The sequence below is a fragment of the Burkholderia sp. Ac-20349 genome (genome assembly GCF_017104865.1).
In the GTDB taxonomy this organism is placed as follows: Bacteria; Pseudomonadota; Gammaproteobacteria; order Burkholderiales; family Burkholderiaceae; genus Burkholderia; species Burkholderia aenigmatica.
Genome location: NZ_JAAGPM010000044.1, coordinates 1 through 56,058 on the forward strand (window position 1 = coordinate 1; position 56,058 = coordinate 56,058).

The 56,058-nt window shown below is 62.4% G+C and carries 48 protein-coding genes, 1 tRNA gene and 1 pseudogene; 16 read left to right on the forward strand and 34 right to left on the reverse strand.

Annotated features, from left to right (window positions below):
• Positions 1-103: LysR family transcriptional regulator (locus tag G3N61_RS39575; RefSeq protein ID WP_241017777.1), on the reverse strand; the 103-nt coding region annotated here is incomplete at its 3' end.
• Positions 104-128: 25 nt separating this feature from the next.
• Here G3N61_RS39575 and G3N61_RS16450 point away from each other — a divergent pair.
• Positions 129-1,232 (forward strand): annotated as a pseudogene (locus tag G3N61_RS16450) (enolase C-terminal domain-like protein); the annotation flags it as partial.
• Positions 1,233-1,313: 81 nt separating this feature from the next.
• Here the strand turns inward: G3N61_RS16450 and G3N61_RS16455 are convergent.
• The gene (locus G3N61_RS16455) at positions 1,314-2,303 is read right to left on the reverse strand and encodes an arginase family protein (protein WP_205823035.1); all 990 of its coding nucleotides are present in this window, start codon (positions 2,301-2,303) and stop codon (positions 1,314-1,316) included.
• A gap of 113 nt (positions 2,304-2,416) precedes the next feature.
• On the opposite strand from G3N61_RS16455, the gene G3N61_RS16460 reads away from it, so the two are divergent.
• The gene (locus tag G3N61_RS16460; protein ID WP_346778575.1) at positions 2,417-3,052 is read left to right on the forward strand and encodes an ABATE domain-containing protein; all 636 of its coding nucleotides are present in this window, start codon (positions 2,417-2,419) and stop codon (positions 3,050-3,052) included.
• 123 nt (positions 3,053-3,175) lie between these two features.
• Positions 3,176-3,487, forward strand: coding sequence for a hypothetical protein (locus tag G3N61_RS16465; protein ID WP_205823038.1), 312 nt, complete (start codon positions 3,176-3,178; stop codon positions 3,485-3,487).
• 183 nt (positions 3,488-3,670) lie between these two features.
• Here G3N61_RS16465 and G3N61_RS16470 read toward each other — a convergent pair whose 3' ends face one another.
• The 5 genes from G3N61_RS16470 to G3N61_RS16490 form a co-directional block, all read right to left on the reverse strand.
• On the reverse strand, positions 3,671-5,482 hold the full coding sequence (locus tag G3N61_RS16470) for a flotillin family protein (RefSeq protein ID WP_241017774.1): 1,812 nt from the start codon (positions 5,480-5,482) through the stop codon (positions 3,671-3,673).
• Between the two features lie 90 nt (positions 5,483-5,572).
• Positions 5,573-6,232, reverse strand: a complete 660-nt coding sequence (locus G3N61_RS16475) for an OB-fold-containig protein (RefSeq protein ID WP_043185112.1) — start codon at positions 6,230-6,232, stop codon at positions 5,573-5,575.
• Positions 6,233-6,265: 33 nt separating this feature from the next.
• Entirely contained in the window at positions 6,266-6,964 is a 699-nt protein-coding gene (locus G3N61_RS16480) for a PspA/IM30 family protein (protein WP_205823039.1), read from the reverse strand.
• Positions 6,965-7,030: 66 nt separating this feature from the next.
• The gene (locus G3N61_RS16485) at positions 7,031-7,534 is read right to left on the reverse strand and encodes a hypothetical protein (RefSeq protein WP_089449711.1); all 504 of its coding nucleotides are present in this window, start codon (positions 7,532-7,534) and stop codon (positions 7,031-7,033) included.
• 549 nt (positions 7,535-8,083) lie between these two features.
• Positions 8,084-9,112 (reverse strand): hypothetical protein, encoded by a 1,029-nt coding sequence (locus G3N61_RS16490; protein ID WP_205823040.1) that lies wholly within the window; start codon positions 9,110-9,112, stop codon positions 8,084-8,086.
• 160 nt (positions 9,113-9,272) lie between these two features.
• Here G3N61_RS16490 and G3N61_RS16495 point away from each other — a divergent pair, with 160 nt between their 5' ends.
• The 3 genes from G3N61_RS16495 (at position 9,273) to G3N61_RS16505 (ending at position 15,828) form a co-directional block, all read left to right on the forward strand.
• A complete protein-coding gene (locus G3N61_RS16495) occupies positions 9,273-10,646 on the forward strand; it encodes a DUF4145 domain-containing protein (protein WP_205823041.1) in 1,374 nt (457 codons plus the stop codon).
• 692 nt (positions 10,647-11,338) lie between these two features.
• Complete coding sequence (locus G3N61_RS16500; protein WP_205823042.1) at positions 11,339-12,799, forward strand: LAGLIDADG family homing endonuclease; 1,461 nt, start codon at positions 11,339-11,341, stop codon at positions 12,797-12,799.
• A 2,663-nt stretch (positions 12,800-15,462) separates the two neighbouring features.
• Positions 15,463-15,828 carry a hypothetical protein gene (locus G3N61_RS16505; protein ID WP_205823043.1) on the forward strand — a complete coding sequence of 122 codons (366 nt, stop codon included), beginning with the start codon at positions 15,463-15,465 and terminating at the stop codon, positions 15,826-15,828.
• Between the two features lie 250 nt (positions 15,829-16,078).
• Here G3N61_RS16505 and G3N61_RS16510 read toward each other — a convergent pair whose 3' ends face one another.
• Positions 16,079-16,324, reverse strand: coding sequence for a helix-turn-helix transcriptional regulator (locus G3N61_RS16510; RefSeq protein WP_205823044.1), 246 nt, complete (start codon positions 16,322-16,324; stop codon positions 16,079-16,081).
• A 207-nt stretch (positions 16,325-16,531) separates the two neighbouring features.
• On the opposite strand from G3N61_RS16510, the gene G3N61_RS16515 reads away from it, so the two are divergent.
• On the forward strand, positions 16,532-17,071 hold the full coding sequence (locus tag G3N61_RS16515; protein ID WP_205823046.1) for a hypothetical protein: 540 nt from the start codon (positions 16,532-16,534) through the stop codon (positions 17,069-17,071).
• A 460-nt stretch (positions 17,072-17,531) separates the two neighbouring features.
• On the opposite strand, the gene G3N61_RS16520 is transcribed toward G3N61_RS16515, so the two are convergent.
• Positions 17,532-18,647 (reverse strand): CBS domain-containing protein, encoded by a 1,116-nt coding sequence (locus tag G3N61_RS16520; RefSeq protein WP_205823048.1) that lies wholly within the window; start codon positions 18,645-18,647, stop codon positions 17,532-17,534.
• Positions 18,648-19,187: 540 nt separating this feature from the next.
• Between G3N61_RS16520 and G3N61_RS16525 the strand changes: the two genes are divergently transcribed.
• Complete coding sequence (locus G3N61_RS16525; protein WP_205823049.1) at positions 19,188-20,024, forward strand: restriction endonuclease; 837 nt, start codon at positions 19,188-19,190, stop codon at positions 20,022-20,024.
• 49 nt (positions 20,025-20,073) lie between these two features.
• Here G3N61_RS16525 and G3N61_RS16530 read toward each other — a convergent pair whose 3' ends face one another.
• Positions 20,074-21,258, reverse strand: a complete 1,185-nt coding sequence (locus tag G3N61_RS16530; protein ID WP_205823051.1) for a hypothetical protein — start codon at positions 21,256-21,258, stop codon at positions 20,074-20,076.
• A gap of 805 nt (positions 21,259-22,063) precedes the next feature.
• Between G3N61_RS16530 and G3N61_RS16535 the strand changes: the two genes are divergently transcribed.
• The 3 genes from G3N61_RS16535 to G3N61_RS40275 all read left to right on the forward strand — a co-directional run bounded on the left by G3N61_RS16535 (position 22,064) and on the right by G3N61_RS40275 (position 24,482).
• Positions 22,064-23,173 carry a hypothetical protein gene (locus G3N61_RS16535; protein ID WP_205823053.1) on the forward strand — a complete coding sequence of 370 codons (1,110 nt, stop codon included), beginning with the start codon at positions 22,064-22,066 and terminating at the stop codon, positions 23,171-23,173.
• Between the two features lie 141 nt (positions 23,174-23,314).
• Complete coding sequence (locus tag G3N61_RS16540) at positions 23,315-23,530, forward strand: hypothetical protein (RefSeq protein ID WP_205823055.1); 216 nt, start codon at positions 23,315-23,317, stop codon at positions 23,528-23,530.
• A complete protein-coding gene (locus G3N61_RS40275) occupies positions 23,517-24,482 on the forward strand; it encodes a site-specific integrase (RefSeq protein WP_205823057.1) in 966 nt (321 codons plus the stop codon). The genes G3N61_RS16540 and G3N61_RS40275 overlap by 14 nt, the downstream gene beginning before the upstream one ends.
• A 200-nt stretch (positions 24,483-24,682) precedes the next feature.
• Here G3N61_RS40275 and G3N61_RS16550 read toward each other — a convergent pair.
• From G3N61_RS16550 to G3N61_RS16645, 20 genes are all read right to left on the reverse strand, one after another.
• Positions 24,683-25,803 (reverse strand): IS3 family transposase gene (locus G3N61_RS16550; RefSeq protein WP_205823059.1). Its coding sequence is split into 2 segments (ribosomal slippage): positions 24,683-25,545 and positions 25,545-25,803, totalling 1,122 coding nucleotides; the frame shifts between segments, so codons are not numbered across the junction.
• Between the two features lie 312 nt (positions 25,804-26,115).
• On the reverse strand, positions 26,116-27,696 hold the full coding sequence (locus G3N61_RS16555) for a serine/threonine-protein kinase (protein ID WP_205823061.1): 1,581 nt from the start codon (positions 27,694-27,696) through the stop codon (positions 26,116-26,118).
• Between the two features lie 2 nt (positions 27,697-27,698).
• Positions 27,699-28,313, reverse strand: a complete 615-nt coding sequence (locus G3N61_RS16560; RefSeq protein ID WP_205823063.1) for a hypothetical protein — start codon at positions 28,311-28,313, stop codon at positions 27,699-27,701.
• Entirely contained in the window at positions 28,310-30,004 is a 1,695-nt protein-coding gene (locus G3N61_RS16565; RefSeq protein WP_205823064.1) for an ATP-binding protein, read from the reverse strand. The genes G3N61_RS16560 and G3N61_RS16565 overlap by 4 nt, the downstream gene beginning before the upstream one ends.
• A gap of 2 nt (positions 30,005-30,006) precedes the next feature.
• Complete coding sequence (locus G3N61_RS16570; protein ID WP_205823066.1) at positions 30,007-31,146, reverse strand: hypothetical protein; 1,140 nt, start codon at positions 31,144-31,146, stop codon at positions 30,007-30,009.
• Positions 31,143-32,051, reverse strand: a complete 909-nt coding sequence (locus G3N61_RS16575; RefSeq protein WP_205823068.1) for a hypothetical protein — start codon at positions 32,049-32,051, stop codon at positions 31,143-31,145. The genes G3N61_RS16570 and G3N61_RS16575 overlap by 4 nt, the downstream gene beginning before the upstream one ends.
• The gene (locus G3N61_RS16580) at positions 32,048-36,127 is read right to left on the reverse strand and encodes a hypothetical protein (RefSeq protein WP_205823070.1); all 4,080 of its coding nucleotides are present in this window, start codon (positions 36,125-36,127) and stop codon (positions 32,048-32,050) included. The genes G3N61_RS16575 and G3N61_RS16580 overlap by 4 nt, the downstream gene beginning before the upstream one ends.
• A complete protein-coding gene (locus G3N61_RS16585) occupies positions 36,124-37,293 on the reverse strand; it encodes a hypothetical protein (protein WP_205823072.1) in 1,170 nt (389 codons plus the stop codon). The genes G3N61_RS16580 and G3N61_RS16585 overlap by 4 nt, the downstream gene beginning before the upstream one ends.
• A complete protein-coding gene (locus G3N61_RS16590) occupies positions 37,286-38,410 on the reverse strand; it encodes a helix-turn-helix transcriptional regulator (RefSeq protein WP_205823073.1) in 1,125 nt (374 codons plus the stop codon). Before G3N61_RS16590 ends, G3N61_RS16585 begins: the two co-directional genes overlap by 8 nt.
• Positions 38,407-38,700: a hypothetical protein gene (locus G3N61_RS16595; RefSeq protein WP_205823075.1), complete on the reverse strand. Its 294-nt coding sequence runs from the start codon at positions 38,698-38,700 to the stop codon at positions 38,407-38,409. The genes G3N61_RS16590 and G3N61_RS16595 overlap by 4 nt, the downstream gene beginning before the upstream one ends.
• Positions 38,697-39,923 (reverse strand): hypothetical protein, encoded by a 1,227-nt coding sequence (locus G3N61_RS16600; protein ID WP_205823077.1) that lies wholly within the window; start codon positions 39,921-39,923, stop codon positions 38,697-38,699. Before G3N61_RS16600 ends, G3N61_RS16595 begins: the two co-directional genes overlap by 4 nt.
• Positions 39,920-41,422 (reverse strand): hypothetical protein, encoded by a 1,503-nt coding sequence (locus tag G3N61_RS16605; RefSeq protein ID WP_205823079.1) that lies wholly within the window; start codon positions 41,420-41,422, stop codon positions 39,920-39,922. Before G3N61_RS16605 ends, G3N61_RS16600 begins: the two co-directional genes overlap by 4 nt.
• Positions 41,419-43,416, reverse strand: a complete 1,998-nt coding sequence (locus G3N61_RS16610; protein ID WP_205823080.1) for an N-6 DNA methylase — start codon at positions 43,414-43,416, stop codon at positions 41,419-41,421. Before G3N61_RS16610 ends, G3N61_RS16605 begins: the two co-directional genes overlap by 4 nt.
• A 10-nt stretch (positions 43,417-43,426) precedes the next feature.
• Positions 43,427-43,804: a hypothetical protein gene (locus G3N61_RS16615; protein WP_205823081.1), complete on the reverse strand. Its 378-nt coding sequence runs from the start codon at positions 43,802-43,804 to the stop codon at positions 43,427-43,429.
• A gap of 654 nt (positions 43,805-44,458) precedes the next feature.
• A complete protein-coding gene (locus G3N61_RS16620; RefSeq protein WP_205823082.1) occupies positions 44,459-45,670 on the reverse strand; it encodes an integrase arm-type DNA-binding domain-containing protein in 1,212 nt (403 codons plus the stop codon).
• Between the two features lie 175 nt (positions 45,671-45,845).
• Positions 45,846-45,921, reverse strand: a tRNA-Ala gene (locus tag G3N61_RS16625).
• Between the two features lie 66 nt (positions 45,922-45,987).
• Positions 45,988-46,353: a c-type cytochrome gene (locus G3N61_RS16630; RefSeq protein ID WP_043185106.1), complete on the reverse strand. Its 366-nt coding sequence runs from the start codon at positions 46,351-46,353 to the stop codon at positions 45,988-45,990.
• Positions 46,350-47,150 carry a BON domain-containing protein gene (locus G3N61_RS16635; protein ID WP_175024232.1) on the reverse strand — a complete coding sequence of 267 codons (801 nt, stop codon included), beginning with the start codon at positions 47,148-47,150 and terminating at the stop codon, positions 46,350-46,352. The genes G3N61_RS16630 and G3N61_RS16635 overlap by 4 nt, the downstream gene beginning before the upstream one ends.
• 17 nt (positions 47,151-47,167) lie before the next feature.
• Positions 47,168-47,752 carry an SIS domain-containing protein gene (locus G3N61_RS16640; protein ID WP_089449709.1) on the reverse strand — a complete coding sequence of 195 codons (585 nt, stop codon included), beginning with the start codon at positions 47,750-47,752 and terminating at the stop codon, positions 47,168-47,170.
• Positions 47,753-47,878: 126 nt separating this feature from the next.
• Positions 47,879-48,307 carry a YraN family protein gene (locus G3N61_RS16645; protein WP_205823085.1) on the reverse strand — a complete coding sequence of 143 codons (429 nt, stop codon included), beginning with the start codon at positions 48,305-48,307 and terminating at the stop codon, positions 47,879-47,881.
• Positions 48,308-48,353: 46 nt separating this feature from the next.
• Between G3N61_RS16645 and rsmI the strand changes: the two genes are divergently transcribed.
• Positions 48,354-49,235: a 16S rRNA (cytidine(1402)-2'-O)-methyltransferase gene (gene rsmI / locus G3N61_RS16650; RefSeq protein ID WP_043185098.1), complete on the forward strand. Its 882-nt coding sequence runs from the start codon at positions 48,354-48,356 to the stop codon at positions 49,233-49,235.
• A 109-nt stretch (positions 49,236-49,344) separates the two neighbouring features.
• Here rsmI and G3N61_RS16655 read toward each other — a convergent pair whose 3' ends face one another.
• Positions 49,345-49,953 (reverse strand): septal ring lytic transglycosylase RlpA family protein, encoded by a 609-nt coding sequence (locus tag G3N61_RS16655; protein WP_041492997.1) that lies wholly within the window; start codon positions 49,951-49,953, stop codon positions 49,345-49,347.
• A gap of 656 nt (positions 49,954-50,609) precedes the next feature.
• Between G3N61_RS16655 and G3N61_RS16660 the strand changes: the two genes are divergently transcribed.
• From G3N61_RS16660 to G3N61_RS16670, 3 genes are all read left to right on the forward strand, one after another.
• On the forward strand, positions 50,610-51,254 hold the full coding sequence (locus G3N61_RS16660; RefSeq protein ID WP_043185095.1) for an MBL fold metallo-hydrolase: 645 nt from the start codon (positions 50,610-50,612) through the stop codon (positions 51,252-51,254).
• Positions 51,251-51,910 (forward strand): exonuclease, encoded by a 660-nt coding sequence (locus G3N61_RS16665; protein WP_043185094.1) that lies wholly within the window; start codon positions 51,251-51,253, stop codon positions 51,908-51,910. The genes G3N61_RS16660 and G3N61_RS16665 overlap by 4 nt, the downstream gene beginning before the upstream one ends.
• A 79-nt stretch (positions 51,911-51,989) precedes the next feature.
• The gene (locus G3N61_RS16670; RefSeq protein ID WP_006477376.1) at positions 51,990-52,460 is read left to right on the forward strand and encodes an Lrp/AsnC family transcriptional regulator; all 471 of its coding nucleotides are present in this window, start codon (positions 51,990-51,992) and stop codon (positions 52,458-52,460) included.
• Positions 52,461-52,508: 48 nt separating this feature from the next.
• Here G3N61_RS16670 and G3N61_RS16675 read toward each other — a convergent pair whose 3' ends face one another.
• The 3 genes from G3N61_RS16675 to G3N61_RS16685 form a co-directional block, all read right to left on the reverse strand.
• Positions 52,509-53,666 (reverse strand): cation diffusion facilitator family transporter, encoded by a 1,158-nt coding sequence (locus tag G3N61_RS16675; protein ID WP_043185092.1) that lies wholly within the window; start codon positions 53,664-53,666, stop codon positions 52,509-52,511.
• A 240-nt stretch (positions 53,667-53,906) separates the two neighbouring features.
• A complete protein-coding gene (locus G3N61_RS16680) occupies positions 53,907-54,200 on the reverse strand; it encodes an H-NS histone family protein (RefSeq protein WP_043185090.1) in 294 nt (97 codons plus the stop codon).
• A gap of 365 nt (positions 54,201-54,565) precedes the next feature.
• Positions 54,566-55,225: a pyridoxamine 5'-phosphate oxidase family protein gene (locus G3N61_RS16685; protein ID WP_089449705.1), complete on the reverse strand. Its 660-nt coding sequence runs from the start codon at positions 55,223-55,225 to the stop codon at positions 54,566-54,568.
• Between the two features lie 247 nt (positions 55,226-55,472).
• On the opposite strand from G3N61_RS16685, the gene G3N61_RS16690 reads away from it, so the two are divergent.
• Positions 55,473-56,058: MFS transporter (locus G3N61_RS16690; RefSeq protein ID WP_205823083.1), on the forward strand; the 586-nt coding region annotated here is incomplete at its 3' end.

Genomic DNA, 56,058 nt, shown 5'->3' on the forward strand with positions numbered 1-56,058 from the left:
GGCGGCCGAACGCCGGATGCGTGACGAAGCGGTTCTCCGCTGCGCGTGTGAAGCTGCGCGTGCGCGCGAGTTCGACGAAGTCTTCGAGCCATTTCAGTTGCATGGCTGGGCTCCTGGGTGGGCGATGGGGTGCGGGCCGCACGATCCGGCACGAGGTGACGTCGGCCGGCGAAGCGGCCGTGCTGCGCCAGCCGCACGAGATCAACCTGCGGCTCGACAACGTGATCACCGCGATCGAGGCGGCGCTGCTCGACTTGCTCGGCCAGCATCTCGACGTGCCGGTCGCGGCGCTGCTCGGCGAAGGCCAGCAGCGCGACGCGGTGCCGATGCTCGCTTATCTGTTCTACCTCGGCGACCGGCGCCGCACCGACCTGCCGTATCGCGACGAGACGCACGCATCGGACGCGTGGTTCCGGCTGCGCAACGAGGAAGCGCTCACGCCGGCCGCGATCGCGCGGCAGGCCGAAGCCGCGGTCGAGCGCTACGGTTTCGCCGATTTCAAGCTGAAGGGCGGCGTGATGGCCGGCGCCGACGAGATGGAAGCGATCGCCGCGATCAAGGCGCGCTTCCCCGACGCGCGCGCCACGCTCGACCCGAACGGCGCGTGGTCGCTCGACGAGGCCGTCGCGCTGTGCCGTGGGCAAGGCCACCTGCTCGCGTATGCGGAGGATCCGTGCGGGCCGGAAGGCGGCTATTCGGGCCGCGAGGTGATGGCCGAATTCCGCCGTGCGACGGGGATCCCGACCGCGACCAACATGATCGCGACCGACTGGCGGCAGATGGATCACGCGGTGCGGCTGCAGGCGGTCGACATCCCGCTCGCCGACCCGCATTTCTGGACGATGCAGGGCTCGGTGCGGCTCGCGCAGCTGTGCCGCGACTGGGGGCTCACGTGGGGCTCGCACTCGAACAACCACTTCGACGTGTCGCTCGCGATGTTCACGCATGCGGCGGCGGCCGCGCCCGGCACGATCACGGCAATCGACACGCACTGGATCTGGCAGGAAGGCGATGCGCGGCTCACGCGCGAGCCGCTGAAGATCGTCGGCGGCAAGGTGGCCGTGCCGGAGCGGCCGGGTCTCGGGATCGACCTCGACATGGCGCAGGTCGAGGCCGCGCATGCGCTGTACCGGCAGGTTGGCGGCACCGCGCGCGACGATGCGGCCGCGATGCGCTATCTCGTGCCGGGGTGGACGTACGATCCGAAGCGGCCGAGTTTCGGGCGCGGGTGACGACGACAGGGACGTTGCCGTTCGTTCATCGTCACGCCCGAATGCGGTCGAGCGACGGCCCGGCCCCGCTCGCCGCCGCCTTCAGCCGCACCGCGCGGGCAGCGCGGCAGCGCATCGCTCGATGCTGCGCGCGATGCGATCCGCATGCGCGAGACCGGGGTCAAGTCCGGGGTCATAGATGGTGAAGTCGATCCCCGCCACGCGCCCCGACGCAACGAGCGGGCCGAGCAGCGCGTCGAGCCCGTCGAAGTCCAGCCCCGGCGAACCGGGGGAATCGACGGCCGGCAGTTGCGACTGATCGAGTACGTCGAGATCCACGTGCAGCCACGCCTGCCCGAGCGCCCGCGCACCGAGCCAGTCGACCAGCTCAACCGCGACGGCGGCGGGCCCGCGCGCCAGCAACTGCTGGATCGTGATGCGCGAGATCGCCGTGCGGGCGATATCGCCATACGTGGCCTCGAAGTCGCCGGATTCGGATTCACGCTCGCCCACCTGGCATGCGTCGAGATCGTCGACGAGCGGGCCGTCGAGCGCGGGCCAATCGGTCAGCAGCGGCTCCCCTCGCCCGGTCGACAGCGCGAGATCCATCCCCGCCACGGAACCGAGCCGCTTCGAGGTGTCGTAATTGCCGGGGTGGAAGAAGTCGCTGTGCCCGTCGACATGCACGAGCCCGTTGCCACCCGCGCGACGGTTCCCCAGCAGGCACCCGAGCAGGATGCTGCAATCGCCACCGAGCACGATCGGAAAGGCCTGCCGCCTGCGCGCGTCGGCGACGCGCGCGGCAAGGTCGAGCGAGAACGCGCGGATCGCCGTGCCGTTGCGGATACGGGTTCCGGGCTGCGGCGCAAAGGCATAGGCGGGATGCACAAGCCGCGACACACTCGCGCCGACGCGCGCGGCGAGGCCGGTCGCCAGCAGCACGTCCGGGGCGCGCCAGGTCTCCGGCTCGAGACCGGCCGTGTTCGGCCGCAGGCCGAGGCTGCTGGGCGCGGCGATGAGCTCTATCGGCCGGGCGCCGCCGGGTTGCAAAGGGTCGGCCCGCAGGCCGGGTGATGCCGTCGACGTCGCCATGCGCTCTCCTCGCACAAGCACCGGTTACTGGATATGCTAACCTTTGAAACAACGTTAAAAGGTTAGCATCAATTCAACCCATGTCCCGCATTTCACCGGTTTTGGAAGCGCACGTGTTCGAGGCCCGCGATTTCGTCGGCGGCCATCCCGTCCTCGATTTCATCAACACGGTGACCGGCCGCGATCAGACCCCGCGCGACTGGCTGCCGGATTACGGCGCGTGGCTCGCGTGGCTCGCGCGATCGTCGGTGTGCTCCGCGCCCGACGTGGAACAGCTCGCGGCTCGCGCAGCCGAGGCGCCTGACACCGCCGAGCGCGCACTGCGCGACGCGAAGCGCCTGCGTGAAGCGTTGTTCGGCATCGTCGGTGCGCGCTCGCACGGCGCACCGGTGGCCGCGGCGGATCTGGAAACGCTGGAGCGGGCATGGAAGCGCGCGATGAACGACCGGCGGCTGATCGCAACAGCCGGGCGTATCGGATTCGACGATCCCGCTGATCCGGCAGACCTGCACCTGCCCGTCCACCGGCTCGCGCTCGATGCGGTGAAGCTGCTTGAAGCATCGCCCGACGGACGGCTACGGATGTGTGCGGGTTCGAATTGCGCGTGGCTGTTCATCGACCGCTCGAAGACGGGGCGTCGCAAGTGGTGCGACATGGCGACTTGCGGCAATGTGGCGAAGGCGCGGCGGCACTATCGCGCGGTGCGGCGCGCGCCGGACGGATCGACGAGCCACGACACGCCCGACTAACGGCGGACGGCCGTTGCCAAACACCGAAAACGCCCGCATCCTGCCGGCTACGCGAATCCGGCGGTCCCGCTCACGCGGCCACCTGTTCCTCGCCACCGTCCATCAGAATCTGAAGCGCTCGCCATGACGTCTCCCGATCCGAACCTGCGACAGATCATCGTCCTCGTCCCCTACTCGTTGCTGTGCCTGCCTGCGAGCATCACCGTCGCGGGCTACGCCGCGCTCGTGAAGACGCGCGACATTTCGCACTTCGAGGGCGGCGCCGGCTACGCATGGCTCTGGCTCACGATCGTGCTGACGCTGGTGTTCTATCCGGCAGGAATCGGGATTGGCGTGATGCTGCGGAAAAGGCTGGCGATTCTGGTGGCCATCATGGTGGCGTTCGCCGCATTGTCGGTGCCGACGTTCAAGGCCGCCTACGGGTTGCTGAGCTAACTGGCGCGAAGAACAGGAGCCTTGCTGCCGTCGCGGGCAGGCCCTGAAACAAAACAGGCCCGATCGTGCGATCGGGCCTGTCTGACGTCAGCGGGAACGCAAGGCAGGCGCGACGAGGCTTGGTCGCGCGGCGCCTCCGCTGCCAACCCGCGCCAACCGGGACGGGGCGGCGCACCCCGCGCGTTATGCCACCGCGCCGTCGGCTTTGGGTAATGCACCACCGACCGAGTGAACGGTGACCGGTGCGGGGGCCGGTGAATATGCCGATGTGTGTGCGGGTGCCGGTGCCGGTGCCGGCGCCGGTGCGTGTGCCGGTGCGTGTGCCGGTGCCGACACATCCGTCGGGACACCCGGCACGAGCCCTTGCAGCGAGCCGCCGGACAACCCGATTTCACCGAGCAGCGAATCGATCAACGGCGCATGTGCGCGATAGGACAGCGCCGCGGACATCGCTTGCTCGGCCAGATTGCCGCCGTTCGCGGCAGGCGCGACGCCATCCGCGGCAGCACCGCCACGGTTGAGCCCGTCGACCTGGATGATCTTGATGCCGTCGATCGCCTTCATCGGCTCGACCGTCTGCTGGATCACGGCCGGCAGTGCCTGCAGCAACGCCAGCTTGAACTTGAGGCTCGTCTGGTCCGACGACAGCGCATTGATCGCGTCGTTCAGCGCACGCTGCGCTTCCGCCTCGGCGAGCCCCTTCTTGCGCGCCGCCTCGGCCAGCTCGACCATCGCGGCCGCCTGCATCTGGGCCGCATCGCGTTCCGCGCGTGCCTGCGTCGTGATGTGAACGGCCTGCGTCTCCGCCTCCTGTGCCGCCTCGATCAGCGCGACCTGCTTGGCCCGGTCGGCTTCCGCGGTGCGGCGCGTCGTCTCGACCTGCTGCTCGGCCCGCACCGCACCCGCGAGCGACTCGCTCGCGCGCGCCTGCGCCAGGGACTGCGCCTCGGACTTCTCCGCGATCACGATGGCCTTTTCCTGCTGCGCGATTTCGGTCACCTTCGCCTGCTCGATCGCCGCCATCTGCGTGACGCGCGCCTGCTCGATCTCCTTCACGCGCACTTCGCGCTCCGCTTCCACCTTGCGGGTGCGCAGCGCCTGCTCGCGCTGGATCTCCGATTCCTGAATCTGCCGCTCGGCGCCGATCCGGCTCTGCTCGGCTTCCTGATGACGCTCGGCCTCGAACGTGGCGATCCGCGCGTTCTGCTCGGCCGTGCGCGTCTTGACCTGCTGCTCCTGCTCGAGCTTCATGAACGATTCCTGCTGATCGATCTCGAGCTTACGGGACAGCGCGTCGCGGTTCTTCTCGCGCACCGCCACCTCGGTATCCTGCTCGACCTCGTTACGCTCCTTGCGGCGCCGTTCGGTTTCCTGCGTGAGCTTGGTCAGGCCTTCGGCGTCAAACGCATTGTTCGGATCGAAGTATTCCTTCGACGTCTGGTTGAAGTTGGTCAGCGACACGCTTTCCAGCTCCAGCCCGTTCTTCGTCAGATCTTCCGCGACCGTGTTCTGCACGCCCTGCACGAATTTCTCGCGGGCGTCCTGCAGATCCTGCATCGTCATCTGCGCGGCGGTCGAGCGCAGCGCATCGACGAACTTGTCGTCGACGAGCGCGCGCAGGTTTTCCGGCGCCAGCGTGCGCTGACCGAGCGTCTGCGCGGCGGTCGACACGCCCTCTTCGGTCGGCGCGACCCGCACGAAGAACGCCACGACCACGTCGACGCGCATCCGGTCCTTCGTGATCAGGCTGTCGCGCGTCGCCCGGCTCACTTCGAGCTTCAGCGTGTTCATGTTGATCGGGATCACTTCATGAAACACCGGCAGCACGACCGCGCCGCCGCTCATGATCACCTTCTGCCCGCCGAGCCCGGTGCGGACGAAGGCGCGTTCCGCCGACGCCCGCACGTAAAGACGCGCGAAGATCATGCCGATCACGCAGATACCCACCACCACTGCCAATGCGACAGCGCCCCAGAATGAGAGTGCATTCATCATGATGTTTGTTCGACTCCTGTGTACGGATGGTGACAGCAAGGTGCGCCAGTCCACGCCGCTCTCAAAGGCAGTGGGCTGGTAAAACGGGATTCAGAGCAATTCGGGCCTGGGATTCTCGATGGCGTGGTAACGCGAACCCGAAATGCGCGACACGAGCAGGACCGTCGTGCCTTTCGCGAATGTGCGGCCGGCCTCGTCCGGTTCGACGCGGACGTAGTGCTGCTGCCCATGCTCGTCGACGAGCCGCGCTTCGGCCGGATTGCCGAGCGACGCTTCGCCGGTGACGATCCGTGCGGTGCGGCCGATGAAATCGGCTTCGGATACCGCCGTGGTTTCGGTCTGCGGGAGAAAGCGCGCGAAGAACTTGCCGGTGTGCCGCACGAACGGCAATGCCGCAAGCACGGCCAACACGACGGCCAGCCCGGTGGGCATCGTGACGCCCGCGACGGCCTGCATCGACGTCTGCAACGCGAGCCCGACCACCGAGAAACCGAGCAGGAAGAGGATCAGCAGGATCAGCAGCGGCACCCGGCCCACGTGCAGCCAGCCGAGAAACTGGCCGACGACGCCGGCGTCGGGCCCGCCATCCGCATGATCGAGACCGAAGTGCAGGACCAGCAGGTTGCCCGCATGCTCGGTCAGGCTGAGCCCCATCAGCATCGACAGGCACTCCAGCACGCCGATCACGATCATCAGCCCGATCGCGGCGACGAACGGCGCATTGCCCGGCAGCATCAGTGAAGAAGTCATTGTTGTTTTGCTCTCAGGTTCGGGGGCGAATCATCAAGACATGTCGTCCGCCAGCTTGCCAGATTGCAACTTCAAGCGGGCGACGCGCTCCTCGATTCGCTGTTCCTTGTGCAGGGTTTCCAGACGATGCAACAGCGAGGGATCGGCCGACGATGAACCGGTGCCCAACCCGACCGCCCCGGTCGCGCCGGCCATCGTCCGGTTGAACCCCTGTTCGAGCTGCTCGGCCCTCGGGTCGGCGCCCGCGCCCGCCGGCCCTTCCGTCCGGCGCTCGCCGTCGCCGGGCGCGCGCGCCGCGATCAGTTCGCGAAGCCCCGCTTCCATCTCCGCGCGTTTCGCGCGCAGCCCGAGCAGGTCCGCCTCGGCGGCCTGCGCGCGCTCGCTCGCGTCGTGAAGCGACTGCTGGAGCACGCCGAGTTGATCCTCGAGCTCGATCTGACGCTCCGCGCCGGCACGCACGGCCGCATCGTCGTTGCGGGCCAGCGCGGTGCCCAGCAGGTCGTTCAGTCGTTCGATCTCGTTGTTGATGCGCGCGATCGCCTTGGCCGCCTGGTACCGCGCCGCTTCGTGCCGGCCCAGCGCCACCCGCGACTGCGCGATCACATCGTCGAATTCGCGCAGGTATTGCTCGAGGATCGCTTGCGGCATGCGGTTTTCCAGCGAACCGATCAACGCATGCACGTTCGCGGTCATCAACCGTTTGACTCGGATACCGAAATGTTCTGTCGTCACGACTTGTCACTCCTTCTGGGATTCAAGCGGGCCGGCCGGCCGCCTGACGCCGGGTTCGCGGGCAGCTCACGAATGGGCCTGAGCCGGTTGAATGAGGCTCGCCAGCTCCTTGACCTCGTGCACGTACGGATCGAGCACGTCAGGATGATAGGCGGGCGGGTTGCCGGTCACGGCCAGGCGCAGCAGGCCGAGCAGCACGCGCATGCTCTTCGCGGTCAGCCGTGCCTCGAGTTCGCCGGCCGCCTCGCCGATCGGTTTGCCCGGCGGCGCCGCCGTCACGAGGCTGGCCATGAGTTCGGGGAGTTGCGCGGCGAGCAGCGTCACGATTTCCGAGCGGTGATGCGTCGCGTGTTCGTACGCGTCGATCGCGTCGAGCACCGGCCGCACCTGCTCCCTGAACAGCGCGGCGCAGCGCACGAAGTCATGCGCGCCCTTGACGCGGCGGCGCGCGTCGGCGATCAGCGCGCGGATCTTGTCGCTCGGACTCGTCGCGTCGGGCAATTGCAGCTCGACCAGCCACGCGAGGTCGTCTTCCGGAATTCGTACCGATACGGTTTGCATGACATCCATCCCTTCGAATCGATGACTCAAAGCATAGTGCGCTCGTATGCAAATGTATACGTTTGTATTTCGAGATAGATGCGCGGCTTTCGGTGCGCCAAAAACAAAAAGGGCTCGACCTTGCGATCGAGCCCTTCGAATTCCGTTGGTGGAGCGGAGGAGGATCGAACATTTGGCTGAAGATCCCGTGGATAGGAGATCCAGGTTTCCGGTCGCGGATGGTTGCCCCCATAGTTGCCCCCATGCCCTCCTCGTTACTGACATGCTCTCGGCGCACCCGTCGGTATCCATCGGTAACCATCTGTCGTGCTTCCTTCAACTTGGCGCAGCATCGCTGCGCCAGCGGCCACGGCGATCCGACTAATGATCCTGGCCAAGCCGAGCTTCGTAAAGGAGGGCACACGATGGCAGTGTCGCGATCGACAGCGAGCGCGAACATATCCTCGCGACTGGACCGTTGTCGGCCAGAAGAAGGCATTGACAGCCACACGTGTGCGGCGACGTACCAAGCTCAGGACTGGCCGTGTCGTACGGCGGTGCAAAAGAGCCGCAGCGCCCCTAAGCGGTAATGAACGCCAGCGGGGCCCTTCGACGCCAGTGGGCTGGCCGTGGCCGAGGGGCGGGTGCGGACATCGGGGTGCCGAAACCCAGGTTCGCCAACCCCAAGCGCACATGGTCCAGGTGAAAGTCGATGTGGGCGTTACGACCTTCACTAGGGTGCGCAACTGGCAGATACCTGTATGCATGGCCCCCGGTTCGCAGCTCAAGGATCTCGCCGGCGAGTTGTTCAGTGGCTTCCATAATCGTTCCGGGGCGGTGAACCAGCGTGCGCTGCTTCAGTAGACCCCAGGGCATCGCCCCCCAGGAAATGATTGTCACGTCGTCTGGCCTGTAGTGGGGGCGAGTGGCTGCCAACAACGCCTCAAATCCTTCCAGACACCCGTCGTAGCCGGCCTTCACCTTTCCGGTCGTCCTCTCTTCGGGCTCACGGTAATCAGGATAGATGTTCACGAACAGGAGCGTGCCGAGCTCGCCGGAGAGCAATGGTTCGGTCACGGCCGCATAGTAGAGCTTCTCGCGCCCGGGCAGAACTTCAGGCATACGATGCAGGCCATCTTGGCGCATGGGCCAGCTCAAGCTGTGTGGCTCCAGTGCGCGTTTCGGTACGATGGGATACCAGTCGTGTCCGACGATGACGATCAAGCGACGGCCCGTCGCCCTCCCGTACGTGCGGTGCAAAGCATGATCGGTCCACGGACAGATGCCAAAGCTGAAGCCGAGGTCATAGGCCTTGCACAAGGCGATCATGCGCGCGGCAAGTTCCGCTGCCGGCATGGGATGGTTCTTGCGCGCCTCGCCCTCAAGTTTCTCTACGGCTACGCTGAAGGCCTCGTACTCACTAAGCGTGGCGCGGTGGAAATCCGAGGTCAGGTAGCCCCAAGGACGTGTTCGCCCGAAGTCCAAGTAGCGGGCCAGCTGCGGCGTGATGCGCGGAAAGATCTCGCGATAAGCCTCGATGATCCTTTGGGCCTCCAGGCGTTCATAAGGATCTATGTCGGAGGGGGATTTGCGTGCCGATGGGGCCATAAAAGTGTGCCTATATTTTGTGCGATTCGCAGCCCCAACAGAACTCATCGCCCTGGCATTCGGGCAGCCTTTGGGAGCGTTCCAGATTTTATTCTTATTGACCAACCAACTTCATCGTGCACACTATTTCCTTACGCGATACAGTCGAGAAAATTACAAAATGGCGCCATTGATCAATACGGACCTGGATCTCGCGGACGACTTCTCCTGCAGTGTAGGATTCGCCTATCGAGAAGGCGTTGAGTTTAGTAGGGTCCTCCCATCGCATTCCCTTGTCCGGTTCCGCGACGTCCTCGACGAGATCTGCGTCGGCCTCGCGAGGCTTGCCGGCTTTGACGATTTGAACGACGGGAAAACGTCTTTGTTCGAAAAAATCAATTTCCTCGGCGACCAAAGAGTCATTCCGCGCGAAGTAAAAAATGCGTTTCATGAGGCTCGGAAACTGTGCAATTCCGGCGCTCATCAGTCACCAAAGCAGGGGGATCCCGACTCAGGAGCCAACACGGAATCACCAGTAAGAGATGCTCTGATCTGCAATGCGGAGGCCGTTCGCTCGCTCGTTGTTTCGTGTCTGCTGCATTCCTTCCAGAAAAAAAATAACGCCGTCGATGCGCCGGACGTCTCGATGGCTTCCATCGAAACCCAAGAGTTCAAACAAATCCTCTTCTCCGCCACGACAACTTCCGACCCGGACGTCAAATACAAGGCCGGCCTTTGGTGCGAAGGAGAGGCGGAGCGACGGCAATTCGAATTCAAGGGATTGATTGCGTCGGACGAGTTCGCAAACGACCAGACTTTTCTAAAGCGACTGGCCGCGACTTTCTATCAGCACTCGCACTCCATTCGACCAAATGTCGACGCTAGCTATCGATATGCCAGACTGATCACATTGGGGAAAATTGACGGCCATCTCGAAAAACAGGCGGTCGACATGATTGCAACCGCGGCAAAGGCCGGCCATGGTCGGGCCTGCGACCACTATGGTGGCATCCTGTATGAGGATGAGGCCGACTATGCTGGCGCCTTGCGCTTCTGGCTGCTTGCCGTGCAAAGGAACGCCCCAAGGGCCTACGTCGCTATATGGCACTACTACACGGATGGCAAAGCGTGCGAGCCGGATCCGGTAAAGGCAATCAACTATCTCAGGCTCGGTGTCGAGCAGAGCGATCCGGATTGCATGTATTGCCTAGGGCGGTGCTACAGCGAAGGCTTGGGCATTGACGAAAACATTGATATGGCGAGAGACCTTCTTGGCAGGGCCGGCGAAATGGGCCACGGATACGCGCGGGCCTATTTAGCCCTAGAGGTCAACGGTGGTACGGAGATAATCGCCAACCAGCTCGCAATGTTTGGAAGAATGATGCTCCATGCCATGGATCCTACCAGCGCGGCCCGCGCAGCAGTCAGAAATCCGTACGCTCTTTGCGCGTGCGGGTCAGGGAAAAAATACAAATGGTGCTGCAAAGCCAAAGACGATGAAGAGAAGCAGCAGGCAAAAATCTCAGCGGCGGCTCGCGGCATTCGACTAACCTGACCAAGCGCGTCGGAATTGTTGTCCGCGCCGGTTCCCCAGCAGCAAGCCTCTCCGCACTCCGGGGCCACGCTGGTCGTTTGATGTCTATGCGGAAACTGGACATGTCTTTGCTCTCTCATTTGCTTGTCGGATCCGAGCAAGAGGAGGTCAACACGACAAGAGTGCTGACGTAAGCGTCTACTGAAAGATCCGCCAACGGATTGACAAGGATGTCTATCTGATATTTGCGTGGGATCTGCCGCTCCCGGTTCAAGACCGAACGACTAGTACAAATCGAAACCGCTCCGACGCGTTTGGCAGGCCCCGGTCAGCTCCGGTCGTTTGCCTGACGTCTGCAAAAGGTCGTGCGGTGCTGGTAGTGAACCGATGATTTCTTCCCGCAACATCCACGTGCTGAGCGGTATCCAATCGAAGAAAAGGTGGGGGGCTGCCAATCGTGACAACTGACTCGCTATCGGACTGTCTACGGCCCATCGCCTAGTCACCTGGCATTATCCTTTCCGTCGCCTAGACTGTACTTGTCCGTACCAATGGAGTGCGAGGAGAGCGATGCTCTCGATGGACCGCCTGCCTGCAATTGGCGGCGCGACGCACTCCGGCGCACGGGATTCCCCAAAGAAATATCGCCGCCGGCTGATCAACCGGCGGGGTGGCCGCGTGCGCCTTCCTCGCTATTTGAGAAAGGAAATGCCATGGCCATCACCATCGTCCGAAGACCCTTTGGCAACGGCATGGCCTCCAAGGTAGTGTCATTGGGGCATCCCAAGCACTTCGCGACCAACGGTTCGCTTATCGAGTCTGCGCTGACGTCGAGTGTGAACCGCAATAACGCTTGGGCCGCGCATGTAGCGCGCCAGCTATCTGCCGCAGTTCCGATTGCTCGGCATCGACTCTGTGGATCGCTGCTCGTGATGCAGCAGCAGCCGAACGCAAAACGCGCGACATCTGGCGCCGCGCCATGGCCGCATAACCAACTCGCGGCAACAGTTGGGGGCACTCGCACGTTACAGCAGCCTACGGAAACTGAGACGAGTCAGACGAAACTCTCGTCCAACGACCCGGAGTTTCAGTGCGTGAGCGGCGATACGCTGGTGTGGACACCGACGGGCCAGCAGCGGATCGCCGACCTCGTGACAGACGAGGGCGTGCATGAGCGTGTGATCGACCTGGTCACGATGAACGGGCTCGAGACTACGAGCCAGACGTTCAAGCACTTCGCGACGGAGCTGCGCAAGATAACGCTGCGTGGTGGCATGAACGTGCGCTGCACGCGCGACCATCCGTTCCTGACCGAGGACGGCTGGTTGAAGGCCGACGATCTGCAAGTCGGACAGATCGTGCTACGCGCATCTGCACTTCCGACGATCATTCGCACAGTACCCACGCCACATCTCTGGTTTAACAAGGGTGCGAAACGAAGGGAGTTTTACGTCCCCGGTGCACTGACGACCGATCTCGCTTGGCTAATGGGGTTCTGGACGGCGGAAGGCTCGGCGACGGCCGGCTTCAAACGCGACTACGTGCTGTGGGCCACGACGATTCCCGAATGCCAGCAGCGCGTGCTGTCGATCCTGCGCGGCTGGGGACTGAAGGCCGAGATCAATGCCCACCGCGTGAACGTCTATTCTCAGGTCTTCACGCGCTCGTGGCTGCATCTGATGGAGGTCAAGGGCGAGAGCCGTGCGCGCAACAAGCGCGTGCCGAGGTCGATCCTGTGTTCGCCATTCACGGCCGACTATTTACGCGGCCTATTCCGCGGCGACGGCAGCGTCCATATCGCGAAGTCGGGACATCGAGGGCGCCGGCTCGTCGTCAATTTCACGAGCCTCAGTCACGAGCTGACTGATACGGTACAGCAGATGGTGATCGCGCTGAGGCTCCATTGCGGCTACGCGCATGTGGAATCACGCGGCACGAAGTTCATACAGTGGTCGGGCAAGGCGGCCGAAGAGGTTGTTGCCGCGCTACGACTGCACGGTAACATCGAACCGCAAACGTATGGCGTCGGAGGGCGCTCGCGTGCGCGCTGCTGGCAAGTTAGGTCGGTCGGGCCGACGCCGGATGACTGGGTCTACGACTTCACGGTGCCTGGCAGCCATTCGTTCATTGCAAACGGCATGATCGTACACGACACATTCCCCAAGCACGCGTAGTGGGCGAAGCGGATCCACGAGAGCCACCCCGTGGTACGTGCCGCTCAACAACCACACTTTTGCGATTGCAATCAATTGCAATCCCGTTTGTTGCTGACGCTCTATGGCAGCCGGCGTGCAGCCACCTAACGCTGATCTCAGTTCTGAAACGATTGTAGCCGCGTTTGCTTGGCTGCAAAAACACACGCCCTGTCGAGTCTCAGCGTTGCGCGTTCTGGCGCATATTGAATGCCGTTTCAAAGCTGATTGCTGGCGGTGACCCGTAGCCGCAGCAAATGTGGCGATTGAACGCTTGAGACCAGTACTCCGACGACAGGCTCGTCGCGGTTACCGCATGCAACGGCCCCCACGCATCGGCACACGCCTGGTCCCGAGGAAGAATACCTCCCTCACAAGCGTCGTTGGATGGCCCGACCATGTGATTCAATCCGACACACGCGCTCTTCTACTTGTCGGCTCTGGGTGAACTCTGAGCCAGGGAGTGCCGGATGCAGAACGGGCAACCGCCCGTGCCATCGCGAACGCGTTCGCCACAGTCTCTGCTGTAGTCTCTGTATATGATTACGCGCCAGGGGGCAATGGGTTGACCCCTGCGGTGCAATAGCCGCTGCCCGCTGGCAAGCAATCCGGCGCCCTTCTGGCGCGACCGATTCATGATGGACGCTCTCCTCTGCCACCCGCTGCCCTCCCGAACCGGATCTCGGCAGAATCGGGCCCACTACGCGCGGAACGGCCAGCGCCCGTGCGCCGATGCCCCTAACTTGCACGGCTCCGTGCGCCACGATACGATGACATCCAATCCCGAGCTATGGAGAGCGTGAGGTCCGGTGCAAATGCGCCAGACTTCGGACGGATCGCCCGCAATGGGCAGAGTGCAATCCGGCGCTCGGGCTCTCCCTGATGAGAATTCGGTCGCTGGGTTTTATCAACTGGGCGGAATCGCGTCGTGCTCACCACGCCTTAAGGGAGATCGAAATAATGTCATTTGCGATAATTTGAAGTACTAACTATATAAGCGAGCCATATAAGAAGAGGAAGTCGGGTCACACGAAGCCGAGAGCCCCGAAAATTTCGCTAAGCGAACCGGGATTCATCCGAGTCGCCCATTTTCAGGCGCTGCTCGGCGACCTCTCGCATTCGGCCTTCTATGCGCGGCTGAAACTCAAGCGGATTCCGCCTCCCGATGGTCGTGATCCGAGGCCTTATTGGAAAACGTCGACGGTCCGAGAGTTCTTGGAGCAACAGTAAAGGCACATGTGCCGCGCCAGGACCTGCAAGCGCGGCACACAAAACAACGCATGCGCATCGTCGGCCTACAGCAGTGCTGAAGATGCACTTCAAGCCCAAAGGCCACCGGCCAATGCATTCAATTGCAGGATATGCCTGGATGTTTTCGAACGAGTGGTTATGGAGCAAGACTGACAGAGGGGTCCAGCGCAATTCGCTTCCCGCCCCTGCGTCGGACGTGCTCCGACGATTTGGGGCGGCAGAAAATCGCCATTTCCGATGGCGAACCCTCGTCACAAAGCTACGCGCCAGAAAGCGTGAAGGCACTTGCTCGATACCGGTCATCTCTGGCAATTGATTGCAATGACGGCCGATGCGCCATCTTCATGCCCGTCGAGGCTGCTCTCGGTCCAACATTGGCGTTCCCTCCTGTTAGCCACGACTGAACGACATTGTGCAATTCTTTTTCCTACATTGTATATCGTCGTTGCGCATTGAAGAGCCGTCGCCCTCCCCCCCACTTTTTCCTGACATTGACAATACCTCTTCATTACTAATTTTTACATTCAAGGCTAAAACACGAATTCAAAGAGTGGAGTATTATTATTCCGTTCGGCTTGGCATCCGAATCTAGAGAGAATTGATTTTGCTCTACCCGAACCCCGTCGAGGATTTCGATTGGGGCTTGTGTACGGCAACTTGTCCCTGATCGTCTCAATTCTCTCTGGACCGGTTGCCGTGGCTCGCCAAGCCCAAGCCCCAATCAAAGTGCTTTACGGGGTTTTTTGCGCGCGCGCCGAACCGGATCGGCTATAGCGGGGATAACCAGCCAGGTAGTCGGATCTCGAGATTGGGGCCAACCGGGGCGCACGGGCCATTGGTGGGGGTGATAGCGGCATCACGTGAGGTAGTACAGCAGCGAAGACGATCACGGCACCAGCGCGCACCTGAACGCGTGGGGTAAGGCGAAAGCTCCGAGATCGAAATTCACGTGGTGTGTCGCACCGGCAGAACCAAAGCGGGGCGCGGAACGAAGCGCGTTCAAGTCTGCTGACTCGTGACAACTTCTCTCAAGAGCACGAGACGGAACTCAGGTTGACACCTGTACCATAATCACCCGAGCTTTCCTCGTTGAGCGAGGATCGCTTGGGATGGTTATGTCGAAATCTAGGTTGAACATTGGGTGTTTTGGGTTTTGGGTTTTGGGTTCGCTTGCGGGGTCGCCGCCGAGGCGCAAGCCGAGGAGCACCCGGAGCGTAGCGGAGGGGGCCATAGCGCGCAGCGCTGGGGTTTGAAGTTGAACTTTGGAGAATGGAGTCAGATGACCCACGCCCTTATCAGGTGAACGTGGGCCGAGTCTCGATTTCGATGCGTCAGTCGGGACTGTGCGTGATTTATTTTGCAATCCTGAAGTCACCTTCATTCGCGGAGCCAGTATGCGTCACGCAGATTATGCGAACTACCCGAACCGTCTGTTCGCTGCGGTAGACGTCAAGCCGGTCAAAACGGGGGTGCCTGAGCTTGCGCAGACTTGGCGAGAGCACATGTCGGCACTGCAACCAGTGCGGCCGGTCACGGAGTGGACTGGGAAAGAGTATGGGCAGCTTCGAGCCTTCAGCAATGCGGTGTCGAGCACCGGCCTCGATCCGGCTACGCTGATGGTATTTGCGCTGAAGAACTGGGAATCATTTGCCGCGATGATTCGGGAGGAGGAACATCTCCCGCGATCACCTGCCCGCCCGCACATCGGGTATCTGTTGAAGTTCCGAGAATGGCTGATTGTGGCTTGGCTGGCAGCCTAAGTACGAGGTCACCTTCTGGATCGGACAGTTTTAGGGACAGTCGGCATACGCACCGTGCACTTGATTGCAGGATGCGGCGGGATATACACGGAATCTCCGCTGACGATGACGCGACCGTACTCGCTCGATCCTGTTACGTGTCCGAGTGCCTCGTGCGGCGAGTCCCCGCGATTGCAAGGCCCGAGTGTCAGTGGCCAGCGACAGACTCCGGGCCGGGGAAGCGCTCCGCCGTCAGATAGCCTCGTCGCTATTATCGATCGGACTTTTGATGACCGGCCATTCGTTGCTCAACAAGCACGAAGAGTTCAGACGGACGCAATTCGAGCACGGCACAGAGCTTGAACAGAATCCGAATGCTCGCGCTATGCCTGCCCAGCTCGATCAGAGACACGTAGTTCCGCTCCATCTCGGCGGCATGGGCGAGCGCCTCTTGCGAGAGGCCCTTCCGCCTTCGCAGTGCCCGCAAAACCTCGCCCAATGCCACTTCCGGCTCCATCCGCCCCCCTTTAGATGGATGACGTTACGGGCGAGGCAAGGGATTGTCCTCACAATATTTTGGGCAAAAATTGGCTATCTTGGAGGAGCTGTTTGTTGCACGTGTCGGCCAGCATTCCGCCCAGAGCAGTCTGTGCAATCAATTGCACGCTGGCCGCCCACCCATTTGTACGGCACCGAAAATAGGCAGGCAGAAAGGGGACCACGAATGTGCGGCCAAAAAGAACCGATCCTGACCGACACGAAAAGGGCGTGCATCGTCACGGTAGTGGCGCTGATCGTTGGCGTCTGCGTGCAATACGGGTACGTTCACGACTGGCACTATACGCACGCTAGCCAGGAGCGGGCCGCAGCCGAAAAAGCAGCAGAAGAGACGCGCGCATCTGCGGCCGAGGACGAGAGAGAGAAGCGACATCAAATCGCCGAGGTCGAAGCAATGGTTGCCGCCTCCCTAAAGGATCCGCAATTGGCGCAGTTTCGCGATGTATATATTGGCATCTCGTACGCCTGTGGCCAGGTCGACGCACGGAATGGCTTCGGTGGCTATACCGAATTTAACGACTTCTTCGTAAGTGGCGTCGCGAGCTTCTATTTCGGCGATGCGCACCTGACCAGTGGTGCGAAAGCCTACATACGGGATCCCGACATGGCTGACACAGTGTGGGGACACATGCTGCCTGACGAGTGCCTCACCCACTGGGCAGGACAGCGGGGAATGGATTGGCTCAAGAGGGTAAAAGGCTTGTGAGCCTCAACGCTGGCGCCGCTGCACTCGGCCGTACGGCTCCTTCACCCAGGATCGACTCGCTGGCTTTGGTAGTTAGCAATGGGTTTGACCAGACACGGTAACTGCGATCCCGAAGGCTCCGCCGCCGATCGACACGCACAGCTGTAGACCGTTCTACATCCACATGACGCATCGATAGAAAATCACCGATCTCGGTCGTGACGTAAAAATAGTGGCAATCTGTACCTTGGTCTCCACCGCACATCGCCCTTTTCGGTCTTCACATTCGTTGAAGATTGGGACTTTTTACTGCTTCCATGTGTAGAAGCCCGAGCGTCTTCCAACTGACAAGCAACATTCCGAATTGCAATTGATTGCAATCGCGTTCGGCATTGAGCCTGATACGAACGCTTTCGCCTCGAGGCATCGCGCGTCAAGATGCTCAGTGCTCTGCATGCCACGCTCAACGCGGCCTACAAGGCTATGCTGCGACAGCGACACCTGCACCTACGGCTGCAACGGGCTGGTGAACCTTAAGCTGGTGAAGGAACTGAACAAAGTTTCGGAGTGAGTCCCGTTCTACGTCGGTAATCCGATCGGAGTCAAAGTGCATGACATCATTTCGAAGTTGACGTATCTCATCAAGTTCCTTCACGAAAACGCCACGGTCAACTCGTAGCCCCAAACGTACCCAGTTGTCAGGATTCTGGATCAACCTGATATGCTCGCCCAATGTCAGGTCTGCCACAGATTCAACGCTGCGTTCTGGATCATTCTCGTTGCGTACGGCCTCTAGTTCGAGCTGAGTGAAGCGACCGTCGATCAGTGCTCGGATATGGTTCTCAATTTCGCCAATCAGCAAGAACGGCTCAGCCAAGTCTTGGAACTGTTGGCTAAGGTCAGTGGTGGTTAGAATTCCAACGACTACGCGCCGCTCATCGCGTACTAACACATATGAGCTTTCGATAATTCGATTGATTACTTGGAAAATCGAATCGGTAGCTTTGACTTCGACATGCTGCCGCATACACTCCCGGACGAAGCGGGGCGGTGGATGGCCTAGTGTCATTGCGGGCCCGATACTCTCCCAACTAACAACGCCTCGGACATCGCGCTCATTGGTCATGACAGGAAGCTGAGAATAGTCGTGCCGCAGCATCAAGGTCGCTGCCTGTTCCAATGTCGCGTCCGGGCCAATGGTGACCAGCGGCAATCTGGGATCGAGCAGTCGGCTCACTCGGTAGGCAGGCTCCACGCCAGCACCGCCGACAAACTCGACCACGGCTTCCACCTCTTGAGCCATGGGCTGGTCACCGGCTTGTTGGCCGGGTTCCTCACCCGCTTGTGGCTCCTGCTGTAGTGCATTGGCAAGCATCAACTGAACTCGGCCGTCAATGTGTGAGCCTTCGAAGTCGGGCACAGTCTCGAGGCCGGCTTGCTCGAGCGCGCGTCGAACCGACCGATTCACGTTTGCCCCTCTTCGAAGGGCGTCGAACCACCCGATGAGTTCGCGAACGGAGATGGGCTCCACTGGCCGTCCGTCTTGAAGTGATTGGGCAATGTCGTTAAGGAGGCGATTTCTAGCTTCGGCTTCCATGATGGGCACGCGCGACGAGCTTAAAAGAGAAGAACAAAGTGACGTTGATCAATATAGCGCAACCTTGCAATGGTCGAACCGCTTTTTAACCTGTGGCGCGATCCATGTGGATGTGCGACGGCGTGGAGTACATCTTGGCGGAATTTCGGCTGTAGGCGGGCAGGAACCGCGCAACCCCGCGGGGATTTACATCGCATTAAATCGTCTTTATCGCCGTGCTCCATGTCGCGTCACTCGGCCTCAGAAACGATTGCAATTAATTGCACGGGACGCCGGGGCCCATCGTCCGGCGTCGATTCGAATTCGTGGTACACCGCCCATTCGACACTTGCAACGAATCGCCGCTCGGGTGCAGCATGTCAACGCGGTCGATCAACGAGACTCGTCTGCCTGCTTCCGTCCGAGACCGACTACCTGTGTTGACTGGGCCTTGCGAATTGCAATAATGCTCTGTCGGCCCTCGGAGACGAACGAACATGGCAACCAAGCTCTCTCGCTCCCGCGAACTCGCTGCCAAAGTCCTCTTCCGCCTTTCAAATCTTGCAGGAGCGTGGCGGTGAACTCGCCGGTCGGGACGTCATCGCGGAAATCGAAAGACGCGTATTGCTCGACGACTGGGCCACCCAAACCTACGAGAAAACGGGTTACGTTCGATGGCAATCGATCCTGCATTTTTTCAGCATCGACTGCATCAAGGCGGGCTTTCTTCTCAAGAAGAAGGGCGTCTGGTACTTGACGAACGAAGGTGAGCAAGCGCTCACGCTCGGTGAGGTGGGCCTCTTGAACGCAGCCGTGGAGGCCTATCGCGTGTGGCGTGAGAAGAATCAACCGACCACCGAGCCAAGGAACGGCGACGAAATAGCTGAGGTCGTCGAACAGGCGCAGGAAGCGACCATTCACGAAATGGAGCAGCTCGCGGCCGAGGGATTGAAGAAGCAGATTTCGCTGAAAAATCCCTACGAGTTCCAGGACCTGATCGCAGCCCTGTTGCGCGGGATGGGCTACTTTACGCCGTTCGTAGCCCCCGCCGGCAAAGATGGCGGCGTCGACATCATTGCGTATCGAGATCCGCTCGGCACGGTCTCCCCGCGAATCAAGGTACAGGTCAAGCACAAGATCGACACGGCGGCGAGAGTCCAGGAAATCCGCGAGTTGATGGGACTGCTCCAGAAGGACGGCGATGTCGGCATCTTCGTGGCTTCGGGTGGGTTCACGCCCGACGCCAAAGCCACGGCCCGCAGCTCACACGCGCACGTCGAGTTGATCGATTTGGATCGGCTCATCGCGTTGTGGCAGCAGTTTTACCCGCAACTCGCCGAGGACGACAAGGTGATGCTCCCGCTGACGCCGATCTACTTCTACGCGCCGTCGGTCTGAACGCACCACATGACGCGAAACCGGCAGGGCAACCGATCCGCGGTCGCGATTACCGCGACATCAGCGAAGTGGCCCACGCGTCAAGCGGCTCGACGTACTGCCCGATGCGTTGTCCCGCCTTCCCGTATGAGTTGGAGGTATAACCCCAGTCTGCGGGGAGCACGAGATTGCCGTGGCTGAACACGATCACCGGGCCACCGTCGCGTCGGATCCTGGCTGTTGCGCTAAATGGCGTGCCCCGCCGCGTGCGAAGCGCGACCGTCGCGTCAGGTTGCCGCGACAGAGCGGCATGCGCATCCTCGAAACTGATGTGTACGCGGATGGCTCGCCGGTTTCCGTGCGTTGGTACGATAGCCACACGGGTCGAGGGCACCAAACGGTTGCCACGGTTCATTGTGGGCGAATCGATTTGGTAACCCAGCATGAAAAGCGCTGCCTCGATGTGCCGCAGGCCATAGCGACCGCGGCACCATCTCGCCTCGGCCTGATCACGCGCGGCCCGAATGATCCAATTTGCCCGAATATTCAGTTCCGCCCAGCGGCGACTTCCCGCACGTGAGAGCCGGCCGAATTCCAACCCATCGCCAGAGGGATCCCGCAGGACCGGAGGCCGGCCAGGCCACGGCCGTTGCTCGCCCCACCGAAACGCGAGAACTTCCGGTACACCATTCACGGCGAGCTCCGGATGGCGATTCAGAAACTGCCGCACGAGCAAACACAGGGCTGCGCCGACCCGGCCATCGAGCATGATGCTGTAGTCGGCGGCTTGACTGAAAAACTTCGTGAACCCGGAGTTCATCTTGGCCCCCTCGAAGGCAGCGAGATCCGGAGAGTCTGAATTCAGGGCGGCGACTCCATCGAGAAACAGCGCGGTGAGCTGTTCGCCTTGGTCACGAGCCCACTTGTCGTACGCACTCACGTTACCCATGCCCCAACGCACGATCGGGGTCAAGCGAGCACGCAGCATGTCCGCCGTCAGGGTCTCGGGGCGTCGAAGCGCATCGCGTAAGGCGCGGCGAAGCGGACGCAGCTCCCGCGTAGTCGTCACAAGGTTCTGCTTCCGCCACGAATATCCCCGGAAGTGCTGCTCGAGCGTCTTGTCCGGTACAGCCCCAAACGTGGCCTCGACGCCCGGCCCAATCCCGTCGACGACAAGTTCCCCCGTCAGCATCCGAGCCACGTAGCGCACAAATGCAGCGACGATTATGTCGTGCAGGTAAGCATTCTTGTTCATAGATTGCCTCGGCGCATTGATCGCAATCCTCTCACTAGCGGCCATGTGAGCTGCCTTGGCGCTCCAGCTCACGCGATATCCGCGCCCCACTCGTAAATGACTGGATGGGACGGATGACGCGACGAATATGGCTCTCCTGCAGGTCGGGTTTCCCGAGCCCGACTATCACCCGGCTGCCAGGTTCTTCGCGAGCCTGCCAGTCGCTTCGCCGAGCCCCGTTCGGTGCACCGCCATGTCGCAGCAATCAATCGAACGAGGCACGATTGACATCGAGCCACTCGATCCGCACGGTCGCGTGATCGTCACGGACGTCCGAGGGATGTCGTCTACCGTGTCCGACGCTTACGGCTCTCGTAGCACCCAAGCAACCATGACGAAGAATCCGCACGCACGACCGGCGAACATCACAACCAGGCCACGCCACGACAAACCGTTCGGGCACTTCGAGAAGTCGACAGACACTTCGTCAATTGGGCCGATGGGGGACCGCGCATGATCCCTCGAAATGATGTAGACGATTCTACATTGACGTCCGCCCGGCCACCCAATTGGCCACCACCGCAAAAATAATCCAAGAGCCCGCAAACGGTTTTACATGTAGCACATGCGTCGGGTTTCATGCTGCCGCCGTGGCTGAAGACGTTCCTTGTCGGCGCACGCGGCGTCGAGGAGCCATGATGCACCGATCAGCACTTGCATCCTCCATTGCATTGATGGCCGCCGATACGGCAGATGCGCCTGCGCAAAGCTTTACATTGAAGACATTAGGACTACGATTTATTTATATCCAAACAGGTTTTATCCCTTGCCCAGCGCCATGAACCGCGTGCCATCCTCGCATCCCGCATGGTCTGCCATCCTCGAACAAATGGCATCAACGCCATTCGACGTCGGCGCCCTTCGCCCGCCGGAGATCAGCGACCGGTGGATGCTCGCGTCCAACCTGCAGAAGGCGATCCGCCTGGGCCTGACGGAGGTGGCGCTGGCAACGATGGCGAAGTTGCTTCAGGTCGACGAACCGTATCTTTGGCGGCGGCTTCCCGTGGTCGCCTATGAGGATGTAGGCCCCGGAAGCTTTGAGCGGTGCCTCGAGGTGCTGCGGCTGTTCCGCCGCACAGCGCTCCACCGACGACTTGGCAGTGCATGCGTCGCCGGCTACCTCGTCCGCCGGCTCTGCGATGCCCCCAAGAGCCGGGCGCTCTGCGACGCCATCGCGGCGCTCGAGTTCTCGCCCGAGCTGTCGAGACTCGAGCAACAGGTATCGGTGCTTGACGACGCACAGTTGCTTGAGGCCATCGCGGCGCCCACCGCCGACGTGGTCCATCGCGTGGCCTGCTTGCGGCAGATTTGCGGGTACCGTCGTTTCTGTGGCGGCGCCTGGCACACGGTCGCCGGAACGCGTCGCGACCTGATGGGGGCGGTCTGCGATCGGATGCAGCTCTCCCCAAATGAGCACGCGTTGTACATCTGCGGCAACGGCGTGACCGACTCGTTGAATATCCCCGTGCCCGTCATTGCCGAGCTCGTGCGCGCACAGCGCCCGGTGCTTCGCGCGATCGCGACCGGCTTCGAGGGGCGGCACGGCATCCTGTATGCGGCGCTGGACCGACATACGCGGGTGGGCAAGCGCTGCTTTGCCGTGCTGCTCGCCGAGTCAGCCGCGTTGCGCCGCTTCTTCCGCGACCACCCCGGCACCGATCCGGTCGCCGTCCTCGGCTGCGCCGCGTTCGTCAGCGAAGGCGCCCGGCTCGACCGCGAGCTGATGTTCGACGGCCGCGAGGCATTGCGTCGACGATTCGAGCAGGCGTTCTTTGCCAGCGCCGGCCTGCGACCGGACGCCGCCGCCGAGCTGATCGCGTTGTTGCTCGACGCGAGGGAAGCGCTGAACGCGCTGCGGGCGCAGGCGCTGGCATGACCCGGCTCATCGCTCGCGTTTTACTAGCGATAACACCCACTTATCGCTACCTAACCAGGGCGCCAGTACAACGCCAGTCACGTCCCAGAACGCCAGGCCGCCGGCCCACCCCGCCAGCCCAACCATGAAAGGAGCGAGAGAATGGAGCACCGCATCGAGGTTGAATCGACCAGCCGCTGGGACGACGTCCAGTACGAGACGGTGATCCCGAAGTGCCTGTCATGTGCCCACTGGCATGCGGATACCCTAACGTGCGCGTCGTACCCGCAAGGCGTGCCGCGAGAGATCCTGCTGAATGTCGTGACCCATATCCTGTACCGCCGCGCAGAAAAGGGACCCTCACGTGGAACTCGCTGAACTCCTGCCATGCGGCCGGTATCCTGCAGCACCCGCGGCTCTGGGCAAAGAATGGCCCGCCGACACTCTGCCGGGCACCGTTGGCTCCTATGTCGCCGCTGCCATCTCCGACAATACCCGAAGAGCGTACAGGGGCGACCTCACGGATTTCCTCCACTGGGGCGGCACCATCCCCTGCACGCCAACGGTCCTCGCCGCGTACCTCGTGGACCGCGCACCGACCCTCTCCCCGCATACGATCGCCCGCAGGCTCGCCGGCATCAGCCGGGCCCATCTGAGCCAGAGATTCGCCGATCCCGCCCGGAGCGACCTGGTCCGCACCGTGCTGCATGGTATCCGGCGCCAACATGGCGGCCCCCAGCGACAGGCCGCGCCGCTGCTGACAGACGAGCTGCTCACGCTGCTCCCCGTCGGCGCCGACCTCAAGAGCCAGCGGGATCGCGCGCTGCTCCTCACCGGCTTTGCGGCCGCGCTGCGCCGGTCGGAACTGGTGGCACTGGACGTGCGCGACCTCGCCTTTGTCGCGCAAGGCATGGTGCTGACGCTACGCCGAAGCAAGACCGATCAAGCGGGAGTGGGTCGAAAAATCGGCGTGCCATTCGGGCGACCCGGTGCCTGTCCTGTGACGGCCGCAGCCAAATGGATCGAGCACGCCCACCTGCATGAGGGCGCGGTGTTTCGCAGAATCGACAAGCGTGGCGTACTACGCGGCGACCGCCTGACCGCCCAGTCGGTCACGCTCATCGTCAAGGCGCGCGCCCGGGCCGCAGGACTCGATCCGTCCGCCTTGTCCGCACACAGCCTGCGAGCAGGCCTCGTCACCAGTGCCGCGCGGGCCGGCATCACGCCTTACAAGATCCAGCAACAGACCGGGCACCGCTCGCTCGAGATGCTCGCGCGGTACATCCGCGATGCCAGCCTGTTCGACCAGAACGCGGCGAGCGTGCTGTGAGCGGAACGCCCTGCCGCAAGGAAAGCCGTACTGGCGGTTGCAATCAATTGCAATCGCGCGTCGTGTTGAAGCAATTGCGGACGCGATGTCTGGCGCTACAACATCATCGGCGACGTGCACCGTCACGCGGACAAGCTCGCTGCACTGCTGCAGTGACCTGCCCCCTTCAATAGGGCCAATGGGCTTCTAGCAAAGCCCCTTTAAACCAGCTCCTGGAAAGCGGCAGGAGCATCCGCGGTTGCCCGATGTTTCGCCGCAAACTCTGATGGCGAAAGGTAGCTTAATGAACTGTGCGGCCTTTGCTCGTTGTAGTCCTGACGCCATGCCGCGATGACGGCCCGAGCGTGGGCGAGCGTCGTGCACCAGTGCTCGTTAAGGCATTCGTCGCGGAACTTGCCGTTGAACGATTCAATGTACGCATTCTGCGTTGGCTTGCCCGCCTGAATCAACTTCAGAGTGACGCCGTTCGCATACGCCCACTGATCAAGCGCGCGGCTCGTAAATTCGGGTCCCTGGTCTGTTCGCACCGCCTTGGGATAGCCACGGAAGCGAGCTGCGCGGTCCAATGCCCGAGCGACATACAAGCCTGAGATGCCATGGTCGACGACGATGTCGACAGCCTCTTTCGTGAAGTCGTCGACGACGGTCAGGCACTTCACGCGCCGGCCGTTGGAAAGCGCATCCATCACGAAATCGATTGACCACACCTCGTTGGGAGCGCCCGGCAATGCCAGTTGCTCGCGCTCAATCATTACGCCGTGGCGCTTGCGACGGCGCCGCACAGCCAGCCCTGCCTCACGGTACAGACGATAGATACGCTTGTGATTGGCGTGCGTGCCTTCGCGCTCCACCAGGGCATGCAATCGCCGGTAGCCGAATCGACGACGTTCGTGCGCCAACTCCACCAGACGCGCCGCTGGCACCTCATTCTCGTGGTCCGGCTTCGCGTCATAATGCAGCACGCTGCGAGAAAGCCCGACAAGCCGGCAGGCGCGGCGCTCAGAGATGTTGACCCTCTCCCGAATCGCCGACACTGCTTCGCGTTTGGCTTGCGGGCTCAGGACTTTCCCTTGACCACGACCTTCAACGCTTCCATATCGAGCATTGCTTCGGCCAGCAGTTTCTTCAGCCGGGCATTCTCCACCTCGAGGTCCTTGAGCCGGCGGGCTTCCGAGACTTCCATGCCGCCAAACTTCGCACGCCAGGTGTAGAACGACGCATCACTGAACCCGTGCTTCCTGCACAGTTCCTTGACCGGCATACCAGCCTCGGCTTCCTTTAGAAACCCGATGATTTGCTGTTCCGTAAAGCGCTTCTTCATGTTCGTCTTCTTCTCCGAAAACGAACTTTACTAGACTCCGGCTGGCGCTGTTTGCAGGGGGCAGGTCAACGGAGCCCGTGAGTAGGGCCCTGAGTTGGTGATCTCCATGTGTTGATGCCACGCACCGGCACACGCATCCCGACCAAACCGTCGGCAGGAACGAATCGTTCCACCTGCATGTTTTGTACCGACGTATCCGTAGCCGCCCTGCAATCAATTGCAGCAGACTACACTGCCATCATGAAGCGAGCCAGCATGGCCTCGAAATCAAGACCTTGATCTGTGAGATCCAGCGGGTGCCTTGAATGAGACTCACGCGGTCGGGTTCGTGAACTCGCGGACGCGACCGGCGTACGAGCCCTGCACGTCGGCGTCCATCACCCGCTCGAAGTACTCCCTCGCGCGCCGTCGGTCACCGACCATGTAGTAGTACTTCCCGAGCTCGAAGAGGCTGAAGAGGTCGAAGGCATCAAGCGTGAGAGCCTGGTTGTAGAAGCTAAGCGCAAGCCGATCGCTCCCGTTGAGGGCATGTGCCCAACCAAGCTTGGAGTAGACCACCACGGCGTCGGGCCGCTCCGCACGGACACTCTCCAATAGTTCGATGGCACGACTGTAGTCACCGTCGAGTCCGGCGGCGACTGCCAGCCGGAACCTGGAGTACGGTCTGTCGACCGCGTGCACGAGGCGCTCGTAGATCCCCACCGCCTCGCCGTAGCGCTGCAGATAGATGTAAAGCTGACCGAGACGCTCGAACACCTCACGACGCTGATGCGCGTCAATCGAATACCCTCGATCGAATGCCGCGAGTAGTTGCTCGTAGACCTCGGCAGCCCTTCGATGGTAGCCGAGTCGCACGCAAATGCCACCTAGCATGCGGAGGTACTGCGGATGCCCATTACTTCGGTCTACCGCAGCCTCGGCCGCCTCAAGGGCACCCTGCGCATCACTCTCCGCAAGGCGCTGTTTGGCCAATTCGAGATAATGAAGAGGACTTGACGGCGGGGGCCGGAACCCGAGCTGGCTCGGTTCCGAACGAGCGGGCATGGCTGCGATATTGGCCTCCGCCTGGAGCCTCTCGAGACACCCTAGTACCGCCGCACGCATCGATCGGCAGTTGGGGAACCTGCCCTCTGGGCGCGGCGACATGGCGCGGAGAATCAGCTCTTCGAGGTCCGCCGGCACGTCGCGGTTAATCTCGCGGGGCTTGGCGATCTGGACGCCCGTCAGCAACTGGTGCGGGCTCGAGTAGGGCAGTCGCCCAGTGGCCATTTCGTAGAGCAGGACACCAATCGAGTAGATGTCGCTAACGTCGCGGGCACGCCTTCCTTCGAGCGCCACCTCCGGCGCCATGTACGCTTCGGTGCCATGACGCTGGGTCCAGACCCACACATCTTCGAGTCGACGACTCGAGCCAAAGTCTGTGATCTTTGCCGCCCCCGATGCCTTGTCGACCAGGATGTTCTGGGGCTTCAGGTCGTTGTGTGAGACGTTCGCTGCGTGAACCGCAGCGAGTCCGTCGAGGATTTGAAGGGTCCACTCAAGCATCTGTTCAAACGTCAACGGAGCCCGCGTGCTTACGCTGTCCAAGACCTTTGCTAGGTCGTACCCATCGACGAACTCCATCTCGATCACGAAGAGCTCGCCGATTTTGTGGAAGCCGTGGACGCGGACGATGTTCGGATGTTGGATGTCTTTGACGATTTCAGACTCTTTGCGAAGTACCTCCTCGCCCTTCTCCTGATCCTTCGGAATCTTGATCGCAACCGTGGCACCATCCTTCAGTCTCCGCGCCTGCCACACTTCGCCGAAGCTTCCTTTGCCGAGCTCGGCGAGCAAGCGAAACCGATCGCCCAACTCCTCGCCAGGCTTACCGCGAAACAGGATCAGGGACATAACTACGCTCTCCCCAAGGCGAGCCGTTCGTTGCGCTCGTCACGCAAGTACTCGCCGAACACGAGACGTTCTGAATCCGCTGCAGGACGCAGCACGCACTTTACGATCATTAGCGGGGTATGCGCAGGCGGAACCTCCTTGCCCCTGCGGCGAAAGCCATCGCGATAGGTTGCAACGATGGCGTCCATGCTTCGCGGCGCGGAGCCGCTGCGCACCCAGTACGCGAGCACGCAAAGTTTCAAGCTCGGCGTCGACGTGGAGGCGATGGCGAGGTTCTCGACCTTGCTGCGAAGTTTGCTCTCATCGCCACGCTCAAACCGCTCGAACTCGAAGGCGAGCGACGCGTTGCCGCCCACCTTCTCGAACCAAACTGAATCTGCACGGATATCGCCCAGGTTGTGGTCTCGAGCCCACCAAATCGGACATTCCGCAACGGCCGAGTAGTCGAGTGACTGCCCGACGCCGACCAGGAATGTCAGGAAGTGTGAATGCACTGTGGGACCAATGTCGGGAATTCCCGTCGCCAGCAGCATCGGAAAGTGCCGCCCCATCAGGTTGCGATTAGTAAGCCCAGCGAACACTTGGTCGGCCAAGGAAACCCGCGGGCTGACGCTCATCCGCCGGACCTCCCCCAGCGTTCACATACGCGCGGTGATTCACCACCGTGGATCAGTGCCTTGGTACCCACCTTCACAACGAGCGGTGCGATGATCGCCCGCCCACAGATCAAGGCCTCGCCAGTCGACAGCGTCGGGAGCTCAGCCAAGTCCGCGGCGGAAAAGTAGTCGGAAGTTTTCTGGATGAATCTCTGATCGTCTGGATTCTTGATGCGCATGGCAACGATGGTGTTGCACTGACTCGTGACGTCGGAGTCGAGCTTGCTAGGGCGCTGGCTAACGATCGCGAACCCCACGCCGAACTTCCGGCCCTCGGCAGCGATGCGCTTGATGATGTTCTTTGAGATTGCGGGCTCGCCGGCGGGCGCGAAGTTGTGCCCCTCCTCGTAGACGATGAACACGGGACGCGTCGGTCGCTCTTTGTCAGCCGCCGCCTTCATGAGCTCGCTCGAGATCAGCGCGACGATGACCTGCCGCGCCGTGTTCGAGAGCCCCTGGAGGTCGACGATACAAAGACGACCAGCGTCCACGCTGTCGTCCCCGACCATCTCGTACACATCAAAGGGTTCTCCAACAGCCCGCGAGTAGAAGCTCTGCGCCTCATTGATCATCCGTCTCAAACGTACGGCCGCGATGTTCGCACTTCCACCCTTAAGCGCGTTCGCCTCGCCTTGGCTGCCGGCTTCGCTAACCCATTCCTTCAAACGGTCGAGATCGTCGAGCACCGCGAAGAGTTCCTGGATGTCGCGGGGTTCATCAATGTTCTCTTTCCAATATCGGAGTGCGACATCGAGCACGCGTTGCTGAGGCTCGGTCAGCCCCGGAAGCACACCCGAGAACTCGTCCACGTCAAAGTGGTCCAGTTGGAGCGCGAGTCGCTTGTTCTTGCCGGCATACTTTTCATCGAAGCTGCGAAGCTGCGGCGTGTATACCTTAATCCCGCCTCCGCGGGACTGCAGCTGTTGAAGGACGTCCTGAATTTCGGCGAGCTTCTGCCGGTCTCGCGGATCCTCCACCTTGTCGAGTCGGTCGTTAAAGTTGAGTTTTCCGCCTCGGAGCGCCTTACCGTACTCGCCGTGGGGATCGAACACGACAACTGAGGCGTTGAGCTGAGACACGAGCCGCTCGATCACCCGCCCGACCGTGTAGCTCTTTCCCGAACCCGTCATCGCGAGCACGGCCAAATGCTCAGTCACGAGCGTGTTCGCGTCGAGGAAGACGGGGACGATGTTCTCGCCCTTTTCGTACCCGACCAAGTTCCCGAGATGGATGCTCGTGTCCTCCGAAAATTCATAAAAGCTTGTGAGGAACGCGTAGTCGACACCGTACACCTTCGTTCCGGGGGTCAGGGGGCGTCTCGGAATCCGGATCTCGCCAGTAAATGGATCTTTGTAACCAACCAGCTCGAGGGTGGCATAGACCGTCTCGCCCGAGACCCTCGATTGCGGGAGAAGCTCCACTTCGCTGATCCCCTCACCGAGCGCGGGACTGAACAGGATGTTGGAGCGCGAGAGGCCCACGATGCGCCCCAGCACGTCCAACATTGATTCCGACTCGCGTTCTTGGTGAGCCACGCGGACGAACTCGCCACGCCGCGCGGAGAAGCTGGTGCGAAGCGCGACCGTGAGTTTGTCAGGCTCCCCCGTGTTGCCAACCAATTTGCCAATGTAGTTGTCGTCGTCTCTGAGCATGCTCACTCCTCATCCATGGTGTCGACGCCCTCGAGCCAGGCTCGATCGACGGCACGATCCTTGAGCATGCCCAGGGTCGAACGAAGGTAGTTGGACAGTACCTCGCGAGGCATCTTCACGAGTTTCTCGGCGTACCAAAGTGGCAACGGCTTCATCTGCGGGTTGTCGTTCAGCGTCAGGAAGGCGGTGATGCTGGCCAGCTTATCAAGCGCTTCGGAGTCCCACTGCCCCGGTGCACCAACAGTCTCGATCTTCCAGATCGGCGTCCGAAGTCCGACCTGGATGTGGAATCCGATTAATCCGTGATCCGCCACCGTCCTCGGCTCAAAACGCTTCATCTGGCGACCGAGCGCTTCATAGTAGTAGGCGGCTGTCCGGTGCCCAGCGCGCAGCGCACCGCGCAGAAAACGGATGACACCAACCCGGCGCAACTGAGTCCACTCGCTCTGAATTAGGTCCAACGCCTCGGGGCTTATACCCTCCGGCGAACCGGCACCGCCCTTCTCGCGGAGCGCGTTCAATACGGCGGCGTTGAGGTCTCGGCGCGCCTGCAGCGATACCAGGAACGGCCCGCTCGGATCATTAGGGTAGATCGAGGGGAGGAAACGTTGCCAGAACGCCTCCATGACGTCGATGAGCTCTCGCCACTCTTCTTCAACGTCGGGTTCAGCAAGACTCAGGCTCTGCTCTGCTCGGGGTACGAGAAGGGGGATATCCGTGAAGATGACATCAGGGCGCGTGTCAGAGTCCAACAGGTCAGTGAGGAGTCGGTAGACGAGGATGTATTCCTTCCATGCAAGCCGTTCAGACGCGTCGAGAAAGTTCATGTCGTTGATGTCGACTCGACTGTCCTGGAAGCCCTCCGTGACCTGGTTTCCCGCAACAACGACGTCGTGTCGAAGTGCGGCTGCGCCATAAAGAATGCCGCCCAAGGCGGACATGCTGCGGCTCTTCGACGAGACCCCGACGGCATAGACGCGGTCGAACCGACGTGACTCAATGCTGCGGATAATACCGCCGCGGACGAACAGCGATGCCTTCGAATCTATATACCTCATCTTGTTCGCAATCTTCCCGACCGTGCCGGGAAGGCGGAGACTCATCGCCGCGGCAAGGGCGCGGGCCAGCTCAATGCTCTTCATGTAGTCGTCTCCTCTGCGGCGAGCAGAGTCGCCAGCTCGCGCAGGTACGGATGCATGCCGCGTTGCTCGAGAAAGTGATTGAGAGCGGCGCGAGCACCTGCCCCAGCCCCTTCCGAGGCCACGAGCCCGTGGCGGTCCAATTCCTCGACTGCATGACGAACGTCGTCGCCACTAAGGTCCACACCAAGGAGCGCCTGCGCGCGCGTTCGAAGCTGGTCCTCGGACTGGGGGCCGCCAGCAGCGAGAAGCAGTGCGACGGGTACTAGCATGCTCTCGCTGGCCGTGTTGGCCGTCGGTGGGTTGGAGGCTCCCGGAGACAGCGCCGTCGCCATGGACGCACCGACTGGCTCCCGCGACAGAATGTGAGTCAGCAGACCTTGGCGCTGTCCTTCGTCTGTGAGGGCGGTGTACGTAAGCAGTTGGAGCGTCGAGAAAAACACCGGTCCCGCAGTGTTCGTTGCCCGATACCGAATCAGCACCGGCTTGCCTTGGGCGTCTACGGCGATGACTCCCGCTCCGAGGGTGGTGTCGAAGAAGTGGTCCGACCGAACCATTATCTCGTCGCCCAGCGCCGCTGAAGTTGCACCATCCGTGACGTAAGCCGCAGACTCTGCGGCACGGCGCTGCGCACGGAGCTGTACCGGTGTCTCGAAGTAGCACCCGAGGTTCTGATCGGAGAACGGTGGTACGACGATGACAGTCGTTTGGGCACGCCCAAGCACCGATGCTAGCCTACGCATATCACCCAACTGATCGGCCGCAAGAAGACTGCCGACGATCAACACCGGGTCGCCCGATGGGGCCGCAAGGAGTTGATCGATGGAGACCAGGCGCACCTCAGTGGTCTGCGAGACGACCCCGACCTCGAAGAGATCGGCCTGAACGTCGAGTACGCGCGCCTTCATCGGAGCTCCAGCTTCGATCGGATCAGTTTTAACTCCTTGAGCTCCCCGATCGCAACGGCGTGGTCCGGATGCTGGCCCTCATCATACGTCCCGGCTTCGAGCTCGCTGGAGATGTCGACCCACAGGCTAAAGTGCACGATCTTGCCGGCGTTTTCGAAGTAGCTCGCCCCCTCCTGGGAAACCTGCCCGTTGAACGCTTCGTACAAAGTTTTCGTCGCACCGAAGGTCGCAGCCGGCGTCGGATCAGACTTGTCCGGCTTCCCGTTTGACTTGAGGACGCGATTGAGTGCTCGCAGCTCCCGCTGACGGATGACCTCCCGCAGCCCCAACTTCAATTCGTCGAACTTCGCAGTGACCCGCTGCGGTAGCCCTTGAACCGCGTGCGCAGTGGCGACTACTTCGGTCTCCAAGCACTTCATCAGCTCAGTCTCCGGCACCTGATCAATCTGCGACTGGATCTGCTGCTCCAATCCGCCCTCAACGAGACCTCGGAACTTGTGGACTTCGAGCTTGAGGGGGCTCAGTGATGGCTGAACCGACGCCGGGGCATCGGCTGCGAAATCCGCGAGCAACTGCCAGGCGGATGCAGCCGACTTGAAGTCCTTGACCGCCTTTGCCCACTGCTCGTGGAGCCTCTTAAAGCTTCCAAAGAAACTACTCGGGCGCTCTTTGCTGATGAGATCCTTCAGCGCGTCCATGCGCTTCCAGGCTTGCTCGTACTGCGAGTTGACCAGGTATTGGTCGATCATAAGCGTGTACGAGGCGACGGGGATGGTCGCCATCCGCGTCTGCGAGCCCGCCGCGGCCGGTCCCTTAACGGCGTTCTCCAGTTCGGACTTGATGGCCTTGAGCGGGAGAGTAACAGGGGCCACCGGGAATGGGTGCCCCTCTGCTTTATCTAGGGTGGCCGCTTCGGTCAGCAGATGGTCGATCTCCTCGATCATCTCGTCCCGGGCCTCGAGGAACTTCTTCTTCAGCCACGCGAGGAAGGCCACGCGATCCCACAGCGACATATCAGTGTAGCGGTTCTCGTACGACAGAATCCGCGCTGGCGAGCAGTCGAAGTCGAGCGTCGCCCCCCCAATTCCCAGGGGACACACGCCAAGGATGTGCTGCTCGATCTCGAGGGCCTGCGCGACGACCGTCTTCAGCGATTCCTCAGTGAGTCCTTCGATGTCGGCTGTCAGGTGATCCGAGCTCACCTGCTGAATATGCTTCTCCGCCGTCAAGAGCTGCTGCTTGGCAGCTGGGTAGCTGTTGTTCAGCAGGATACCCGCCTGCGTTGGGAATAGTTCAGTGAGCTTCTTGATCGAGTCCTTGCACTCGCCCTCGAGCCAGGTCGATGCAGATTGCCGGGGACTCTCGAGCATCGTCTTGTCGACGGCCTTGTAGAGGTCGTTCCTCTTGCGCACGAGACCGACGCCGATGAGGACCTCGAGGATCTGCTCGAGCTGCTGCGGGGCCTTCATCTCGGTGTCCGGCACGGCGAAGAAGAAGGTATTCGCAAGCTTGCTCACTGCCGACTGTGTCCTGAGTTCCTGGAGGAGCGCGAAGAAGCACCGCGGCACCTTCGGCCGCAGGCTGCCGTCCGTCGTCAACACACCGAGCAGGTCACCATACTTCCACGTGGCCGGGGCATCGATGTTCTTCTTCGCTGCCTGCCGGCAGCTCTCGAACTCGACATTGTTGAGCGGACCGCCGGCCGTGTCGATCGCCGCATCGAGCGAGCAGTCCTTCGCCAGCATGTAGCGGTAGCCCTTCGCGAAATCGGCCGTGTTGTTCACCGCCTTGCGGCTCCAGATGGGCGCGAGCAAGTAGCCCATCTTGCGCAGACCGTTGGCCCAATCTCGGGTTTTTCCCTGCCATTCGTCGCGGTACGATCCCTCAAGGCCCTTGGCGACCTTGCTTAGGCGAGCCTCGTGTGGATTGTATGCCGACCCGCGGCCTGAGTAGTTCAGAAGGAACTCCTCCTCCTGCGACACCATGCGCCGGGTCAGGACGCATCGACGAAGCACAGGTGAGGCGTCGAGCTGTTGCTCGAACGAAGCGACCTCGGCAGTCGCTGGAAACAAGACGACGATCGGGTGCACGTGCTCGAGGCCGATATACGCGCGAAGCTTGTCCAGTGTTTCCTGGATGTCGAGGCAGTAGACGATCGTGCAGCGCCCATCTGGGGTCACTCGGAGCCCATCGAGAGACGGCGACCCGAACATGGAAGTGAACGCCATGTGCGGAACGTCTTTGAGGCCTGCGACTTGCTTGGTGCCTGCGTCGTCCAGGTGGTCGTCGAGGAGCTTGGCCAGTCCGAGGCAGATCGCTGTTCCGCGCTTTGCCTTCGTCGGGCTGACTCCCCGGACGTACTGGTCGAGGGACGCCTCGTGCCTACCGTCCTTGAAGAAGCGTACGCTCTCGGCCGCCGACACCAACAGCTTGTTGAATTCGCGCCAGAGTCTGAAGGACATTCCGACAAACCGAGTGCCGTCTACCCGGTACTCCGGCCTCGAGAATATACGGTGCAGCGACTCCGCCGCGAACTCGATGCCCTCCCTCGGATAAAGCGCGGCGAGCTGCTCCCCCCACTGTTCAAGATCGGCGTACACCACGAAGTCGCCGGCTGCGCCGGGTACTCCGCCGACTGCAACGGAGAACGCGCGCAACGCCTCCAGCAGTCCGACGACCGACACTTCACAGTTCGGCGTGAAATACGTGTCCGTCTTCCCCTCCTTCGCTTTGAATCCGAATTCGGGGCGAGTGAGCTCATTCGCAAGCGCGCGCTCGTCGATGTGTACCTGGAAGAGTTCGGCGAAGGCATGTCCGCGCCCCGCGACTTCGTGGGCCAGCAACGCGTCAGCCATGGTCTTTGTCAGCGCCGACTTCGCAACCCCGCCGACGGGAGCCGGAAGCTGCCCGTACACCAGCCGCTCCACCTCCTGCTTCGGTACCCCGGTGACCGTGCCGAGAAGGGGCAAGACGGCGCCATCATTGAAGATGTGCGACGCACGAGCGTCCGTCTTGGCGAAATCCTTCAGAAGCTCCCACGCGCTGGAGCCGTCGCCACGCTCGAGATGTCGTGCGTGCGTTTCATGGATGGAAGCCATAATCACGTTCAGCCAGCCGAAATTACGGTTGGCCGAGAGGAATGCCCCCTCGAGCGTGCCCATCGGGTACTCGACCGAGTCCGGGTCCGCCAAACTGTCCTTAATGTGGTCGACGTAGCTCTGCGCGTCGGTCAGCTGGTTCGGTTCGATCGTGACCGAGCTCGCGCGGCGCAGGTTCGGACCGATGTGGATCTGGTCGCGCATGCCCACACTGCAGAGCAGAAGAAAGTTCACATCCGGGTGCAGGTTCCGCCAATTCTCGTGTTTAATTACCTCCGAGACCATTAGCAGGTATTCGTCGTCGACCCTTGTCTGGGTGTCCTCCCTCAGCCCACGCTTCAGGTCGCCCGGCGTCTCGACCTCGTCGACGATGATCCAGAGGTGATTCAGCCCTGCGTCCCGGAGGACCTTCTTCGCATCGGTGAGGCGATCCTCGAACGAGCGCGTGTCGTCATCAAGGAGGGAGAGGGCCTTCAGATTGACGCCCTTGGCCACCATTGCCGCCTTCAAATCTTCATAGAGGTCCCGCGGCCCCCCCGCGGCCGGGTCAGCGTGCAGCGTGTGGCGCAAGGCCTCGACCGACAGTCGAGCCACCCATGTGGCGGCGTCGAGCGCGTCGTCGCAGATGGTGCTGTAGCGGATGTACAGCGGCAGGACACCTTCCCGAAGCGCGGGCTCTAGGACGCGAGGCTTCTTGTCCGACTGGTGGAAGGGCGGGATGATGTACTCGTTCTTGTTCAGCAGCCATCGGTCGACACGCCCTGTCGCCTCCGCGATGAGCTCGTAGCCGAGCCGTGTCTTCCCGAGGCCCCAATCGCCGAACGCGACGAAGAAGCCCGCGATATCGTTCGCAGCACCATCCCAGAAGGAGCGCCGGAACTGATGAAGGGCATTGAACACTTGGTTCTGGCCCACCATGGAAAACGAAGGCGGATAGAGCGCGACCCCCTTGGCGGCCCATGGCTTGGAAACAGTCATCTGTCTTCTCCCTGCATCTCACTGGACGAATCCGCGGATGTCTGCTCCGCGGTCTGGACTTGCGTGTTCTTGTGGGCGGGTGCGAACTCGAGACGAACGCGCCTAGCGCCCAGCTCGCCGAACAGGCCGCGGCCCATGCGCGGTTGACCCGTGTGACGATCGAGTATGCGTAACTGGTCGTGGTACATAGCGGTGCGGACGTAGCTATCGAGGATCGCGGCTCGATCCTCCGCAGGTACGTCGAGCAGCTGTCCGAACCGCTCGGCAAGCTGGCTCACGATGACAAAGCCCTGTGAATCAGCGCAGTCGTGGAGTGCCCGCGCCAGGGCCTCGTCGTCGCCAAGACGTGCTGACGCAGCGCCATTGAAACCAAGCTCGGCTAGGTCTTCCATCGCCAATGCATCGGCGAGGCCACGGGCGTCCATGCCCCAGACAGCGGGTCCACCATGGAAGGCGCGGATGTGGAAGAACACGGCCAGAGCTTTCTTCAGAGCGGTGGGCAGGTCATTCGTCGACGGGGTGCCTCCCTGGACACCCTCCCATGCTACGGGCCCCGACTCACCAAGCGCCGTCAGATCAGCGCGCCAAAGTGGCCCTAGGGCGAGCTCCGCGTTGTCCTGCAGCAACGTGTTGAAGCCTTCGCAGTTGCGCTGCACCACCTCGAAAGTCTGCCCCTGAGGGGAACTCAGCGATAGGGCTCCTGTGGGGATGCCACCAGTCGCCTCGACACCCAGTTGCCAGCCTGCGAGGCAGAGTCCGATAAGGAGGCGCGTGCGAGGTTCTCGCCGAAGGAGTTGGCGCGCGAGGATGCGCGCCCAGTTGATGTCGGCCCCGGCGTCGCGGAAGGCTTTCCCAAGCTGGTCGCCCTCGGTCGTGACGCGGAGCCTCTTGTCAACGCGCTCGAAGAGATTGATCCCGTTGATGCGGTAGCGAGTGCCGCTGCGCTCCAGCCCATAGGTATTGATTACGCCGTCGGTTCCTTTGCCACGTGGGGCCCCTCCCTTGAATTCCAAGGTGGCAGTAATGTCGAAAACGTCGCGCTCCAGCTCCGCCCGCGAGTAGGCGCGGCCGGGCTCGGCGCGCGAAACGGCTTCCGGGTACTCCTGAATCCGAGCCGCCTCGCTCCACAGGAAGAGCTTGGGGAGAGCGACTTTCATTTCACGCATGGGCATCTCCGTTAAGCATCGCAAAGAACCGTTCCGAGATTCTGGCCCTGGACTGCTTTTCGCCGCGGTTCAGCCTATGCCCCGGGTTCGCAGCGACCCTGCTCCAGAAATCCTCGCAGACCTCAACGCATGGCCCGTTCATTCGAAGGAGGTGAACATCGACGAGCTCATCAACTGCAACGCGAGCGGTGTATGCCCACCCCTCTCGACCAAGCGGGGTTATGCAGAGGAAATCGACTGCGCGAAGCGCTGCTCGAACACCGTCGTGCAACGGACCACTCCAGGAAGCGTCGCCTCCTTCGATATGCAGAGACAATTCGCCTGCAATGTCAAAGATCGTTGCCGATACGGTCGATGACGGAAAACGTGAAGCGGTTGCCAGGAGCATCACGGCAGAGTGCACCGGGTCATCGAGCAGGTCTGGAGAGCGTAGCGGCTCATCTGATGTGGTCCGCTGCCTCAAAACCGGAATAAACCGTCCGACAGAAAGTCTTGTCAGCCTCGGACTTGGCGAGGGCCGGGGCATTATGGGCCGCATGACTGCACATTCAAGATTCTGCTGCAGAGCTCCGACGGCGGTGCTGACCGGAAGCGGGTGGTCCAGGTAGCCGTGGTCGAGGAAAAGGGATGTGCCGTGGACAGCTCGAATCTCGTTGGTCGCCACTGCGCGCGCGATGTCATCCCGGAGCGACCAGGCGCTTTGGGAATTGCCAGCCTCGGCCGCGCCATTGACGACCAACTCGAGCCAGCGCGCGATCACATCCTCAACGTTGCGCACTGACTCCGCTGCTTCGAGCAGAAATGGTGTCGCTATAAGACGGCCATACCTTTCCACTGCGAGGTCGGACGGGGCGGCACGGTGTCTTTGCGCGGAGACCTCTCCGAATTGCAGCAGGCGCGAGATCAGCAGAGGAAGGAGTACATCCAGGTACTCCCGTTCAGCTAGTGGCCGCTCGAGAACTTGTCCGAGCCTCTGCAATTGTTGTGGGGTTGGCCGGTCGAGATCGTTTTCCCAGCGAGAAATCGCTGTCTGATTGGTGCCAACCAGCCGAGCGAGTTGCATCTGAGTCAGCCGGCGTTGGATACGCATCTGGTGAAGAAGGCGTCCCAGCGTCATGTCTGTCCTCCCCGAAGCGAGGTCAGGAATTGCGACAGCCGGACGCGATACGGCTTCTCGCCGCGGTTCTGCGAAGCTCCCGGATGGGCCTTGATCTTGGATTGATAGAGATCGGTAAGGTGACCGACTTCACCTTCGTGCTCGCCAAGTAGCTCGAGGTTCTTGAGCATCACGTGGACGATGGAGATCCAGAGTGAGTCCTGCGTGCTGGCACCCAACAGCAGTCTCCGAGCTGCCAATCTTAGCGTATGGATTTTCCTCACCTCGATTTGCTGCGTCGTGGTCTTCACGCGGCACCTCCCGCAGAGGCCCGCAGCGCGAGCTCTTCGACCATGCGCCTTTGCAATTCTTTGCCCGGTCGGAAGACCGTGCGCAGGCGTGTCGCCATCAGTGATGACTGGTAGTCCTCATGTAGCACCAGCAACTCGTCCTGGTGACGCAGGATGCGCAGCTCCAGCACGTTCCGTAGAAGGTTGCCCATGAGTTCGGCTGGTACCCGCTCGTCGACCAAGCCGAAGGGTGCGTAGCCCTGCGCGCGAACGAGGTCGCCGAGCAGATCCGCGACTCGACCGACGCCGCGTGAATCGATGAGGACCGACACGTCTTGCAGGGTTCCCGCCGCGGGCACGTAGAGTTCGACCATGGGCATCGTCGCCGCAGGAGAACGCCAAGCGCAGATGGCCAGGTGAACCACTGCTGCGTAGAACGGGTGCTTCACCAGGGCATCCCGGAGGTGATCGGCCAGCGCCTCAGTGAGAGGCTCATTCTCGTCAAACAATCGACGCCCCCGAGCGTCGACCACCGCCGCGCCGCTAAGTATGTTGAAGCGTTGCGTGTTCCATGCGTTGGGGAACATCGCGTCGTCCAACCGAAAACCGTCCTCTCGGTTCAGCGGTAACATGCGCAGCACGGTGGCGGCCCCTTCGACGCCGGGGAGCGGTCCACTCAAAGGAGCAAAGCGACGAAGGGCGAACTCGAATAGCGCCTTTGCACCCGCCAACTGCCCCAGCGCAAAGCTGTCCCAAGCCGCGAACGGCAGCGCGCGCTCGGGAAGATCGGCCATTTGGCGCTCGAGCTCGGCTGGGGTGAGGTCGACCAGCCGCTTACCACTTTCCAGCTTGTCGATGAACGCGTTCAACTCTGGCAGCAGCGGCGCAAGCTTGGCTCGTGTCCACTCCTCAATTTCGGTGGTCATGCCCGCGCGGGCCGCATCCACTAAGCCCTCGACCAAAATTCCCATGAGGTAGGAGCGATACTCTGGGACCGCGTAGCACAGCCTGCGGCTAACCTGGCGCACGTCACACTCGACGAGGCGCACGAAGGGCGACGCCAGATGCCAGGAAATTTGGTGCCCGTAGTCGTCGCAAACGGCTTCGAGTACACCCGCGTGCTCAAAGATCCGCACCCAGGGCCGCACGCCAAGCTGCGCAACTTCGTAAGCGGCAACCTCTCCCCAGCGGGCGAGGTGCTCGAAGAGAGCGGATGCGTCGCTTGGACACCCCGGGAGGCTCACGCGTCGTCCTCCGCGAGTTCGGGGATGTCCTTGGGAGTCGGAGCGTTGAGCTTGCCGGCGAGAATCAGATCCACTTCGAGGCTACCGTCAATAAGCGCCTCCACATCGGCCTTGGCCTCTTCGACCAGCATCGTTGCCCGCCGCATCAGTTCCAGGGCGACACGCGCGTACCGCCCAATTCGCTTCTGAGTCGACGCCTCCGCCATCGGCAAGTGAACTTCGTCGATGAGATTGGGGTCGACTCGCGGGTGCGTTGACCCGGACGTGATGTCGATAACCTGGTTCACGACCAGCGGGGACTTCAGCACAAAGAAGACATAGTAGGGATCGACACCAGGCTTGACGCGATAGGTCACAAGCTCGGTCGATCCCACTGCCTGCTCCAGATACTCGGGGCAGATCGCAACCTTGTTCAGATAGGGGCGCAGTTTTGAGAACAGGATGTCCCGCGCGCCGAAGCTCGCGGATAACCCGGTGGGTTGCTCGTCCCCCGCAGGCGACACGAAGCCCGTCTCAGAGTCGATTTGGGCGAGCCCTACGTAAGCCAAACCTCGGCTTCGCACCTCTTCGGCACGCACGCGCTCGGTGAAACGGACCGCGAGCTCCGTCAACCGCTTTGCGCGAAGACCGCTCTGTTCGACGACGAGAATCGCCTTCGCCCGCCGAGGCGTGAAGAACTGCGCCGCGATGGCCCCCTCCAGCCGGTGCGGCGAAACGTGCGTAACGACTGGACGGATCGAGGTGACTTGGTAGCCGGGGCCGGACACGTTGCCGGTAGACGTCACCTCAAACGTCTCCGGCGCAAGCGGCACGCCCAACGCGTTTCCCAGAAGATCGGTAGCTAGTGCCCAATTTTGCGAAGAAGCCGCGCGGCAGCGCTCAGCAAGCTCGACCTTTGCGCCGATGTAGTCTTGGACGCGCCGGTCGGGAAGTGGAACAAGCACGCTTCCGAAATCATCGGGCGTGTAATTGGCCGACAGCCCAGCCAGTCGGCGCTGGATCTGTTGGTAGCCGAAGTCAGTTTGGAGGAACGCAGCGACGTAGCCGTCATTCGCCCGCGCGGCCACGTCGCGAGCAACGATGATCTTCTCCGTAATAAACGGCTTTTGAAGGTGGTTCCTGTCAAAGCGCCCAATGTCCTTTCCTATGTATCGCGGGTGATGAGCGCAGCGAAGTACGAATATATCGCCGTGCTTCGCCCAGGCGCGCGGTGGCACGTCGACGTCGGCGACCTCGGCGCGGTCCATTTCGTAGGAAACTGAACAAGACGAGAGGTTTTTCGTCTTGATCGCAGGAACACCTGACTCGCCCTTCACGCCGCCCCGAGGGGACCATCCCTGAAAGAGCGCCTTCGCAAGGGACGAGAGGGGCACGCAGCGAGAAGCTTGGTGCAACTTTTGCTCGAGCGTCCGGTAGTGCGGGGCATGATATTCGGCACTCAGAAACCGGTTGTCTACATCGGTCGCTGGTACGTGGTCTGTCCACATTGGCATGGTCACGCCCCCATTTTTTCCATGCAAAACGCTGCAGAAATTGGCACTAGGTCATTCCCAGCTGGATCGGGAACCTCGGATTTGCCTTTCTTCACGTACCCAACGTGTTCGGCGACAGCCATGAACACGGGACCCTGCTTTTCGGCGGGATGGCGCTTCTTTTGCAGATAGAGGAAGCTGGTCTTGGCGCCCGTCCCAGCGATTGAGAAAGTCTCGGTAGGAAGGCTGACCACGGCCCGCACGATCGCTCTGCCGCCCAGGAACTCTCCAGTCTCCTCGTCTCGCGTACCCATGATGTAGTCGCGAACGTAAGCGTCGCTAGCGTTGCAGAGGATTCCGTCGGGGACAACAATCAGCAGCCGCCCGCCTGGCTTGAGGAGCTGCAGGTTGCGGTCGATGAAGAGCGAAGCGGGGTCCGCCTTGGCAAGCGCCTTCCGCTTCGCCCGGTTACCGGGTGTCCACGACCACCCAAGCTCGAGGCCACGCGCCTCGTCACGCATGCGCGCCAAGCCCCGCGAATCGTCGTACTTACCTGCGCCGAACGGCGGATTGGTTAGTATTACATCGAACTTCCCGATCAATCGGTCAATGTGCGGGTCGGTTAGCGAGTCGTCGACCTTCAGCAATTGGCTATGATCTTCGCCGTAGAGCAACATGTTGATTCGGGCCTTCTGGATCGAGCCCGCGGCCTGGTCGGCACCGAAGAAGCTGTGCCGCTTCATCTGAGCCAACCACAGCAGCTTGTCGTCATCCGAATGACCGACGTGCCGGTCGTCGAGAATGCGCCGCTTCACTTCACGGAGCGCGCCGATTGGAAAGCGCCCAGTGCCGCAGCAAATATCGCCGCAGAGGAAGGCGGGCAGCGCCGCCTCGTCTTCTGATTGAGGCTTCCAGCGCTCGCGCTGACCGTCGTCCCCACGCCGTGCCCACAAGTCGGCGTCCGGAATGTCGTGGAAGACCATGCGCGCCATGCACTCCACAACCTGACTCGGAGTCAAATAGGTCGCAAGTCCTTCGTCGCTCGCGTACTTCCCACGCAAGAATACATCGAAGGCCCAGCCCAGCAGGTCCTCGTGGATGAGATGGGCCCGCATCTCGCGCGCCTTATCACTATTGCCGAGGAGTTCGCGATCTGGCACCGATAGCCGGATCGGCTTGCCCTCGCGGTCGCGCAGTTCGAGAGCCTCGATGGCGAGGGCGAGGATGTCCGAGTTTTCGAGACGGAGCGGCTCATCGTACGAAAAGATCGTGTGATCCGTTCCTGTGATGTCGGTCGCCATATACTGGGGGAGGTTATTAATCTCGCGAAAGGCGTCTTTCAGCTGGATGACCGCATCTTTCTTGTGCTTGCGCACGTAGTCGGCGCAATAGATGTCGGCAAAGCGCTTGCCCTTCGCAGCGCCGCTCGTTAGCACGTAGCCAGGTGCCTTCTCAATGTGGACCTTGAGGAAGAGGAGCTTGCCGAGTTCATCGATGGCGGCGTTCGTCGGCTTTACGCCACCACGCGAATAAATAGCCTCGTGCAGCCGGTCGAACTTGCGCTGGATCTCACGGAAGTCCCCGCGGTGGTACTCGGCAGAGACCTCCTGCACCAGACGCGTACGCGTTTCTGAGATCGGCCGGGCGACGGTCTTCCATTCGCCTTGGGCCGGTAAAGCCGATACCTGAGCATCCTTCTCGACGTCGAAGAAAAAGTCATTCTCGCCATCCCACACCCATACGAAGCGGAAGGGTTTGCCCTCGGAGGCACCAAGACCAGCCTTGAACTTCGCATCGTCCTGAACCGGCGGCCTTGAGGCATCGCCGGGCTCGCCGCTCGCAAAGAGGATGATGGGCTCGCCGCCGTCGAGCGCGACCAACTCCGCGGTCGCCGACATTGAGCCGTCGCCGAGTGGGTCGAAAAGAGCGAAGTCGGTCTCGATCTGCTTGTAGCCGAGCTGCGAGAGCTTTTCACGCGCGCTGTCGCGCATTGCATCAGTGGTGTTCTTCTTGGCCATCATGGTTCTATTACTACCGTCGCCGGTTGAAAATGTTGGTGCCCGCCACGACGAATTGTGAGGTGAGGAGTTCGCGAATATGGTGCTCCGACAGGCCGGTGTCGCTTGCCACGACTCGCACCGCGCTCGCCAGCGGGGCACCAGCGCGTCCGTCAAAAAACTTCTCAGCAGCCTTCCGTACGCGGCGGTCGTCGGTGGTCGCCGTGTCTCGCGCCGCCCACATTCCGGTGCCCGTTCGCTCGAGCGTTGGGTCGAGCCGCATCAGCATGAGAGCGCGCGCAGCACCACCCACCTCCGTCAATTCAAGGACGGCCTCAGTGACGCGTTCCGGAGTAGCCGGACCGCGGCTGATCAGGAAATCGCGGATCTTCGAGGTGATTGGGCCGGTCATGCGCCCCCCTCGCGCAACACTGGGAGCGGGGCGTCAACGCCATCGCGAGGTGCACGCCACGTCCCGCGTCCGATGCCCTTCACGGGCAAGGGTTGCAACGCGGACCAAACCCCTTCCTCGATGCTTAATGCATCGCCTCCCGCAGATGGTCGGCTACCTCGATCAGTGAAGACCGCGATAGCGGCGTCCCGGCATCGTTGCATCGCCCGCATGAGCCGGGCCTCGAAGTTCTCTAAATACATTGCGCAAGCACGGATCGCTGCGTTGGGAAGATGGTGTTCTAGCTTTCCTTTGTCACGCACTTGGCCCGAAAACGAGCGGTTTGTTAGCGGTGGGCGTTGATCGCTTCTGGAGTCAGGCACGGAACAAGGCATAACCACTCGTATTGTCCGCGATCGTTGCAGCGCCGGATTCGGAATACCTGTTCGACACGAGCCGCCGTGAATTGGCGGCCCTGACGTTCGATCCCCGAATAGTGTGGTCGCCGACTATCTCTTTTGAATTACGGCGCATGTGCCGCTCCGACATATCGTAGTGTGGGGCGTTCGAATGTAATACTTGTCCAATGATTCGGCAATGCGCTAGAGGACGCAAGGGGATAGCCTCGTACCTAATGCACTGGCCGGGCCGTAACTACCTTCTGATGGATCATGATCACCCTTGGCCTGCGAAAGAGATAATGTTCGCACCTTGTTTCACGCGATCCAGGAAGTCGGCCCAGAGCTGCATCATCATCCGGCGCTCCTTGAGAAACTTCGTTCGGTTATAGGCCGTGCCCAGAGTGTCAGGCACCCGGTGTGCCAACTGATGCTCGATCACTTCGGGCTTGATATGCAGTTCCTCGTGCAGGATGGTACGCGCCATAGCCCGAAAACCGTGCCCGGTGATTTCAGTTTTGGTATCGTACCCCATACGCCTCAGCGCGGCATTGATCGCCGCCTCGCTCATCGGCTTGTGCGGGTCTCGCCCAGGAAAGACATGTTGGCGCGGCCCTGTCAGAGCATGCAGTTCACGCAGGATAGCGACAGCCTGGGTGGGGAGTGGAACGAGATGCTCCGTCTTGGTCTTGGTCACGAGGTAGCGCCATTCAGCTTTGTCGAGGTTAAACCCGGACCATTCCGCCGTGCGCAGTTCTCCAGGCCTGACGAAAAGCATCGGGGCCAATATCAACGCGCACTTGACGATGAAGGTCCCCTGGAACCCGTTGATTGCACGCAGCAATTCGCCAACCTGAGTGGGATCGATGATGGCGGCATAGTGTTCGTGCTTGAGTGGCGGGAGCGCGCCTCGTAGGTCGCCGGAAGGATCGCGTTCGGCACGGCCCGTCGCCACGGCATACCGGAATACTTGCCCGCAATTTTGCAGTGCCCGGTGAGCCGTGTCATGTGCGCCGCGCTCCTCGATGCGACGCACCACGGTCAACAATTCGGGCGCGGCAATGTCGGCAATGGGGTGTCCACCGAGCCAGGGGAAGACATCCCGTTCTAGCCGCTGAATGATCTTGTCGGCGTGGCTGGTGGCCCAACCAGAAGCGTATTTCGCGAACCACTCGCGAGCGATCACTTCGAACGAGTTGGCAGCCCGTTCCTGACTCGCTGCCTTTTTCGCTTTCTTGGCTTCCCCCGGATCCACACCGTTTGCCAAGAGCTTCCTGGCGGCATCCCGCCGCTCCCGCGCATCTTTCAATCCGATATCCGGGTAGACGCCCAACGAGATGCGCTTTTCCTTTCCGCCGAAGCGGTACTTCAGGCGCCACCACTTGCCGCCCGCGGTCGAGATTTCCAGATACAGGCCGCCACCGTCGAACAGGCGGATCGGCTTCTCGCCGGGCTTTGCCTTCCGGATCTCAGCATCGGTAAGGGGCATGTCACGCCTCCTGGGGGCAAGTGCTTGCGGGGGCGGGTGAGTTATCCCCAACGTTGCCCCCACTCGCCAGTGGATTCAAACGGTCTCCATTGGATATTATAGGCAAGAAAAAACCCCGCGAGCCTTACTGGCTGCGGGGTTTGCGGATACATCAGGATTCGTCTAGATAATCTATTGGTGGAGCGGAGGAGGATCGAACTCCCGACCTTCGCATTGCGAACGCGACGCTCTCCCAGCTGAGCTACCGCCCCAACAGTCAATCATCATACACACGCATTTCTGCGCTTGGCAATAGGGGTTAAGTCACCCCTGAAACGTTACTTTGACGGCGCGCCAGCCAGCACCCATTCGACCACCGAACGCACGTCGGCGTCGCTCATGCGCGGATGCGCGGGCATCGGAATGGCGCCCCAGACGCCGGAGCCGCCCTCCTTCACCTTCTTCGACAGCTTTGCCACGGCCTGCGGATCGGCCTTGTAGCGGGCGGCGACATCCTTGAACGACGGGCCGACGAGCTTGCGGTCGACCGCGTGGCAGCCCATGCACGCGTTGCCGCGCGCCACCTTCAGGCCGTCGCCGACATCCGCGTGCGCGACCGCACCGAACGTACCCGCCAGCAGCGCCACGGCCGCGGCGCCCTGCACCATCCATTGTTTCATCTGCTTCATCTGCCTGCTCTTCATTGCGACGGTGCCTTCGGGTTGCCCGGGTGCACGCTCGACGAATTCGAAATCGGCGCGGGTGACTGCAGCGGCGTGGACTGTACCGACGCGTCGGGCACGGCGCCGACCGTCGCGCTATCCGCCGGTGCGGCGGCAGCCTGCGCGCCGGATGCGCCGCTCGCGGGCGATGCGTCCTGCAGCGCCTGCGCGTCCTGCGGCTTCACGTACTGGAACACCTTCACGACCTTCTCGACGCCCGGCACCTGGCTGGCGGCTTCCGCGCCGCGATTGCCCTCGTCGACCGTCACGAGCCCCATCAGGTACAGGTTGCCGCGTTCGCTGACGACCTTGTAGTAGTTCGCCGAGATGCCCTTCGTCGCGATCAGCTCGGATTTCACGCGCCCTTCGAGGTACGAGTCGTTCGCGCGCGACGACAGCGACGACGCCGGCTCGACCGACAGCTCGTTGACGATGCCGTTCACGTTGTTGATGCTGCGCACGATCTCCTCGGCGCGCTGCTTCGATGCATCGTTCGGCACTTCGCCCGTCAGCAGCACGCGGCGGTTGTACACCGTCACGTTCACGTGCGACTGGTCGGGCAGCCCGTTGTTGATCTGCGTAAGCGACTTGACCTGGATCTCGCGATCTTCCGTCTGCGCGCCGAGCGTACGGCGATCGGTCGCGATCAGCGCACCGCCGCCGGCCGCTGCGCCCACGACCCCGAGCACACACCCCTGCAGCGACACGGCGAGGCCCGCCGTCAGCGCAGCAAGCAGCGTGGTTCTGACGAGCGTCTGTTTGACGCGGCTTTGATTCATCGACGGCTCTCCTTCGTTCAATCCTCACCCAGCAGCATCGCGTCGATGCCGTCGCACAGGCAGTGGATGGTCAGCAGATGGACTTCGTGGATGCGCGCCGCGCGAACGGCGGGCACGCTGATCGGAATATCGGTATCGGACAGCGCGGCGGCGACCGCATGGCCAGCGCCGCCCGTCAGCGCGACGACGGTCATCTCGCGCTCGTGCGCTTCGTCGATCGCTGCCAGCACGCGCGGCGATGCGCCGCTCGGATCGAGCACCAGCAGGATGTCACCGGTCTGGCCGAGCACGCGCACCTGCTGGGCGAACAACTGCTCGGCGGACACCGCGCCCGCGAGGCCGCCCTGCGACGCGTCGGTTGCCAGCGCGATCGCGGGCAGGCCCGGGCGCTCGCGCTCGAAGCCGCCGACGAGCGACACCGCGAGGTAGTGCGCGGCGGCGGCCGACAGGCCGTCACCGCAGGCGACGATCTTGTTGCCGTTCGCCAGCGCGGCGAACATCGCGTCGACCGCGGCTGCGATCGGCAGCGACAGTGCGTCGGCCGCTTCGGCGAGAAGCGCGACGCTGTCGTGGAAATGTTGCTGAATACGTTCGACTGACATCGATTCCTGGTGAACTGGGCGCGTGGCACGCATCGCGCGACATCGTGGGTGCGGCGAGTTTACCGTACTCCGGCACCCTCTCCGGGGGTCCGGCAAGAACTCTTTACATCTCGTCACAGCTCGCGGCTACGCATCGTCGGCACGAAATGCGTCGCGCAGCCACGCGAGCCGGCCGGCCTCGAACGCGACGACGTCGAAGCGGCACGCGGCACCGGCGCCGTGCCGCGCCCAGAACTGGAGCGCGGCCGCAACCAGGCGCCGCTGCTTGCGCCAGCCGACGCTCGCAGCCGCGCCGCCATGCCGGACGCTGCGCCGCGCGCGCACCTCGACGAACACGAGCATGCCATCGGGTTCGCGCATCACGAGATCGAGCTCGCCGCCGCGCATCGTCACGTTCGCCGCGACGAACGCGAGGCCACGGCGCTCGAGAAACTGCCGCGCGCGCTGCTCGAACGCCGCGCCGACCGGTTTGGATCGCGCCGCGCCGGAAAAGTTGTCGCCCGCGCGCGGCAAACCGTGCCCGTTGCCCGGCCGGGCCGGCGCCGCGTGGCACAATGCCGTCCTTGTTCCGCTTGCGCCGCGATTGCGCGCATTGCCTGCCATGACTGCCCTCCTTGAACTCGCGCAAACGCAGCACTACCCGGACGCCGCGCTCTACGTGGTCGCCACGCCGATCGGCAACACCGCCGACATCACGCTGCGCGCGCTGCACGTGCTCGGCCTCGCCGACCGCATCGCGGCCGAAGACACCCGCAACACGGGCCAGCTGCTCGCCCGCTACGGGATCTCGAAACCGCTCATCGCCGTGCACGAGCACAACGAACGCGAAGCCGCCCAGCGCGTGATCGAACTGCTGCGCGGCGGCGAACGCGTGGCTTACGTATCGGACGCCGGCACGCCCGGCATCTCGGACCCCGGCGCGCGGCTCGTCGACGCGGTGCGCGCCGCCGGCTTCGCGGTGATCCCGCTGCCGGGCGCGAGCGCGGCCGTGACCGCGCTGAGCGTGGCCGGCGACTGGGCCGGCGCGTTCACGTTCGCGGGCTTCCTGCCGCCGAAGGCAAAGCAGCGCGCGACCGCGCTGCAGGCGCTGGTGTCGCACCCGTATGCACTGGTGTTCTACGAGGCACCGCACCGGATCGCCGAAACCGTCGCCGCGCTCGCCGATGCGTTCGGCCCCGCGCGCCGGCTGCTGATCGCGCGCGAGCTCACCAAGCTACACGAGCAGTTGTTCCAGGGCACCCTGGCCGAAGGACAGACCTGGCTCGCCGGCGATGCGAACCGGCAGCGCGGCGAATTCGTGCTGGTCGTCGAAGGCGCACCGGAGACGAACGGCGAAGCCGACGACACCGCGCACGACGCGCTGCTCAAGCTGTTGCTGGAAGAGGTACCGGTGAAGAGCGCGGCCAAGCTCGCGGCCGCGCTGACGGGCGCGTCGCGCAACACGCTGTACGCGCGAGCGCTCGCACTGAAGGATGAAGGCTGACGCGCGAGCCGGCCGGCACCGGGAAACCGGCGCCGGCGTCGCGCGGTGCAGGAAAGACAAAGGGCTGCCCGAGGGCAGCCCTTTTGCATGAGCGGTCGACCGCTGCGCGTTACTTCGCCGAGATCGATGCGAACATTTCGTCGCGTGCCTCGCGCGCTTCCTGCGGCGACAGCCCTTCGATCTTCACGCGGCCCGTGCCGGCGTGCACGAGGCCGATCAGCTTCGCGGCCGCATATGACAGGTCGAGCACGCGACCGCGCTTGTACGGCCCGCGATCGTTGACCTTCACGACGACCCACTTGCCGGTCGACGCGTTCGTCACCTTGATGTACGACGACAGCGGCAGCGTGCGGTGCGCGGCGGTGAGCGCGTTCATGTTGAAGCGCTCGCCGTTCGCGGTGCGGCGGCCGTGGAAATCACGCCCGTACCACGATGCGCGGCCCGTCTGGCGGAAATCGGACACATCCTTGCCGTCGATCGGCTCGGCGTCCGCCAGCGACGACTTCTTCGCGTCCTTGCTGTCGGCAGCCGGCATCGACGCCAGCGCGGAATCAAAATTCAGCTGCTTGTCGCTATCCGCTTTCGCGGCGGCGGCCGTCTTGTCGACGGCGTTCTTCTGGTTCGCGCTACCGGTGGTCTGGCTGGGTGGCACCGCACAGCCCGTCAGCGCAAAAAACAATGCAATGGTTCCGAATCGACTCGGAAAACGTAAATTCATCGACGTGTCGCCTTCTGGTTCGGGCCGCTCCCTTACAACGCTGCTTCACAACGCAGACACGCGGCCCGGACGGCAAATGCGTGCACGCCCCGCTCGGATGCGAGCAGGCGGCTAGCATGGGCGCGGCTTTCGTCTATGCCGCAACCGTCCTGATTAGTTTTCACGTCTGGCGCAACCTGTCCCCAACAGCCTGACCAGACCCCACATGCCGCCATCGAACATGGCTTCACGTTCGCGCGCGTCGAAACGACCGACTCACAGGAACGGCGGCACAGGCCTCATCCGGCGGCGCGGCAGCAGGGCCGCAGGCGGGCGCGCAGCACCCGGCCGGACAAGACGTGAGCACCGAAATCTCGGTGCTGGATACACCGCCGGACTCCCCGGCGGCTGATGCTTGACGGTGCTTCCGACGCCCTTTTTTAACGGGGCCGAAACACCAGCGAATTGCGTGAAATTCACGTGCAATGGGGCGCATTATACATAAACCAAAAGGTCAACCCGAAAAGCACCCCCTGCGGACCATTGATTCTCACTATGGCCGTAACAATCGACATGCTCCGGGAATGCCCGGAGGCGTCCGCCGCGACGCGCGTCGCGCGACCGGCAAGCGGCCCGCGCGACCGGTACAATCGCTCCTTTTAGCCGCCGGTGCCTCCATGAAAGTCACGCTCATTCCGGTCACGCCGTTCCAGCAAAACTGCTCGCTGCTCGTCTGCGAAAAGACGGGCCGCGCCGCCGTCGTCGATCCGGGCGGCGATCTCGACCGGATCGAACAGGAAGTCGCGCGGCAGAACGTGCAGGTCGAGAAGGTGCTGCTCACGCACGGACACATCGATCACTGCGCGGGCGCGAAGACGCTCGCGACGCACTACGGCGTGCCGATCGAGGGGCCGCAGGAAGAAGAGCGCTTCTGGATCGAGAAGCTGCCGATGCAGAGCGAGCGCTTCGGCTTTCCGGCCGCCGAAACCTTCGAGCCGGACCACTGGCTGAACGACGGCGACACCGTGCAGTTCGGCGACGAGACGCTCGAGGTCTATCACTGCCCGGGCCACACGCCCGGCCACGTCGTGTTCTTCAGCCGCGCGCATCGCGTCGCGATCGTCGGCGACGTGCTGTTCGCGGGCTCGATCGGCCGCACCGATTTCCCGCGCGGCAATCACGAGGATCTCGTCCGGTCGATCAAGGAGAAGCTGTGGCCGCTCGGCGACGACGTGACGTTCGTACCGGGCCATGGCCCCGTGTCGACGTTCGGCGACGAGCGCCGCACGAACCCGTTCGTGTCCGACAAGGTATTCGGATGAACCAGACCGCCATCCCGGAAATCTACGTCAGCACCGACGTCGAGGCCGACGGCCCGATTCCCGGCCCGCACTCGATGCTGAGCTTCGCGTCGGCCGCCTATACCGAGGACAAGCAGCTGATCGCGACGTTCTCGGCCAACCTCGAGACGCTGCCGGGCGCGCAAGCGCACCCGGTGCAGGAAGCGTGGTGGAAGACCGAGCCCGAAGCATGGGCCGCGTGCCGGAAGGATCTGCAGGCGCCCGAAGCCGCGCTCGTCGCGTACGTCGACTGGGTCGAGGCGCTGCCCGGCAAGCCGGTGTTCGTCGCGATGCCGGCCGGCTTCGACTTCACGTTCATGTTCTGGTACATGATGCGCTTCGCCGGGCGCTGCCCGTTCTCGTGGTCGGCGCTCGACATCAAGACGCTCGCGTTCGCGATGACGGGCCTGCCGTACCGCAAGGCGATCAAGCCGCGCTTTCCGAAGCACTGGTTCGACGACCATCCGCACACGCACGTCGCGCTCGACGACGCGATCGAGCAAGGCGCGCTGTTCTGCAACATGCTCGCCGACCTGCGCCGCCAACAGGCCGCGCTCGCGGGCCTCGCGGTGTCGGACACCGATCGGTCGGAAGACGCAGGGGCGGGACAAATCCCCACGGATCCGCGAGCAAATTAGCGAATCTCGCTCAACAACGCGACGCCAGATTGCCTTTCCTTTCCCGGCCCTCTAACATTCAGCGTGTTGTAGCTGCCGCATGGAGGCGCAGGTGACGCTCGATTCCTTTTCGCAAAAAATCCTTCGCCTGTTGCAGCTCGACGCGCGCCGTTCGGTCCAGGAAATTTCCGACCAGGTCGGCCTGTCGAGCACGCCGTGCTGGCGCCGCATCAAGGACATGGAGCAGTCGGGCGTGATCCAGCGCTACACGGCGCTGCTCGATCGCGAGAAGCTCGGCCTGCACGTGTGCGCGCTCGCGCACGTGCACCTGACCCGCCACAACGAGGGCGGCGTCGAGCAGTTCGAACGCGAGATCGCGACCTGCCCGGAAGTCACCGAGTGCTACAGCACGACCGGCGAGGCCGATTACATCCTCAAGATCGTCGCGCCGGACATCAAGGCCTACGACGTGTTCCTGCACGAACGCATCTTCAAGATTCCCGCGGTGTCGCAGGTGCGCACGAGCGTCGTGCTGCGCGAGATCAAGTTCGACACGCAACTGCCGCTGTAACACGCCGACATGCGCCAGTGGCCCGCCGGCACGGTGGCCGGCAGCGGGTCACGCCTGCGCGGGCATCGTCCGCGTGAAGCCGATCCGGCGCGCGCCGAACTCGCGCTTCAGCGCGTCGGCATCGAGCCGGCCGGCCAGCGCCGCATCGGTGTCGTGCGGATCGCAGGCCAGCGTCACGTCGATCTCGAGCCCCGTACTCAGGTAATGCAGGTTGATCGCCGCCGCATGCAGCCCGCGCTGCGCGAGTGCGGCCTCGAGCCGTGCCGCGATCTCGCCGCGCGGCGGCAGCGCGAGCGCCGGACGGCGCGCCGCGTCGTTCTCGGGGTCGACGTGGATCAATGCGTCGAGCACGCGCGGGTCGGTCAGCACGCGCGCACGCGCGGTCTCGGCGATGTAGTGCCCTTCGGAGACGGAGATTTTCGGATCGACGAGGATGTGCGCATCGACGAGCGCGGCATCGCCCATCTTGCGCGTGCGCAGGTCGTGCACGTCGCGTACGCCGGGCGTCGCCGCGAGCAGCGCGCGGATCTCGTCCGTATCGGTCGTGTCGAGCGCGCGGTCGGAGAGGTCCTGCAGCGCGTCATAGCCGAACGTCCAGCCCATGCGCGCGACCATGAAGCCGACGATCGCCGCCGCGATCGGGTCGAGCAACTTCACGCCGGCCAGGCTGCCGACGATGCCGATCGCGACGACGAGCGACGACGCCGCATCCGAACGCGCATGCCATGCGTTTGCGACGAGCATCGCCGAGCGAACGCGCCTCGCCTCGCGCAGCATGTAGCGAAACAGCGCCTCTTTCGATACGAGCACCGTCAGCGCGACGATCAGCGCGGAAAAATGTACCGCCGGAATGTTTTCGAGATTAACGAGACGATCGCCGGCCCGCCAGAGCATGCCGACGCCGACCGCGATCAGGATCGCGCCGAGAAACAGCGATGCGACGGTCTCGTAGCGGCTGTGTCCGTAATTGTGGTCGGCATCCGGCGATGCGCCGCTATGCCGATTCGCAACCAGCACGACAAAATCCGAGATCAAATCGGAAATCGAATGCACCCCGTCAGCAATCAATGCCTGCGAATGCGCAATCGTGCCGACGACGATCTGAAATGTCGCAAGCACGACATTCAGCACAATACTGACGAACGTACTCTTGCGCGCAACCGCGTGCTTATCTGCGCTCTGCGCGTCGCCGGAAAACGTGGACATGAAATATGAGATATCGGTGAGCGATGCCCAATTCTATCAAGGGCGCCCCATGAATCCTGCCAATACCCACAAATTTCTTATTTAAATCAACCGCTTATGCGAACAGGTCGTATTACCATTCACGCCGGATTATTACATTTTCATGACAACGCAATGGGCGTAGCGGCCGCCGGAAACAAAAAAGCCGCGTTCCTGAACGGCACGCGGCTCTTTTGAAGAACAGGCAACTTAAACAGATGTTTAAATCGCGAACTGTTCGCGGTCCTTGCCCGCAATCCAGCGCGGCGGCTTGCCGCGGCCCGACCACGTCGCGCCCGTTTCCGGATCGCGGTATTTCGCGGCCACGCCTGCGCGCGGACGGCCAACCTTACCTGCCTTCGCGCGGCTGAGACCGAGTTCGGCGAGCGAAAAGCCGTAGTCGGCAATTTTCTGCTTCACGTCATTCAGCACTTCAGCGTATTCACGCGACTTCGCTTCTTCGATTTGCTTCTCCAGCTTCTCCCGCTGGGCCAGCAGGTCCTTGTAAGAAGACATAGTTTCCCTTTCTATCTGACCAATGGCGCCGGTCTGAGCCAGCTCACCATTCATGAAATATATGTGCCTCGGATTTTCGAAGGCAGAGATTAGCACAAAAAAGATTTGATAGAAGCGAGATTCATGAAAATCCCGAGATCAATTGAAAATCACGCGTGTCATTTTGACCGGTCGCGGCCTTTTCTCAAATTTTTACGTTCCTACACAGAGATTAGGACATTAGCCATTGTCTATTGGGCCTATCAACATACGCAATTACCCTGCATTCGGAAAAATCAAAGCTCTCATCGGACGACAGCTTGACGATTATCGGATGGCACGGTGCGCTAAACAGGCAAACCGCGGACAGACCGGCAACCGCGACGTCAGGTCACATCCCGCGCGCACGCAATCAGCCGCTCGCGCAATGCGCCCGCATCGGCCAATGGCGAATCGAACGGCGTGCGCACGCGACGGCCGTCATATCGCCAGTCGGCGCCGTGGCGATCGACGCCGAGCAATTCAAGCCCGTCGCGACGCGCAGCGCCGGCATCGTACGCGTCCCACAACGCCTGTTCTTCATCGAAGGCGAGCGGCGGCAACGCATCGAGCTGCGTGCCGTCGACCCAGCCCATGCGCCCGAAGCCGCCGATATAGCGCAGCCGCTCGACGTCGAGCGCCCAGAACGTGAAATCGCCGAGCGCGAGATAGCGCGCGGCGTCCGGCTCGTAGCGACAGTAGCGCGCGGTGACGTGCGGATCGTCGCCGAGCGGTACGAACCGGCCGAGCAGCGTCGCGCGCTCGGCGTTCAGCACGTCGCCGCCGGGCGCGTCGACGACGAGGAAGCCCGCTCGCGGATCGGCAGCCAGATTGCGCGTGTGCTCCGCGAGGCCGCTCACGAGGATCACCGGACGATGGCTCGCATCGGGTGCGAACGGGACGACCGTCGGATACGGAAAGCCCTGCGGATCGCGCGCATGGGTGGCGAGCGTGCCGAGTGCGCAACGGTGCAGCAGATGCAGCGCGAGAGCGGGATCGATGTTCAAGAGGACTCCTGCGGTCGAAGGGCGGCGCGCCGGGCACGCCATGCGCTTCGATGTTACCCGCGGGCGCGGTGCGCCGCGCATCGGCCGAACGGCCTGTCCGGTCGATGCGGCCGAACGCGAGTCGCCGGGTAATCGCCGGATCCTCGTCCGACCGGCCATCGCCCGGCAGGATCGTAAGCGATTCGATAGAATCGGACGGGTCCGACGGGCGCCGCGTGCGTCCGCGCTTTTTTTGACGAGCCTTGCCGTGTCCGAAGCATCCTCCCCCGAATCGTCGTCCCCGTTCGCCGCGCCGCCCGACGCGCATCGCAAGCTGTCGCTGCCGGCCCGCCAGCGCGCGCGCGCAGCGTCGATGGCGCTGTTCTTCGTCGCCGGCATGATGTTCGCGTCGTGGGGCGTGCACGTGCCGACCGTGCGCGACAAGTTCGCGCTGAGCCCCGGGCTGCTGTCGATCGCGCTGTTCGCGGTCGCCGTCGGCTCGATCGCCGCGATGCTGACCATCGCGCGCTGGATCGCGCGCGTCGGCTCGCGCACCGCGTGCCTCGCGGGCGGGCTCGTGATGTCGGCCTGCGCGGCGCTGATCCTCGTCGTGCCCGACTACCCGCTGCTGCTCGCCGTGCTCGCGCTGTTCGGCTTCTCGATGGCGACGCTCGACGTCGCGATGAACGCCGAGGCCAGCGCGGTCGAAATCGCGATCGGCAGGCCGATCATGTCGTCGCTGCACGGCATGTTCAGCATCGGCGGGATGGCAGGCGCGGCCGCCGGCGGCGCGTTGCTGTCGGCCGGCATGGCGCCGGCCGTGCATCTCGCGCTCGCGGCGGCGACGAAGAACA

What these genes read in the sequence shown, in the direction of transcription:
- G3N61_RS16455 (WP_205823035.1), bottom strand. Translation starts at nt 2,303, where the DNA reads ATGGCGACGTCGACGGCATCACCCGGCCTGCGGGCCGACCCTTTGCAA.
- G3N61_RS16465 (WP_205823038.1), top strand. Translation starts at nt 3,176, where the DNA reads ATGACGTCTCCCGATCCGAACCTGCGACAGATCATCGTCCTCGTCCCC.
- G3N61_RS16470 (WP_241017774.1), bottom strand. Translation starts at nt 5,482, where the DNA reads ATGATGAATGCACTCTCATTCTGGGGCGCTGTCGCATTGGCAGTGGTG.
- G3N61_RS16475 (WP_043185112.1), bottom strand. Translation starts at nt 6,232, where the DNA reads ATGACTTCTTCACTGATGCTGCCGGGCAATGCGCCGTTCGTCGCCGCG.
- G3N61_RS16485 (WP_089449711.1), bottom strand. Translation starts at nt 7,534, where the DNA reads ATGGATGTCATGCAAACCGTATCGGTACGAATTCCGGAAGACGACCTC.
- G3N61_RS16490 (WP_205823040.1), bottom strand. Translation starts at nt 9,112, where the DNA reads ATGGCCCCATCGGCACGCAAATCCCCCTCCGACATAGATCCTTATGAA.
- G3N61_RS16495 (WP_205823041.1), top strand. Translation starts at nt 9,273, where the DNA reads ATGGCGCCATTGATCAATACGGACCTGGATCTCGCGGACGACTTCTCC.
- G3N61_RS16500 (WP_205823042.1), top strand. Translation starts at nt 11,339, where the DNA reads ATGGCCATCACCATCGTCCGAAGACCCTTTGGCAACGGCATGGCCTCC.
- G3N61_RS16505 (WP_205823043.1), top strand. Translation starts at nt 15,463, where the DNA reads ATGCGTCACGCAGATTATGCGAACTACCCGAACCGTCTGTTCGCTGCG.
- G3N61_RS16510 (WP_205823044.1), bottom strand. Translation starts at nt 16,324, where the DNA reads ATGGAGCCGGAAGTGGCATTGGGCGAGGTTTTGCGGGCACTGCGAAGG.
- G3N61_RS16515 (WP_205823046.1), top strand. Translation starts at nt 16,532, where the DNA reads ATGTGCGGCCAAAAAGAACCGATCCTGACCGACACGAAAAGGGCGTGC.
- G3N61_RS16520 (WP_205823048.1), bottom strand. Translation starts at nt 18,647, where the DNA reads ATGGAAGCCGAAGCTAGAAATCGCCTCCTTAACGACATTGCCCAATCA.
- G3N61_RS16530 (WP_205823051.1), bottom strand. Translation starts at nt 21,258, where the DNA reads ATGAACAAGAATGCTTACCTGCACGACATAATCGTCGCTGCATTTGTG.
- G3N61_RS16540 (WP_205823055.1), top strand. Translation starts at nt 23,315, where the DNA reads ATGGAGCACCGCATCGAGGTTGAATCGACCAGCCGCTGGGACGACGTC.
- G3N61_RS16555 (WP_205823061.1), bottom strand. Translation starts at nt 27,696, where the DNA reads ATGTCCCTGATCCTGTTTCGCGGTAAGCCTGGCGAGGAGTTGGGCGAT.
- G3N61_RS16560 (WP_205823063.1), bottom strand. Translation starts at nt 28,313, where the DNA reads ATGAGCGTCAGCCCGCGGGTTTCCTTGGCCGACCAAGTGTTCGCTGGG.
- G3N61_RS16565 (WP_205823064.1), bottom strand. Translation starts at nt 30,004, where the DNA reads ATGCTCAGAGACGACGACAACTACATTGGCAAATTGGTTGGCAACACG.
- G3N61_RS16570 (WP_205823066.1), bottom strand. Translation starts at nt 31,146, where the DNA reads ATGAAGAGCATTGAGCTGGCCCGCGCCCTTGCCGCGGCGATGAGTCTC.
- G3N61_RS16575 (WP_205823068.1), bottom strand. Translation starts at nt 32,051, where the DNA reads ATGAAGGCGCGCGTACTCGACGTTCAGGCCGATCTCTTCGAGGTCGGG.
- G3N61_RS16580 (WP_205823070.1), bottom strand. Translation starts at nt 36,127, where the DNA reads ATGACTGTTTCCAAGCCATGGGCCGCCAAGGGGGTCGCGCTCTATCCG.
- G3N61_RS16585 (WP_205823072.1), bottom strand. Translation starts at nt 37,293, where the DNA reads ATGCGTGAAATGAAAGTCGCTCTCCCCAAGCTCTTCCTGTGGAGCGAG.
- G3N61_RS16590 (WP_205823073.1), bottom strand. Translation starts at nt 38,410, where the DNA reads ATGACGCTGGGACGCCTTCTTCACCAGATGCGTATCCAACGCCGGCTG.
- G3N61_RS16610 (WP_205823080.1), bottom strand. Translation starts at nt 43,416, where the DNA reads ATGATGGCCAAGAAGAACACCACTGATGCAATGCGCGACAGCGCGCGT.
- G3N61_RS16615 (WP_205823081.1), bottom strand. Translation starts at nt 43,804, where the DNA reads ATGACCGGCCCAATCACCTCGAAGATCCGCGATTTCCTGATCAGCCGC.
- G3N61_RS16620 (WP_205823082.1), bottom strand. Translation starts at nt 45,670, where the DNA reads ATGCCCCTTACCGATGCTGAGATCCGGAAGGCAAAGCCCGGCGAGAAG.
- G3N61_RS16630 (WP_043185106.1), bottom strand. Translation starts at nt 46,353, where the DNA reads ATGAAGAGCAGGCAGATGAAGCAGATGAAACAATGGATGGTGCAGGGC.
- G3N61_RS16635 (WP_175024232.1), bottom strand. Translation starts at nt 47,150, where the DNA reads ATGAATCAAAGCCGCGTCAAACAGACGCTCGTCAGAACCACGCTGCTT.
- G3N61_RS16640 (WP_089449709.1), bottom strand. Translation starts at nt 47,752, where the DNA reads ATGTCAGTCGAACGTATTCAGCAACATTTCCACGACAGCGTCGCGCTT.
- rsmI (WP_043185098.1), top strand. Translation starts at nt 48,354, where the DNA reads ATGACTGCCCTCCTTGAACTCGCGCAAACGCAGCACTACCCGGACGCC.
- G3N61_RS16655 (WP_041492997.1), bottom strand. Translation starts at nt 49,953, where the DNA reads ATGAATTTACGTTTTCCGAGTCGATTCGGAACCATTGCATTGTTTTTT.
- G3N61_RS16660 (WP_043185095.1), top strand. Translation starts at nt 50,610, where the DNA reads ATGAAAGTCACGCTCATTCCGGTCACGCCGTTCCAGCAAAACTGCTCG.
- G3N61_RS16665 (WP_043185094.1), top strand. Translation starts at nt 51,251, where the DNA reads ATGAACCAGACCGCCATCCCGGAAATCTACGTCAGCACCGACGTCGAG.
- G3N61_RS16670 (WP_006477376.1), top strand. Translation starts at nt 51,990, where the DNA reads ATGGAGGCGCAGGTGACGCTCGATTCCTTTTCGCAAAAAATCCTTCGC.
- G3N61_RS16675 (WP_043185092.1), bottom strand. Translation starts at nt 53,666, where the DNA reads ATGTCCACGTTTTCCGGCGACGCGCAGAGCGCAGATAAGCACGCGGTT.
- G3N61_RS16680 (WP_043185090.1), bottom strand. Translation starts at nt 54,200, where the DNA reads ATGTCTTCTTACAAGGACCTGCTGGCCCAGCGGGAGAAGCTGGAGAAG.